Source organism: Pseudomonas sp. OA65 (genome assembly GCF_017498305.1).
Lineage (GTDB): Bacteria > Pseudomonadota > Gammaproteobacteria > Pseudomonadales > Pseudomonadaceae > Aquipseudomonas > Aquipseudomonas zanjanensis.
Genome location: NZ_JAGDEZ010000018.1, coordinates 57672 through 115342, shown reverse-complemented (window position 1 = coordinate 115342; position 57671 = coordinate 57672). Strand labels below are relative to the sequence as shown.

Genomic DNA, 57671 nt, shown 5'->3' with positions numbered 1-57671 from the left:
GCTTCAAACGATCATTGCCCTCTTCATCGACCAGGCTCTTCACCTTGTGCGCGGCACCGTGGGTGAATTGCAAAGCCGTGGGGGTGAAGGTTTCGACGCTCATGCTGAATATCTCCCGGCGCTTACGCCGCCATAATGCGTGATGGCGGGCATTATCCGCTTCTCCTAGAAAATTGGTCAACTATTTGCGAAGCAGCGGCAAGCTTGTAGCTTGCCGCTTGTGGCTGCTCTTAAGGCAACATCCCTGCATGGGACAGCCCCAGACGCTCATCCAGCCCGAACAGGATGTTCAGGTTCTGCACGGCCTGGCCGGACGCGCCCTTGACCAAGTTGTCGATGACCGACAACACCACCACAAGATCACCGTCCTGGGGACGATGCACGGCGATCCGGCAAACGTTCGCACCGCGCACGCTACGGGTTTCCGGATGACTGCCAGCCGGCATCACGTCGACGAACGGTTCGTTGGCATAACGTTTTTCAAACAACGCCTGCAGGTCCACCGAACGATCGACGACAGTCGCATACAGAGTGGAATGGATACCACGAATCATCGGGGTCAGGTGCGGCACGAAGGTCAGGCCGACGTCCTTGCCCGCTTCCCGGCGCAAGCCCTGGCGAATTTCCGGCAAGTGGCGATGCCCTTTGACCGCGTACGCCTTCATGCTTTCCGACGTCTCGGAATACAACGAGCCGACACTCGCGCCCCGCCCGGCACCGCTGACACCGGACTTGCAGTCGGCAATCAGCCGCGAAGCATCGGCAAGGCCGGCTTCCAGCAGCGGCAAGAACCCCAGCTGTGTCGCCGTCGGATAGCAACCCGGCACAGCGATCAATCGTGCCTGTTTGATCTTCTCGCGATTGACTTCCGGCAAGCCGTAGACCGCCTCTTCAAGCAGTTCCGGCGCACCGTGGGGCTGGCCGTACCATTTGGCCCATTCATCGGCGTCCTGCAGGCGGAAGTCCGCCGACAGGTCGATGACCTTGGTGCCGGCGGCCAGCAGTTCGCCGGCCAGGGCGTGGGCGACACCGTGGGGCGTGGCGAAGAACACCACGTCGCAGGCGCCGAGGGTCTTCACGTCCGGAACGCTGAACGCCAGGCCGTCGTAATGGCCTCGCAGGTTCGGGTACATGTCAGCGACGGCCAGGCCGGCCTCGGATCGGGAGGTAATGACCACCACCTCAGCCTGCGGATGCTGTGCCAGAAGACGCAGCAGTTCGACACCGGTGTAACCCGTGCCGCCGACGATACCGACCTTGACCATATACCTGCCCTCAACGAACCCACTGGAAAGCCGTCGATGATAGGGGCCGCAGGGCGCTGCGACAACCGTCAAGGTGACGTGTGGCCGCTCTAACCTCTACTATCGAGCTACCGTGATTTCCTGGAATAACTAAAAATGCTCTATCTGTGGCTCAAAGCACTTCACATTGTCAGCATGGTCTGCTGGTTCGCCGGCCTGTTCTACCTGCCTCGCCTGTTTGTTTATCACGCCCAAAGCGAGGACAGCGTCAGCAAAGAGCGCTTCAGCGTCATGGAGCGCAAGCTGTACCGCGGCATCATGGGCCCGGCGATGATAGCTACCCTGGTATTCGGCATTTGGCTGCTCAGCCTCAACGCCAGCGCCTACTTCACCCAGGGTGGCTGGATGCACGCCAAGTTGACCTTGGTCGTGCTGCTGATCGGCTACCACCACATGTGCGGCGCCCAGGTGAAGCGCTTCGCCCGTGGCGAAAACACCCGCAGCCATGTCTTTTATCGCTGGTTCAATGAGGTGCCGGTTCTGATATTGCTGGCTATCGTAATTCTGGTCGTCGTCCGACCGTTCTAATCTCCAATCAGCATTCATTATCCGGGGTACTTGCGATGTCGTTGCCCGCTCTGCTTGAACAACGCTTGCGCCTGCCCGTCGTGGCGGCGCCCATGTTCCTGATTTCCAATCCGCAATTGGTACTGGCCTGCTGCCGAAATGGCATCGTCGGCAGCTTTCCGGCTCTGAACCAGCGCGAAAGCAGCGGCTTCAAGGCCTGGCTGGAAGAAATCGAAGCAGGCCTGGCGACCCTGGAGAACCCGGCGCCCTACGCCGTGAACCTGATCGTTCACCACAGCAATCCGCGACTCCAGGCCGACCTGGCCATCTGCATTGAACACAAGGTGCCGATTGTCATCACCAGCCTGGGCGCGGTGAAAGAACTGGTGGACGCGGTGCATGGTTATGGCGGGCTGGTGTTCCATGACGTGACGACCCGCCGCCATGCCGAGAAAGCCGCCGAAGCCGGTGTCGATGGCTTGATCGCCGTTGCCGCCGGCGCAGGCGGGCATGCCGGGACTTGGAGCCCGTTTTCACTGATTGCCGAGATCCGCCAGTTTTTCGATAAGACCCTGCTGCTTGCAGGATGCCTGAACCACGGCCACCAGATTCTAGCCGCACAATTGCTCGGCGCGGACCTGGCCTACTTCGGTACGCGATTTATCGGTACAAGCGAAAGCCACGCACCTGACGCTTATAAAGAGATGTTGCTCACATCCAGAGCCGCGGACATCGTGCATACTCCTGCTGTATCCGGGGTGCCGGCGAGTTTCATGCGCCAGAGCCTGGAGAATGCCGGTTTCGATCTCGCCACCCTGCAGAACAAAGGCGAGGTGGATTTTGGCTCGAAACTCAAGCCACTGAACGATGAGGCCAAGGCCTGGAAAACCGTATGGTCTGCCGGCCAGGGCGTGGGGGAAATCGATGATTTGCCCAGCGTCGATCAGTTGGTGGCGCGCCTGGATGAAGAATACCGTCAGGCACAAGCCCGGGCGGCGCAGCTTGGCGGGCAATGGCCGCGCTGAACCAGCCCGAACAAAACAACTACTTAACTTTCAGAGACAAGGATGCCGGGCATGAGCGAAACCCGTTTCAACATCGTGTTCGACGGCGGCGTGATGCCGGGCGTCGATACCACCACCGCAAAACTCAACCTCGCCGAGCTGTTCAAGAGCGACGTCGCCGCCATTGAACGACTGTTCACCGGTCGCAAGGTTGCCCTGAAAAGCAACCTGTCCCAGAACGAGGCGCAGCAGTACCTCGAAGCGCTCAACAAAAGCGGTATCGATGCCAGGATCGAAGCCGAACCCACCGTCCAATTGAGCCTTGGCGAAGTACAGGACGCGCCACGTCAACCGAGTGGACGCCACCCCGATTCGATCGTCGAGCCTGCCTCGCCTTACGCGCCTCCGCGAGCCCAAGTCGGTGAAGCGCTGGCCGAGTACAGTACGCTCAAGCCCTTCAGCTTCGATGGGCGTATCGGGCGCCTGCGCTACCTGGCCTGGACCATGGCGTTGACCCTGGCTCTACTGCCCTTGGTCGGCGTGGGCTTCTGGCTCGCCTCGACCTGGCTGCTGGCTTCCGACTCGATAGCGGCGCTCATTGTCGGCGGCCTGCTCGCCGCGGTCGTTGTGCTTGCCTTTGCCTTCGTGAGCATCCAGTTCAACGTCCAGCGCCTGCACGACCTCGGTTGGTCGGGGTGGTTGTGGCTGATCAACCTGGTTCCCTTCGTGGGCAGCATCTTCCCGTTCATCCTCATCATCGCGCCAGGCAACACCGGCGCAAACCAATATGGCCCGCCACCCCCGCGCAATACCACGGGGGTCAAGCTGTTGGCCTCGCTCTGGCTCGTGATGATCGTATTGATTTTCATCGCCACGTTTGCAGGCATCTTCGGAGCCCTCCAGGAGGACTACGACACCAGCAGCCTGAGCAGCTACGAAAGCAGCGAGTCCAGCAGCGAAACCGCTGAAGAGCCAGCCGTTGAGGCAGCCGAGCCCGCTCCGCCTTCTGTAGACTATGAAGAAGAGGAACAATAAGCGCGCTTCATGCCGGTGACAGCCCAGTCATTTGGCGGCGGGCTGTCGCGATGGAGAACTGCATGACCCGTTACGCACTGATCACCGGCGCTTCCGGCGGTATCGGCCTGGCCATGGCCGAAGCGCTGGCCCGGCGCGGCCGCAACCTGATACTGGTGGCTCGACAACGTGATCGGCTGGAAAGCATCGCAATCGAACTGACCCAGCGGTTTGGCGTGGAGGTACTGTTCCGGGCTTGTGACCTGGGCGAACCGCTGAGGCTTTCAGGCTTTTTGCTGGAACTGGAGGAAGGTGAACGGCAAATCGACCTGTTGGTCAATTGTGCCGGCATTGGCACCAGCGGGCCGTTCCTGGGCCAGGACTGGATGACCGAGCAGGACCTGATCGAAGTCAACATCCTGGCCCTGACACGGCTTTGTCATGCCGTTGGCAATAGCATGGCGCTGCTGGGCGGTGGCCAGATTCTCAACGTTGCCTCGGTCGCTGCGTTCCAGCCCGGCCCCTGGATGAGTACCTACCACGCCAGCAAGGCCTATGTGCTGCACTTCTCCGAAGCCCTGCGGGTTGAATTGAAGAAATGCGCGATCAAGGTCTCGGTGCTGTGTCCTGGTCCGACCCGAACCGGCTTTTTCTCCAAGGCACAGATAGACGAACAGAAGCTCATCGCCAGCAAATCGCTAATGAGCCCGGAAGAAGTCGCCCTGTACGCCGTGCGCGCACTGGACAAAAACCGCGCCATCATCATTCCCGGACGCCGCAACCGCTGGTTGGCCGCACTGCCGCGCCTGGGATCGCGATGGCTGGTCCGGACCATCGCCGGCATGGTCAACAAGGCTTACTGCCCGCACTGATGCCTTCAAGCTGAACAGCCAAGGCACCTTAACCGAGGCCTTCAAGGCACTCGACCTCAACGAACCCAACGGAGAAAACAGCTGTGGATACTCTGTTTACCAAGATCATCAACCGGGAGATCCCGGCGAAGATCATTTACGAGGATGACCAGGTACTGGCCTTCCACGACATCGCCCCACAGGCGCCCGTGCATTTTCTGGTCATTCCGAAAAAACCGATCCGCACGCTCAATGACCTTACCGAAGCAGACAAAGGCCTGGCCGGGCACATTCTGTTCACTGCCCAGCGCCTGGCGCTGGAATTGGGCTGCGAAGAAGGTTTTCGCGTGGTGATGAATTGCAATGAACTGGGTGGGCAGACGGTCTATCACATTCATATGCATGTGCTGGGTCAGCGCCAGATGAACTGGCCGCCGGGCTGATACCCCTGACCCAACGCAAATCTTCGACGGCCGATTGGGTTAAACTGGCCGCTGTGATTTTTCCCGGAGGTAAGCATGACTACCCAACGTCACTACTCGCCGATTGACCGCCTGTTGCTGCAAGCCGACACCGCGATGCGCACATTGCTGCCCTTCAGTGGCCAGCCGTACCGCCCATCACCGGCCATCGTGCAACCGGACGCGCAACTGAGTGACGAGCAAACCCGCCACGTAGCCGGATTGATGCGTATCAACCACACCGGCGAAGTCTGTGCCCAGGCGCTGTATCAGGGCCAGGCGCTGACCGCGAAGCTGCCGCAGGTGCGTGAGGCAATGGAGCACGCCGCCGAGGAAGAAGTCGATCACTTGGTCTGGTGTGAACAACGGATTCGCCAACTGGGCAGCCATACCAGTGTCCTGAACCCACTGTTCTACGGGATGTCATTCGGCATCGGCGCCGTCGCCGGGCTGATCAGCGACAAAGTCAGCCTCGGCTTCGTCGCGGCGACCGAACATCAAGTGTGCAAGCACTTGAACGAACACTTGGAGCAACTACCGGCTGAGGATGAAAAGTCCCGGGCGATCCTCGAGCAGATGCGCGTGGATGAAGAACACCATGCCGAAAGTGCGCTTGACGCCGGTGGTTTCCGTTTCCCGGCCCCGGTGAAATTCGGCATGAGCCTGCTGGCCAAGGTCATGACCAAGAGCACTTATCGGATTTGACGGTGATTGGGATCTGGATATCCATCCTCATTCCCCGGAAACTAAAAAAGGCGACTTCCCACGGGAGTCGCCTTTTTTCTATCCGACAATTTCAATGCAGCAAGTCGCAAGCCCTCGGATAACGACTCAACCCAACTCGATGATTTCATAATCGTGGGTGATTTCGACCCCGGCGGCGCCGAGCATGATCGAAGCCGAGCAGTATTTTTCCGCGGACAGCTCAATGGCGCGCTTGACCTGGGCTTCCTTCAGGGCTCGCCCCTTCACCACGAAGTGCATGTGGATCTTGGTAAACACCTTTGGGTCTTCAGTGGCGCGTTCCGCTTCGAGGAACGCTTCGCAGCTTTCAACAGCCTGACGGGATTTCTTGAGAATGCTGACCACGTCGAAGTTGCTGCAACCGCCCACGCCCAGCAGGAGCATTTCCATCGGCCGAACACCCAGATTGCGACCGCCGGCCTCCGGCGGGCCGTCCATGACGACCACATGACCACTGCCTGACTCACCGAGGAACATGGCTTCGCCAGCCCATTGGATGCGTGCCTTCATCGCCAAGACTCCACTGTTAAAAAAGGGTCGCCAGCTTAGCACAGCACCTCGCGATGGCCGCTCTCCGTCTTAGGAAGCTCGTCCTGTCGGCATGTAGGTAAATTCTCGAATTTATTAAGGACGCCTCTGTTAAGCTGCGCCAACTCGCTGGCGTATGGCCAGCTTTTAGCGATAGCCATTCGCCTCCATAAAAAACCAAACCACCACACCGCGCAGTTTTTCGGGATACAACCATGGTTGCCATTACTCCCACATTCAAGATCAAGAATCTCGACAAACTCTTGATGCACTGCCAACGCCGCCGCTACCCAGCCAAACACAACATCATTTGTGCGGGAGATCGTTCCGAGACGCTGTTTTTCATCATCAAGGGTTCGGTCACTATCCTGATAGAAGATGATGACGGTCGGGAAATGATCATCGCCTACCTCAATTCCGGCGATTTTTTCGGTGAGTTGGGGTTGTTCGAACAGGCGGGCAAGGAACAGGAACGCAGTGCCTGGGTGCGAACCAAGATTGAATGTGAAGTTGCGGAAATCAGCTACGCCAAATTTCGCGAACTGTCCCTGCAAGACCCGGACATTCTTTACGTCCTCAGCGGACAAATCGCACAACGCCTGCGCAATACCACCCGCAAGGTCGGCGATCTCGCGTTTTTTGATGTCACCGGACGTGTCGCACGTTGCCTGCTGGAATTGTGCAAGCAGCCCGATGCCATGACCCACCCGGACGGCATGCAGATCAAGGTGACCCGCCAGGAGATTGGCCGGATTGTAGGTTGTTCGCGGGAAATGGTCGGTCGCGTACTCAAGGACTTGGAAGAGCGCAACCTGGTCAGCGTCAAAGGCAAGACCATGGTGGTGTTCGGAACGCGTTAAGCGTCCAGCAGTTGGGTCAACAGTTCCCGGTACAACGCGTCGAGGCGTTCCAGGGCGTGAGGCGCCGGGAATTTCTCATGCAGGGCGATATGACTCTCGGCACGCACTCGCTGCTCCAGGCCACAGGCTTCATTGAAGCGATTGACCGCTGCGACCATGGACTCGCGCTCGTTCTCCAGTAACAGCGCGCCGTGAACCAGGCCCACCGGACGCTGACCACCCTTGCTCTGGCGCCAGCGCTGAGCAGTGCCGACCATCTTCCGGCCGTCGAGGTTGACATTGAAGCGCCCGTCGCAAAAGGCCCCTTCCACTTCGCCCAGCGAAGCCACCCCGCCCAACTCATCCAACAACTGGCAGATGGGATCGCACAACCGGCGATACCCGGTTTCGATGCGACCATGATCGCCTTCGCTGCGCGGTGGCGCGTAAACCAGGGCGATATTGACGGTAGCGGCCGACTGCGGCACCGGTTCACCGCCGGTTTCCCGCAGCAGAACTGGCCAGCCATGGGCGGCCGATACTTCACAGGCGTGTTCGAACCCTGGCAGGCGACTCAAGCGGCGCGGCATGACCAGCGCGCGGTCATTGGGCTGCCAGAACAGCAGCCCGAACTCAGCGTCGCCCGCGCAAATGCTGGCCAACAGATCCTGTTCGGCTTGCAGGCCAGCTTCGACAGTCAGGGAAATCACAGGCGACATGGATCAGTCCAGCGTCGAGCCGCTCACCGGCAGGCCTCGTTCAGGAAAGAACAGCCGTTGCAATTCCGTCCCCGGGTTCTCGGCCCGCATGAATGCCTCGCCCACCAGGAACGAGTACACATCGCTGACTTCCATCAGCTCGACGTCGGCCCGGTTGAGGATGCCGCTTTCGGTGATGACCAGGCGATCGCGCGGGATGCGCGGCAACAGGTCCAGGGTGGTTTCCAGGCTCACTTCAAAGGTGTGCAGGTTGCGATTGTTCACACCGACCAGTTTCGTATCGAGGGTTTTCAGGGCTCGCTCCAACTCGTCGCCGTCATGAACTTCCACCAGGACATCCAGCCCGACACTCTTGGCCACGGCCGCCAGCTCGGCCATTTTCACGTCGTCCAGGGCGGAAACGATCAACAGCACGCAATCGGCCCCCAGCGCCCGAGCCTCGACGATCTGATACGGATCGATCATGAAATCCTTGCGGATCACCGGCAACTTACACGCCGCCCGCGCCTGCTTCAGGTAGCCGTCGGAGCCTTGGAAAAAGTCGACGTCGGTCAACACCGAGAGGCAGGTCGCGCCGCCCTTCTCGTAGCTCCGTGCAATGTCGGCCGGAACGAAGTGTTCACGGATCACGCCCTTGCTGGGGGACGCCTTCTTGATTTCGGCAATCACCGCCGGCTGTTTTTTCTTGGCCTGATCGATCAGTGCCTTGGCAAACCCGCGCGGCGCATCCGCTGAACGCGCCAGGTTTTCCAGCTCGGCGAGACTGACACGAGCGCGACGCTCAGCCACTTCCTCAGCCTTGCGAGCCAGAATGTTTTCCAGAACCGTTGGCACGCTCATCCTTCGTTCTCCACTTTGAATACGGCGGTAAATGCACCCAACTCTTCGAGTTTTTCCCTGGCCAGGCCAGTGTGCAGTGCATCATGGGCCAGTTCCACGCCTTGCTTGAGGCTGCTGGCGTGGTCGGCGGCGTACAACGCGGCGCCGGCATTGAGCACGATCATCTCGGCGGCTTTCTGGCCATTCTCGGTCTTGCGGCGACCCAGGGCATCGCGGATCAGCTCCAGCGACTGGGCCGGGCCGTCCACCGCCAGGCCGTGCAAGCTCTGGCTCTTCATGCCGAGGTCTTCAGGTTCGACCCAATACTCGCTGATCTGATCATTTTTCAGTTCAGCCACGAATGTCGGCGCCGCCAGGCTGAATTCATCCAGGCCGTCCTTCGAATGGACCACCAGCACGTGCTTGCTGCCCAGGCGTTGCAGGACTTCCGCCAAAGGCCGGCACAATGCCTGGCTGAACACGCCCACCACTTGATGCTTCACGCCGGCCGGATTCGTAAGCGGGCCGAGCATGTTGAACAGCGTACGCAGGCCCAGGTCACGGCGCGGCGCGGCGGCGTGTTTCATGGCGCTATGGTGGGTCTGGGCAAACATGAAACCAATGCCGACATTGTCGATACAGCGCGCCACTTGAATCGGCGTCAGGTTCAGGTAGATACCGGCAGCCTCCAGCAGATCGGCACTGCCGCTCTTGCCTGAGACTGCGCGGTTGCCATGCTTGGCAACGGTGCAACCGGCCGCCGCAACGACAAACGAAGAGGCGGTGGACACGTTGAAGATATTGGCGCCGTCACCACCGGTGCCGACCACATCGACCACGCCGTCCAGCGTCTTGAGTTCGACCTTGTCCGCCAGTTCGCGCATCGCCGACACCGCGCCGACGATTTCATCGATGCTCTCGCTTTTCATGCGCATGGCCATCATGAACGCGCCGATCTGCGCATCCGTGCATTGGCCAGTCATGATTTCTCGCATCACGTCGCGCATCTCGTCGGTGCTCAGGTCGAGATGGCCGACGATACGGCTCAGGGCTGTCTTGATATCCATGAAAAGTCCTTAGCGCGTGCCGCCGGTTTGTTTGAGGAAGTTGGCGAACAGCTCGTGGCCCTGCTCGGTGAGAATAGACTCGGGATGGAATTGCACACCCTCGATATTCAATGTCTTGTGGCGCAGCCCCATGATTTCATCGACGGAGCCGTCTTCAAGCTGGGTCCAGGCCGTCAACTCCAGACAGTCGGGCAGAGTTTCGCGCTTAACGACCAGCGAGTGGTAGCGGGTGACGGTAAGCGGATGATTCAAACCCGCGAACACGCCCTTGTCCTCGTGGAATACCGGGCTAGTCTTACCGTGCATGACTTGTCGGGCACGCACCACATCGCCACCGAATGCTTGGCCGATCGATTGATGCCCCAGGCAGACGCCCAGGATCGGCAGCTTGCCGGCAAAGTACTTGATGGCGTCGATGGAAATGCCCGCTTCGGTCGGCGTGCACGGGCCAGGGGAAACCACGATGCGCTCAGGCTTGAGGGCTTCGATTTCGGCGATGGTCAGTTCGTCGTTGCGCACGACCTTGACCTCGGAGCCCAGCTCGCCAAGGTATTGCACAACGTTGTAGGTAAAAGAGTCGTAGTTATCGATCATCAGCAACATGGCGTAAGCAACCTATTGAATTCACTGACTTTAAACACAGCCTTCAGCGAGTGACCCGCACGCTGCTGCGCTTGGCGAGGCGAGTGATGCCCCGGCGAAGCGGTTCTACAGCGGGTAAAGAAGGCAAATCGGTACAGGTCCGGCGAGGCCGGCGGAGAATATTCAGGCGCGCCAACGCCAACGGGCGTGTGCCTTGATCATTTGATCCAGAAGTTTGCTGACAATCGACACAGGGGAAGTCTCGTTCATACGTCCCGGCACAGTAGCTTAGCTGGGCGGAGCACGCAATATGAGCGATCCCGAAGGGCTTTGAAACAATCACGACGTTCCGGATAGATGGCAAAATGCCGAAAGTTTTTGGTACTGTCGTTTCGTTTTCTAACAAAAATAAGATCAAAACGGACTTTCCCATGATTAAAAAAACGTTGTTCGTACCGATTGCCGGTTGCCTGCTCGCGCTCGCTTGCGCCCAGGCGAACGCCGCCCCCAACCCATATTCCAAGTTCATCGTATTCGGTGACAGCCTCAACGACGCCGGCCAGTTCGCCGACCCGAACGGCCCACCCGGCTCGACCGAGCGCTACACCAACCGAACCGGTCCGATCTACACCGACGGCAGCGGCGAAGCCTATTCGGCCAACTCGACCCAGTTGCTGGGTGGGCGCCTGGGATATTCCGCCGACGAGACCGCCGCTTCCACTTCAGCGGTCCGCGCTGGCGAGGGTCTGGCAGATGGCAATAACTGGGCTGTGGGCGGTTATCGTACCGACCAGATCCTCGAATCGATTACCGGCGTGTCCGACACAGGCGAGCGCAGCCGTCCCGGCTATCTGCAATCCAATGGCCTGCGCGCCGATCCGAATGCGCTGTATTACATTTCCGGTGGTGGCAACGACTTCATTCAACTCCTGGTGCTGACACCCCAGCAAGCGAGCGACGCCGCGGACCGCCTGGCTGACAGCGTCCAGGTGCTGCAAACGGCTGGGGCCCGCTATATGATGGTCTGGCTGTTGCCCGACCTGGGCCTGACTCCCTTCCTCAACGGCGGCCCTTCGCAAGACTTCTTTTCGCAACTGGGCAACCAGTTCAACCAACAGTTGATCACACGTCTGCAAGGCATCGACGCCGAAATCATTCCGTTGAACATTCCGCTTTTGCTGAAGGAAAGCTTCGCCGACCCGGCACGATTCGGCCTCGCCACCGGCGAAAACCTCACCGCGACCTGCTTCAGCGGCAACGGCTGCACGGAAAATGCCACCTATGGCATCAACAGTGCCACGCCGGATCCCACCAAGCTGATCTACAACGATGCGGTCCATCCAACCGAAGCCGGACAGAAACTGATCGCCGACTACGCCTTTTCCCTACTCGCGGCGCCCTGGGAGCTGACATTGCTGCCGGAAATGGCCCACTCGACCTTACGCGCTCACCAGGATGAATTGCGCAGCCAGTGGCAATCGGACTGGGAAGACTGGCAGGCCGTCGGCCAGTGGCGAGCCATCGTCGCCGGGGGCGGCCAGCACCTGGACATGGACAGCCAAGGCAGCGGCGCCAGCGCCGACGGCAGCGGCTACAGCCTCAACGTCGGCGGCAGCTATCGCCTCAACGAAGCTTGGCGCGTGGGTGTCGCCGCCGGTTTCTACCGCCAGGACATGGACGCTGGCGATAACGACTCGACGTACAAACTCAACAGCTACCTGGCGACCGCTTTCGCCCAGTTCCAGCAAAATCGCTGGTGGGCCGATGCGGCACTGACCGGCGGCAAGCTCGACTACGACAACCTGGAGCGCAAGTTCGACTTGGGCGTCAACGAAGCGCAGGAGAAAGGCGACACAGACGGCCATCTGTGGGCGTTCAGCACGCGAGTGGGCTACGACATCGCCCAGCCGGGCAGCGAATGGCACCTCTCGCCGTTTGTCAGCGCTGATTATGCGAAGGTCGAAGTGGACGGTTACTCGGAAAAGAGCGACCGCTCCACAGCCCTGACCTTCGATGACCAGACCCGCGACTCGAAACGCCTGGGCATTGGCTTGCAGGGCAAATACAACATTACCCGGCAGACCCAGGTGTTTGGCGAATATGCCCACGAACGCGAGTACGAAGACGACACGCAAAAGGTCAACATCGCCCTCAACAGCCTGCCGGCCAATGACTTTACGCTGGAAGGCTACACGCCACAGAGCCACCTGAATCGCCTGAGCCTGGGGGTCAGCCACAAGTTGACCCAGGACCTGGCGCTGCGGGGTGGTTATACGCTGCGCAAGGATGATGACATGACCCAGCAAGGGGTGAGCCTGGGGGTCAGCCTGGACTTCTGATCGAGAAAAATACATGTGGGAGCGAGCCTGCTCGCGATGAGGCTGTCATGTCCGACAAATGTATCGACTGACAGACCGCCATCGCGAGCAGGCTCGCTCCCACAGTTGATCGAGTTGCCACAGGTTTTAGTCGTTCGAGGTCTGCTCGGCCAGCGCCACGGCGCGGAACATCGCGCGGCGCTTGTTCAGGGTTTCTTCCCATTCCAATGCAGGCACCGAGTCGGCGACGATACCGCCGCCGGCCTGCACGTGCAACTCGCCGTTCTTGATCACCGCGGTGCGGATGGCAATCGCGGTGTCCATGTTGCCGTTCCAGGCGAAGTAGCCCACGGCCCCACCGTATACCCCACGCTTGACCGGCTCCAGTTCGTCGATGATTTCCATCGCGCGGATTTTCGGTGCGCCGGACAACGTGCCCGCCGGCAGGATCGCCCGCAAGGCGTCCATCGCTGTCAGCCCGGCCTTCAACTGGCCGGTGACGTTGGAGACGATGTGCATCACGTTGGAGTAGCGCTCGATGACCATCTTCTCGGTGAGTTTCACCGAACCGATTTCCGAGACCCGCCCAGTATCGTTGCGCCCCAGGTCGATCAGCATCAGGTGCTCGGCGATTTCCTTGTCGTCCGACAGCAGGTCCTCTTCCAGTGCCCGGTCAGCCTCCTCCGTGGCGCCACGGGGGCGAGTGCCGGCGATCGGCCGCACGGTGATCAGGTTGTCCTCGACCCGCACCAGCACTTCCGGCGAACTGCCCACGACATGGAAGTCACCGAAGTTGAAAAAATACATGTAGGGCGTTGGGTTGAAACAGCGCAGCGCCCGATAGAGATCGATGGGCGCGGCCTTGAAGTCGATGGACATCCGCTGCGACGGCACCACTTGCATGCAGTCGCCAGCGAGGATGTATTCCTTGATGGTATCGACGGCCCGTTCGTAATCGTCCTGGGTGAAACTGGAACGGAACACCGGGTCGGCCGCCGACTGCTTGCTGAAATCCAGGCCGGGGCGCGGTGTGATCGGCTGGCGGAGTTTTTCCAGCAGGGCCTGCAGGCTTTTCTGGCCTTGCTCATAGGCATCTGCCTGGGACGGATCGGCGAGGACGATCGCGTGCATCTTGCCGGCGAGGTTATCGAAGACCACCACCGCGTCGGAGACCATCAGCAAGATGTCCGGCACGCCCAGCGGATCAGGGTTCGGGCAGGTACCCAGGCGTTTTTCCACGTAGCGCACGCAGTCGTAGCCGAAATACCCCACCAGGCCACCGTTGAAACGCGGCAGGCCGGGAATGGTCGGCACGTTGTAGCGGGCCTTGAAGGTTTCAACGAAGGCCAGCGGATCTTCGACTTCGAGGTTTTCGATTTCGACGCCGTCGTGGGTCACGCTGATGCGATGGTCATGGACCCGCAGCACCGTGCGGCACGGCAAGCCGATGATGGAATACCGGCCCCACTTTTCCCCGCCCTGTACCGATTCGAGCAGGTAGGAGTTGGGCTGGTCGGCGAGTTTGAGATAGATCGACAACGGCGTGTCGAAGTCGGCCAGGGTTTCGCAGGCAAGGGGGATGCGGTTATAGCCGGCAGCGGCTAGACGCAGGAATTCTTCACGGATCATGGGATGCCTCGTGGCAAGAGAAGCTGACAGTCAGGTATGCAAACGCGCCGGATAACCGGCCAGGATCATGTCAGGCGCGCCAACGCCAGCGGGCCAGGGCCTTCATGACTTTCATCCAGAGTTTGCGAGTGACCACCACGATGGCGTTTCCAGAAGAGGATTGAACAACGTCGGGCAACGTTATCTCAGCGGCCGGGTCCAGGCAACCGGGAATTAGCAGGCGCAAATCATCGATCACCAGCGTCGGAAACTCTTCGGCGATGGGCCGGCCGTGGTTGTAGCCGTAACTCAGCGCCACGCACTTGACCCCCGCCGCCTTGGCCGCCAGCACATCGCTGCGCGAGTCACCGACGAACAAGGACTGGGAGGCCGGAATGTTGGCCATTTTCATCACGAAGAACAGCGCGGCCGGATCCGGTTTTTTCTGCGGCAAGGTATCGCCGCCGATGATCCAGCGGAAATAGCGGCCGATTTTCATCTGGTCCAGCAGCGGCGCCACGAAACGTTCCGGCTTATTGGTGATCAGGGCCATTTCCACGCCCTGCTTTTTCAGCCACTTGAGGGTGGAACGCACGCCAGGATAAACCACCGTCAGTTGGTGATTGTCTTCGTAGGCTTCATTGAACAGTGCCAGGGCCTGCTCGGCTTCGGCATCGTCGACGCCTTGGGCATCGATGTCGTTGGCCAGGGCCCGGCGCACCAGCATGGGCGCACCGTTGCCGACCCAGTGGCGCACCGCGTCGATGCCGGCGGGCGGGCGTCCGAGCTTGAGCAGCATCGTGTCCACGGCCGCCGCGAGGTCCGGGACCGAATCGACCAAAGTGCCATCGAGGTCGAACATCACCAGACGCGGCAAGCTGCCGGGGAATAGCTGCTCGAAGCCGCTCATGGGCGCGCCAGGGCCAGTTCAGAACGCATTTTTTCAATTACTTCTGCATAGTTCGGCGCGTTGAAGATCGCAGAGCCGGCGACAAAGGTGTCGGCGCCGGCCGCGGCGATTTCACGAATATTGTTCACGTTCACGCCGCCGTCGATTTCCAGGCGAATGTCACGACCCGAGGCATCGATCAGTGCGCGGGCTTCGCGCAGCTTGTCGAGGGTGCCCGGGATGAACTTCTGCCCGCCGAATCCAGGGTTGACGCTCATCAGCAGGATCATGTCGACCTTGTCCATCACGTACTTGAGCACGTCCAAGGGCGTTGCCGGGTTGAACACCAGGCCTGACTTGCAGCCGCCTTCGCGGATCAACTGCAGGGAGCGGTCGACGTGCTGCGTGGCTTCCGGATGGAAAGTAATGTAGGTAGCGCCCGCCTCGATGAAATCACCGACGATGCGGTCCACCGGGCTGACCATCAGATGCGCGTCGATCGGCGCGGTAATGCCGTATTTGCGCAGCGCCGCGCAGACCATCGGGCCGATGGTCAGGTTGGGCACGTAGTGGTTGTCCATGACATCGAAGTGCACGAAGTCGGCCCCGGCGGCCAGAACGTTGTCCACTTCTTCACCCAGGCGGGCGAAGTCGGCGGAGAGAATCGACGGAGCAATAACGAAGGGCTGCATGACGCACCTGTTTTGAGCGAAATCACGATGGCGCGCATTGTATACCTCAAGATTTGGCGCGCCCACCGTGACAGTCGATCAATACGCCGCGCGGTAGATCTTCTCGATATCGGCGGCGCTCAGTTGACGCGGATTGTTGCGCATCAGGCGTTCGATCCCCGCGGCTTCCACCGCCATGGAAGGAATCACGTCCTCGGTCACGCCCAGGCCGCTCAGGCCTTTGGGGATCTGCACGGCGGCACACAACGCAACCATGGCCTCCACGGCTGCGTCGGCCGCTTCAAGATCACTCAGGTGAGCGGTCTTGAGGCCCATGGCCTCGGCGATGTCACGCATACGCTCGACGCAGGCCATCTTGTTCCACGTCATGACATATGGCAGCAACATGGCATTGGCGACGCCATGGGACACGTGAAAGCGCCCGCCCAACGGATAGGCCAGTGCATGCACCGCCCCGACCCCGGCATTGCCGAAGGCCATGCCGGCCATCAGGCTGGCCGTGGCCATGTCCTCGCGGGCTTGCAGATGGGCGGGGTTGGCGTAGGCCTTGGGCAGTGCGCGGGTGATCAGTTTGATTGCGCCGATGGCCAGGGCATCGGTGATCGGCGAAGCATTGAGCGACAGGTAGGCCTCGATGGCGTGCGCCAGCGCATCGACGCCACTGGCAGCCGTGACACTGCGTGGGCAGGTAAGCGTCATTTGCGGGCTGACCAGCGCCACATCCGGCAACAGAAAATCGCTGACGATGCCTTTTTTCAGCTGCGCGGCCTTGTCGGAGAGGATCGCCACGTTGGTGACTTCCGAACCGGTGCCGGCCGTGGTGGGGATGGCAATCATGGGCGGGCCTTTGCGCGGCACCTGGTCGACACCGAACATGTCCTGCAATTCGCCGTGATAACCGGCATAGACGCCCACGCATTTGGCGATGTCGATGGCACTGCCGCCGCCCAGGCCGATCAGGCCATCATGCCCGCCGTCGCGGTAGGCTTGCATGCAATCTTCGACGATGGCGATTTCCGGGTCCGGCATGACCCGGTCGAAAATCTCGTAGTCCCGCCCGCCCAGGTGTTGCAGGGCCAACTCCACGGTGCCGGACTTGACCAATGCCGCATCGGTCACGATCAGCGGATTGTCGACGTCCAGGCGCGTCAACTCGGCGGCCAGTTGCTCGATGGCAGCGGCACCGGTGATCAGTTTGTGGGCGATCTTGAATGAGGAAAGACTCATGTGCGCGGCCTCTTATTCGAGTATGGGCTGGCACAAGGATAGCTCGGTATTGAGGGTTGTCTGTCATTCAGCGCGTGAATGCGATGAGGAACCATGTGGGAGCGAGCCTGCTCGCGATAGCGGTCTATCCGACACATTAATGTTGGCTGACACACCGCTATCGCGAGCAGGCTCGCTCCCACATTTGTACCGCGCTAACCGTCAGACCTGGGCAGTGCGCAGCTTCTCGCTACGCCCGCGCAACCATTCCAGGGTCAGCAATAGGACCACCGAGAAGGCAATCAGCAGCGTCGCCGCCGCCGCGATGGTAGGGCTGAGGTTTTCGCGGATCCCACTGAACATCTGCCGTGGCAGGGTAGCCTGCTCAGGCCCAGCGAGGAACAGCGTCACCACCACTTCATCGAACGATGTCGCGAAGGCGAACAGCGCACCGGAGATCACGCCCGGAGCGATCAACGGCAGAGTCACCCGACGAAACGCTGTCAGTGGCGAAGCCCCGAGGCTGGCGGCGGCGCGGACCAGGTTGTGGTTGAACCCCTGCAAGGTCGCCGACACCGTGATGATGACGAACGGCACACCCAGCACCGCATGGACCACGATCAGCGAGAAGAAACTGTTGCCCATCCCCAGTGGTGCGAAGAACAGATAACTGGCCACCCCAATGATCACCACCGGCACCACCATCGGTGAAATCACCAGGGCCATCACCAGCGCCTTGCCCGGGAAGTCACCTCGGGTCAGGCCAATGGCGGCGAGCGTGCCGAAGATCATCGCCAGCACCGTCGCCGCCGGGGCCACGATGATGCTGTTTTTCAGTGCCCGCATCCATTCGGCCGAGGCGAAGAAATCGTGGTACCACTGCAGCGAAAAACCTTGCAGCGGGTACACCAGGAAACTGCCGGAGTTGAACGACAGCGGAATGATCACCAGCACCGGCAGGATCAGGAACAACAGGATCAACCCGCAAAGTATGCGCAGGCTGTAGAACCACACCCGCTCGATGGGGGACATGTAAGGACTCACCATTTTCGATCTCCCCTTAGCTCAGGCGCAGGCGACTGGCGCCCACCAGCCAGCTGTAAATCAGATAAAGCACGATGGTCGCCAGCAACAGCAGCCCGCCGAGCGCCGTGGCCATGCCCCAGTTGATGCTGGTGTTGGTGTAGAACGCGACGAAGTAGCTGACCATCTGGTCGTTCGGGCTGCCCAGCAGCGCCGGCGTGATGTAGTAGCCGATGGCAAGGATGAACACCAACAGGCAACCGGCGCCGACACCGGCATAAGTCTGCGGGAAGTACACCCGCCAGAAACTGGCGAACGGGTGGCAGCCCAGGGAAATCGCCGCCCGCATGTAGGTAGGCGAGATGCCTTTCATCACGCTGTAGATCGGCAGGATCATGAACGGTAATAGGATGTGAACCATGGAGATGTACACACCGACGCGGTTGAACACCAGTTCCAGGGGTTTATCGATGACCCCCATGGCCATCAGCGCGCTGTTGATCAAGCCGCCCGATTGCAGCAGCACGATCCACGCGGCGACTCGCACCAGGATCGAGGTCCAGAACGGTAGCAACACCAGGATCATCAACAAGTTGCTTTGACGCGACGGCAGGTTCGCCAGCAGGTAGGCCAACGGATAGGCCAACACCAGGCATATCGCGGTAATCACCAGGCCCATCCAGAAGGTGCGGGTGAAGATGTCGAGGTAGATCGCCTGGTCGGGGGTGGCCGGGGCCAGTTCGCCGAGGTCATCGATGCGGTGATCGACAGCCGCCAGCAGGTAATACGGGGTGACATCACTGGTGTTGCGGCGGATCACCTGCCAGTACGCCGGATCGCCCCAACGCTCATCAAGGTTTTCCAAGGCTTCTTTATAAGAAGTCGGCTCGGTAGCAAACGGCAACGCCCGAGCGGTCTTGGTCATCAGGCTGCGATAGCCGGCCAGTTCCATGTTCAGGCGCTTGGACAAATCGCCCAGGGTCTGATTCTTGCGGGCTTCGGCCAGGTCTTCACTGGCAGCCTTGTACACCGGCTCGCCCGGCAAACCGCGTCCGTCCCAGGCCGCGACGGCGGCGACAGTGCGCGGCATGGCGCCCACCACTTCCGGGTTGCTGACGCTTTTGAACAGCAGCGCCACGATTGGCACCAGGAACACCAGCAACAGAAACAGCACCAGCGGCGCGATCAAGGCCTGGGCCTTCCAGCGGTTGACCCGCTCGGCATGCTTGAGCCGCTGCTTGAGGGTGGGGCTGGTGCCCGCGTTCAGTGGAACGGCGATGGCCATGGCGAACTCCGCAAATCTTTTTATCGTTACAGGGGCGGCGGACCGCCTCTGTTCTTTTGAAACCGCAACCTGTGGGAGCGAGTCATTGTGGCGAGCGAGCTTGCTCGCGCTGGGCTGCGAAGCGGCCCCAAAATTTTGTCAGCAACATCAATTTTGTGAGTGCTGCGCACTCAAGCGGGAGCAAGCTCCCTCGCCACAAAAGCCCGTTCAGCCGGGATGCTTTTGTTACTTCGCAGCCCAGGAATTGAAGCGCTGCTCCAGCTGCTCGCCGTTGTCAGCCCAGAAGCTGACGTCGATCTGCACCTGGTTGGCGATGTTTTCCGGGGTGGTCGGCATGTCCTTCAGGACATCCTTGGCCAGCAGCGGTACAGCCTGGGTATTGGCCGGGCCGTAGGCGATGTTTTCCGAGTAGGTCTTCTGCTGCTGTGGCGCCACCGAGAAGGCGATGAATTTCTTCGCCGCTTCGGCGCGGGTCTTGTCCAGGCCGCGTGGGATCGCCCAAGCGTCGAAGTCGTAGATGCCGCCGTTCCACACCACTTTCAGGTTGCTTTCTTTTTGTACCGCGGCGATCCGGCCGTTGTAGGCCGAGCTCATGACCACGTCACCGGAAGCGAGGTATTGCGGCGGTTGCGCACCGGCTTCCCACCACTGGATGTTCGGCTTGAGCTCATCGAGCTTCTTGAACGCACGGTCCTGGCCATCTTTGCCGGCCAGCACCTTGTAGACGTCCTTCGGTGCGACACCGTCGGCCATCAAGGCGAATTCCAGGGTGTACTTGGCGCCCTTGCGCAGGCCGCGCTTGCCCGGGAATTGCTTGGTGTCCCAGAAGTCCGCCCAGCTGGTCGGCGCGGTCTTGAGCTTGTCAGCGTTGTAGGCCAGCACGGTCGACCACACGAAGAAACCTACGCCGCAAGGTTGGATAGCGCCCTTGACGTAATCCTCGGCCTTGCCGAACAGGGCCGGGTCGAGTTGTTCGAACATGTCTTCGTCACAACCACGGGACAATTCCGGGGACTCGACTTCCACCAAATCCCAGGAAACGCTCTTGGTATCGACCATGGCCTTGACCTTGGCCATTTCGCCGTTGTACTCGCCAGCCACGATCTTGCCGTTGCCGGCCGCTTCCCACGGTGCGTAGAAGGCTTTGACCTGAGCCGCCTTGTTCGCCCCGCCGAAAGACACCACGGTCAGGTCCGGACCCGCCGCCATCGCGCTTGCCGCACCCATCATGCCCAGTGTCAGGGCTGTGAACTTCAGGGATCTCAACATTTATTGTTCTCTCCACGTGCAGGGTTGGTGTTGGTACAGCAGGGGGCGATCAATTCGCCTCTAAAAGGGGATCGAGCGCACGCACATGCTCGACTTGCCAGCCAAGCGGAACCACGTCCCCGACGGCGAGCCCGGGATCGAGCTCGGCAATCGGCTGTTTCACGAAGAAGTCGTTCTTGCCGCAGACTTCCAGGCGAACCCGGACGTGGTCGCCCAGATAGATGAATTCCGCCACCCTCCCTGAGAAGCGGTTGACACATTGTTCGCTGACGCCGTTGAGGCTCACCCGCTCCGGACGGATCGACAGGGTCACCGGCTCGCCAGGCTGGCCGACGTTCACCGCCAGGGCCTCGACTTTCTCGCCGCGTGCCAGTTCCACCAGGCAACGATCGCCGGTGTGGCTGTGCAGACGGCCATTGAGCCGGTTGTTTTCACCAATGAAGTTGGCGACAAAGGTATTTTTCGGCTCTTCATACAGGGTGCGCGGCGGGGCAATCTGCTGGATCTCGCCCTGATGGAACACCGCCACGCGGTCGGACATGGTCAAGGCTTCGCCCTGGTCGTGGGTCACATAGACCACGGTCACTCCAAGGCGCTGGTGCAGGTGCTTGATTTCCATCTGCATGTGTTCGCGCAATTGCTTGTCCAACGCGCCGAGGGGTTCGTCCATCAGCACCAGTTGCGGCTCGAACACCAGCGCCCGGGCCAGGGCCACCCGTTGTTGCTGACCGCCGGACAATTGCGCCGGGTAGCGTTGGGCGAAGCTGTCCAGCTGGACCATGCTCAGGACGCGCTTGACCCGGTCGCTCACGTCGCTCTTGTTCAGGCCACGCACGGTCAGCGGGAAGGCGAGGTTCTCGGAGACGGTCATATGCGGGAACAAAGCGTAGTTCTGGAACACCATGCCGATGTCGCGCTTGTGCGGCGGCACATTGTTGATCGAGCGCCCCGCCAGCAGGATCTCGCCGGCGGTTGGGGTTTCAAACCCGGCGAGCATCATCAGGCTGGTGGTCTTGCCGGAACCGGAAGGCCCGAGCAGGGTCAGGAATTCGCCTTTGCGAATATCCAGGTTGAGGTCTTTGACGATCAGGTTCTCGCCGTCGTAGCTCTTTTGCACACCACGAAAGCTGACCAGCACATCACTGGCCCCCGCGCTTGAATCGACCTGGCTCATACCCGCACCTTTTGTTTTGATGACTGCTTGTGAATCAAGCCTAGTGGAGCCTGGGGGCCGCGCAAATCGGGGGGCAGGAGAGAATCGCCTCAGCCGGATGGAAGAGTCGGGGTAGGGATTGCCCTACAAGGATGGCGGGATTAGGTAAGTGCAGTGGCGAGTTTCAAGCGGCAAGCTGCAAGTAGGGGCAAAAAGCGCTGTTGTGGGGTGTCGCAAATGGATATGCCGACACATTTCCCCTGTGGGAGCGAGCCTGCTCGCGATAGCGGTGTATCAGTCAATATCAATGTTGAATGACCCGACGCCATCGCGAGCAGGCTCGCTCCCACAGGGGGAAATTGTGGTGAGGGTTAGAGCAGCTTGTGCTCCATGGCGTACTTCACCAACTCGGCCAGCGAGGTGATGTTGAGCTTCTGCATCAGCCGCGCCTTGTGGGTGCTGATGGTCTTGCTGCTCAGGGCCAGTTGCTGGGCGATGTCGTTGACGTTGGCACCCTGGGCCAGGCGTTCGAAGACTGAGAATTCGCGTTCGGACAACAGCGAGTGCAGCGGCCGCGTATCGGTCAGGCCCACTTCAAAGACCATGCGGTCCGCCAGGTCGGGGTCGATGTAGCGCCCACCAGCCGCGACCTTGCGAATCGCCATGAGCAACAGGGCCGGGTCGCTGTCCTTGGTCGCGTAGCCGGCGGCGCCGACTTTCAGCGCGCGAGCAGCCATTTGCGCTTCGTCATGCATCGACAGCACCAGAATAGCCGGCGGATTGTTCAGCGCCCGGATCCGTGGGATCGCCTCCAGGCCGTTGACCCCCGGCATGGAAATGTCCAGCAGCACCACTTCGCAAGGCACGTGACGCAGGGTCTCGAGCAATTGTTCGCCATTGCTCGCTTCACCCACCACCACCAGATCCTTGGCCAGGCCGATCAACTGCTTGATGCCTTCGCGGACGATGGTGTGGTCTTCGGCTACCAGTACACGGATCACGTTCTTCTCCAGGTTCAGGCTCACATCGCAAATGGTTCGCGATGGTTACTTTACGCTCGACATCCTTGCAAGCCGATACACCGCTTTCGCGAGCAAGCCCGCTTCCACAATGGATCGGCGGTAAACACACATCTTGAATCCACCCCGATACAAGGTGGGAGCGGGCCTGCTCGCGAAGGCGCCAGCCCAGGCAACCCAAGACCATCAGGCCTCCTGCAACGGCACCCGCACCGACAGGGTCGTCCCCTCCCCCGGCTCGCTGTCCAAGGTCAATTGCCCCCCCATGATCAGCACCCGTTCGCGCATGCCGACCAAGCCAAAGGATGTGGGCCGGCTCGTATCGGCAATAAATCCTACACCGTCGTCGCTGACCGTCAGACATAAATCAGCACCTTGCTGGACCAACGTCAACTCCACGGTATGCGCCTGGGCATGGCGCATCACGTTGGTCAGCGCCTCCTGGAGAATCCGAAACAGGCCGATGGCCTTGGCGTCGCTCAGGGTTGGCAGGTTGTCCGGCACCTGCACCAGGCAAGGAATCTGCGTACGCGCCTCGAAGCGCCGAGCCTGCCATTCGATGGCCGAGGCAATGCCCGCATCCAGGATCGGCGGGCGCAACGCCGTCGCCACGTCCCGCACCAGTTGGAACAACTGGGCAATCAGCCGCTTCATGCTGTTAAGCCGCTCCTGCAACCCTGGGTCGAGTTGCGCATAGGCCAATTCGCACATGGATGTTTCCAGCTTCAACACCGTCAGCATCTGGCCCAGCTCATCGTGAACTTCCCGGGCAATACGGGCCTTTTCCTCTTCCCGCACACTTTCCAAGTGCGCCGACAATTCGCGCAATTGCTCCCGGGAGCTGGCCAGTTCCAGTTCGATGCGCTTGCTGTTGGTGATGTCCCAAACGATACCGTCCCAGACGTAGGCGCCATCCTCGAGACGGCGAGTGATCGCCTTGATCTCGGCCCAACGTTCCTGGCCTTCGCGGGTCAGGATGCGGCCCTGCCATGACCAGTCGCTGTCGGTGTCCAGCGCCTGGTCCTGGGTGCGGTGGTAATCGGCCTTGTCTTGCGGGTGCACCAGGCTGCGCAGCCCGGTGTCGCTGCGGGCCAGGGTTGCAGGGGAATAGCCCACCAGGCTTTCACTGCCTTCGCTGATGTAGGCGAAGTCGATCTGGCCGGTCACCGGCGCCCGCTCCAGGCGAAAGACCAGGCCCGGCACATTGGCGGCGATGCCTTGCAACCGCGCCTCGCTTTCGCGCAACGCCGCCAGCGCACGTCGGCGTTCAGTCACGTCGTTGAGATAGACCACCAGGTATTCGGCGTCGCGAAAACGCAGGAAGCTCAGGGAAACGTCCGCCGGCAGGATGCTGCCATCGGCCCGCACGCACTCGGTCTCGAAACTCTGCGGACCGTCTTCACTGGCCCGGGCGCGTTTCCATAGGTTCAGCCAGCGATCCATGTGCAAACCCGGTTCGAAGTCGATCAGGGGCCGATCAATGATGGCGCCCGAGGCGTAGCCGAGCATGGTTTCGGCCGCTCGGTTGGCATAACGCACGTGGCTGTCCCAATTGACCCAGAGGATACCCACCGTGCTTTGGTCGATGGAGAACTGCGTCAGACGCAAGGCCTCCTCGCTGGCCGTACGCTGGGCGATGTCTTCCCGCGCGGCACGCAGTCGGCGCTCCAGGCCACGTTGCTGGCGGCGCTGCCAGAACACGATGGCGACACTGCTGAGCAGCAAGGCCAGGATCAACAGGGTCAGGTTCTGCCAGAACCCCGGGGTTTCGGTCAGGCGCGGGTATTTTGGCTTGAGCCAACGACTGTGCAGTTGTTCCAGCTCCTTGGCCGGGATCGCCTGCAAACCGCTGTCGATGATCTCGGCCAGTTCCGGCCAATCCCGGCGCGTGGCGACCCTTAGCAACTGTGGCAGGCCAATATCGCCCACCACCGCCAGCTCGGCGAATTCGGGCTCGACCATCAATCGTCCAAGTTGCGCCTCGTCGACCACTGCGTATCGGGCCTGCTGGGTCAGCAGCAATTGCAAGGCCTCGCGTTCCAGCGGCACGCCTTGCAGATTCAGTGTCGGGTAGTTGCTGCGCAGGTAATCGGCCGTGGCGCTGGGCATGCGCACGGCGACGCGGGCCTGGGTGTCGAGTTTTTCCAACTCCACCCCCTCGGCGCCCTTTTGCGCGCCGACGATCAATTGCGGCACACGCATGTAGGGGTTGGAGAACTGCCAGAGCTTGAGCCCACCCGGGGATTGGGTCAGGCCGGGAGCGATGTCCACCTCACCCGCGCGCACCGCAGCTTCCAGTTGCGCCACGTCCTGGAAATTGCGCCAGGTCAGCTCGACGTTCAATGCCTTGCCCAGCCACTGCATCAACTCGACGTTGGTGCCGGACAACCGCTGCAAGCGCCGGTCGTATTGCGCATAAGGCGCCTGCAAGACCAGGCCGACCCGCCATTGCGGATGCTGCACCAACCATTGGCGCTGCGCTGCATTCAATTGCACCCCAGGCGCCGACGGCGCGGGCGCGGCCCACGCCATCAAGGGAAGCCATAAACAGCCGATAACCCACAGGCAGCAAAAACGCATCATCGAAGTCTCATGCACTGACAAATACTGACCAACCCATTAGGCTGCCGGAAATACTTCTGGTCATGGAATATCCGATGCCCTTTGTTTATCGCCTGGCATTGCCAGCATTGTGCCTGTCGCTGATCCTGCCAAGTGCCTTTTCTGTCCAGGCCAGCGAAACGGCCCCCGCCGCCGAGCAACCTGCCGAGGAAAAACCCGTCGAGCGCCAACCCTTGCTCGAGCGTAGCCAGGAAGAAGCGGCGGCACTTGAACGAAAGATTCCGCTCCAGGAACAGCAACAGTTGCAGACCGGCAGCGACACCTTCCTGGCGCTGTGGAAACCGGCTAATACCAGTGACCCCAGCGGTGCGGTCATCATCATCCCCGGTGCCGGCGAAACAGCTGACTGGCCTCAAGCCGTCGGCCCATTGCGTAAAAAATTGCCCGATGCGCAGTGGAGCAGCCTGAGTATCACCCTGCCGGACCTGCAAAGCGACGTCATTGCACCGCGCGTGGAGGAAGCGCCGCCCGAGACCAAACCGGCCGACGCCGTTGCAGCAGCACCGGACGCGACCACTTCAGCGCCGATCGAACAGGTTGCCGGCGGCGAAGCCGATGCGGTGGAGCCAGTCGTTGCCCAAGCCGATGAAGAACACGCCAAGGCCGATGCCGAGCGCATCTTTGCCCGCATCGACGCGGCGTTGGCCTACGCCGAACAACAAAGCGCACGTCGCATCGTGCTGCTGGGCCATGGCACCGGCGCCTATTGGGCTGCGCGTTACCTGAGCGAAAAACAGCCCTCGCAAGTCGAACGCTTCGTGATGGTAGCCGCCCAGACGCCAGTCACTGCCAAGCCTGGCCTGGCCGAACTGACCCCGACCTTGAAACTGGCGACCGCCGACATTTTCTACATGGACAAGCCGCTGGATCGCAACGCGGCGCTGGAGCGCCTGCAAGCGAGCAAACGTTTGAAAGGTTCCACATTCAGCCAGGTCTCCCTCAAGGCCCTGCCCAACCGGTCGGCGCAGGAGGAACAGCTGTTTCGTCGGGTACGGGGTTGGTTGAACCCGCAGAAGGTGGGGGAGTAAGACCGACGCTGGCGTCATCCACCGTGGCGAGGGAGCTTGCTCCCGCTGGACCGCGAAGCGGTCCTGGGATTAAGGCCACGGTTCCTCGAAGAAAGACCGCACTTACCGGATTACGACTGCTGCGCAGCCGAGCGGGAGCAAGCTCCCTCGCCACAGAGGCGGGTGAGGCTAGCGAAAATCCCGTCGCTCGCGAATCAACCGATAGGCGTTATGCAATTCCCGGGTTCTATCGGTGGCTTCACGCACCTGCAAGGGCGTCGCGCCGCTGCCGGCAATTTTGTCCGGGTGATGACGGCTGAGCAGCCGCCGGTAAGCGCGCTTGATCTGCGCCGGTTCGCTGGTGGCCGAAACCCCCAGCAGGCGCAACGCCTCCTGATAGGTCACGCCGGCGTTGGGCCGCGACAGTTTCTGCGGCTCGTAATCAGCCGCCAGCGCCTGGACTTGTTGCGGCGTCCAGCCCAACCAGCGCCCCCATTGGGCCACCAGTTCTCGCTCGCCGACACCGGCTCGCCCGTCGGCCCAGACCATCCGCCAACAGGCGCGCAACACGCCTTCAGCCGCATGGGGCTGGGCGGCCAGGCGACGCATGTAGCCGCGCAAGCGATCGTTTCCGGACTTGCCCCGGTTGAACGCCGCGATAGCCCGGCGTTGCGCCGATTCGCTCAAGTCCAGCGCCCGCATCTCCTGACGCGCCTGCTGGATATGGCCGTCGACCACACGCCCGTCGCATTTGGCCAGGCGGCCGAGCAATACAAACAATAATTCGTCGTTGCGTAACGCCGGGCGTCCGCCCAGACGCTCACGTATTTGCGCCCAGCCCTGCAGGTTCAGGCGCCGGTCCAGCGCCTGCCCCAACAATGCGCCAAGCATGGCCCCCGGGATGCTGGCTATGGCAAAGCCCGCCCCGGCTCCAATCAGAGTCCCTGGCCACCACATATCAACCGCTCGCTTCTATCAAGGTTTCGACCTGTGCCAAACGTTCATGGGTACCGACGTCGACCCAATGCCCTTTCAGGTGCTCGCCACTGACGCGCCCCTCGGCCATGGCCGTGCGCAACAGCGGTGCGAGCTTGAAGGCACCGTCCGAGCAACCGTCGAACAACCGCGGATGCAGGACGGCAATGCCGCTATAGGTCAGGTTGTCGGCAGGTGTTTGCCCATCGTGAACCTTTCCGTCGACCAGGATGAAATCACCGCCCGGGTGATGCTCGGGATTATCGACCAACACCAGGTGCGCCAGCCCTCCCAGCGGCCTGCGCAATGCGCTGAAATCGTAGTCGGTCCAAATATCGCCATTCACCACCACAAACGCGTCATCGCCCAGCAGCGGCAAGGCCCGGAAGATTCCACCGCCAGTTTCCAGCGGCTCGCCCTCGGGGGAAAAACGGATGCTCACGCCAAACCGTGAGCCATCCCCCAAGTGATCTTCGATCTGCTGGCCGAGCCAGGCGTGATTGATCACGACCTCGGTGAAACCGGCCTTGGCGAGCGCCCGCAAGTGGTATTCGATCAAGGGCACGCCACCCACACGAATCAACGGCTTTGGCGTGGTCAGAGTCAAGGGACGCATGCGCTCGCCCTTGCCCGCGGCCAGGATCATCGCTTTCATGCCGTCGCTCCGGCCGATTGCCGCAGGCTGCCAAGCAGCTCATCGAGCGGTGCCAGCTCAGGACGACGGGCAATGACCGCTTCTATATAGGCAAAGAAACGCGGCACATCGCCGAGGTAACGTGGCTTGCCGTCACGATGGCAAATGCGCGCGAAGATCCCGATGACCTTGAGATGACGCTGCACGCCCATCAAGTCGCTGGCCCGCAGGAAATCCTCGAGATCCGACTGGACGGGAATGCCCAGGGCGCCGGCCTGCTGCCAGTATCGCTCCAGCCAACCACGCACCCGCGCCTCGGGCCAACTGAGGAAGGCATCCTTAAACAGGCAGGTCACGTCATAGGTCACCGGGCCATAGACCGCATCCTGAAAGTCCAGCACGCCGGGGTTCGGCACGCTGAGCATCAGGTTGCGCGGCATGTAGTCGCGGTGCACCAGCACTTTGGGCTGGGCCAGGGCGCTGTCGATCAGCAGCTCGGAGGCTTGCTGCCAGAGTTGCTGCTGGGCCGAATCGAGTTCGATGCCCAGCTCGCGCTTGACGTACCACTCGGGGAACAATTCCAGCTCTCGACGCAGCAACGCGACATCGTAGCTCGGCAGCGGCGCGACCATCGGCAACTGCTGGAAAGCCAACAACGCTTGCAGGGCGTCATCGAACAAATCGTCGGCATTTTCGCCGTCGATCACGTCCAGATAGGTCTGGCTGCCCAAGTCATTGAGCAAAAGAAAGCCGCGCTCGAGGTCTTCGGCATAAATTTTCGGCACGTTGATGCCGGATTTCGCCAGCAAAAAAGCAATATCCACGAAGGGTTTGCAGTTTTCCTGGGGCGGTGGCGCATCCATCACGATCAAACTGTGGCCCTCGCCTTCCCAGCGGAAATATCGCCGAAAGCTCGCGTCACTGCTGGCGGCGGTCAACGTGGCCGGGGGTACGGCGCCCCAGCCCTGTTGAGTGAAAAGGATCGGCAGCTGTTCATCGAGCCAAACTTTCAGGTGTTGCAAGCGTACATCTTGGTCGGGCATTGCAAGGGTCTCCGACGGCGCTAGCCGTCAAGCGGGTCATGCTTTATTATCCAGCATCTTGTGCGACACGCGTAGCGTGCCTCCAGCTTCGCGATGAGGAGTCATCGTGAAGGGTTCTTGCAAAGGAACCAACAGCCCGGCAGCCAATTCGGGAAACAAAACCGCCCAAGGAGTCCTTCGCTTAAAAAGACTCGTTGTCGCTGCGGCGCAATAGCGAACCCAAAACCACTTAGCACTCGGAAGCGTGGTTATGGTCCGGATTTCGGACTGGGAGTGCTTACTTCAGTTCATCACATCGGCCCCATGGCCTTACTCTGACGGGAAGAATCCCCGCAGGGGTTCCTCCTTCTGCAAATAGGGGGAACATCACCCAGACAAGCCGTTTTCCTACGGTCCTTGTCCATTTCAACTGGAGACATGAGCGAAAGTTCTGTCTGTCATTGTCCAACTGTTGCAGTCACTGAACAGTAGCGGACTCGTTGTGCGACCAACGATAGCCTAGGAAGACATGCGTCACTGGTAACGGTGGGGTATGAAGCTCTTCCGACAATGTAGCCCCCGTCAGGGCGTGATCTTGCTGCGAGGCAAATCATGGATGCTCGGAGCAGTACCGGGTTGAGGCGCTAGGCTGGCTGGCAAGGGCAACGTAAGTGAACTGCTGATAAACGCCGTAAGGATAACCATGCCCAAACTGCTGTCAGGCATGAACCAAAAGGTACGAGGCCAGATATTCCTGTGGGATGTGGGAATACGTCGCTGCACAAGCCTCCGGCGAAAAGGCAGGTCCTAAACCAGTCGTGTGACAGTCAGGGAACGTGGTAAGCCCGTATGGCTGCCTTCGGGCAGGTAAACCGCAAGGTGAACTGTTGGCTGTGCGGGTATGGGATCGCAGAGAAAGCGAACGCCGGGCTGTAATGGTTCGGATAGGGATTGGAACATTATCCTACGGGAAACCGGGCAGACTTCTGCGTGGTCTTTCGTCGCATGAATGCTGATTGAGCCTGTTTCAATGAACTTCGAGGTCCAGAAATACCGGACCTTCCAATAGTCCAACCCTGACTGGAGCGCCCCTCCCCATCAGGGGATGCGTACGTCTTTTGATCAGGGTCATCTGAGAGGAAGGCAGCATGAAAGAACACAGCCAAATGGCCGTGTCTGCGCCTTCCGACGTTCCGCAGCAATGGCACGACATCGACTGGTGTCGCGTTCAGCGGAACGTTCGGGCAATGCAGATACGGATTGCGAAGGCTTGTCGGGAAGGCAACTGGCGCAGGGTGAAAGCCTTGCAACGGATGCTGACCCGCTCACGCTCGGCCAGATACTTGGCCGTACGGCGAGTCACTGAAAACCAGGGTAAGCGCACGGCGGGAGTCGACCGCGTGCTCTGGGATACACCGGATGCCAAATGGAAAGCGGCAGATGGATTGAAGCGCCACGGGTATAAACCTCGGCCGCTACGGCGAGTGTTTATCCCAAAGTCGAATGGAAAGGAGCGCCCTTTGGGCATCCCGACCATGACTGACAGGGCAATGCAGGCGTTGTATTTGCTTGCTCTGGCGCCCATCGCAGAAACCACGGGTGATCCCAATAGCTACGGCTTCAGGATCGAACGCTCGACGGCGGATGCGATGGGGCAGTTGTTCGTTTGCCTGTCCAAGAGGCTATCGGCCAAATGGGTTTTGGAAGCGGACATCAAAGGCTGCTTTGACCATATCAACCACGACTGGCTGATCCACCACGTCCCTACGGACAAAATGGTTCTTCGCAAATGGTTGAAAGCAGGCGTGATCCATAAAGGCCAGCTTCAGGCAACGGATGCCGGTACACCTCAAGGCGGGATTATCTCGCCGACCTTGGCAAACATGGTACTGGATGGCCTGGAAACACAGCTCAAGCGATATCTGGGCGTGACACGGGCCAAGAAGCTGAAAATCAATGTAGTGCGATATGCGGACGATTTTGTGATCACTGGCGAATCGAAAGAGGTGCTCGATAGCGAAGTCAAACCTTGGGTGGAGCAGTTCCTCGCAGTGCGCGGGTTGCAGTTATCCCCTGAGAAAACCCGTGTCGTCCATATAGATGAAGGCTTTGACTTTCTGGGTTGGAATTTCCGCAAGTACGGCGGGAAGCTTCTGATCAAGCCGAGCAAGAAAAACGTGAAAGCGTTCTATCGCAAGGCCAAGGAGGTCATCAGCACCAACAAAGCGGTGACGCAAGAGGATCTGATTCGATTGCTGAACCCGATGCTGCGAGGCTGGGCGGTCTATCACCAGCCAGTAGTCGCCAAGAAGGCGTACAGCCGCATGGACTTTCAAATATTCCAAGCGCTATGGCGCTGGGCAAAACGGCGACACCCGAACAAAAGCCTCGACTGGATCAGGAAGAAGTATTTCCAACTCATCGAGGGTCGAAACTGGGTGTTCTGCACCACGTTACTGACAGAGACTGGGGATAAAGAGGAGATCAGGCTATACACCCTTGAGGCTACGCCGATCGAGAGGCACAGAAAAATCAGCGGGGAGTACAACCCGTTCGATCCTTCGATGGAGGAAATGGGCGAGAAACTGCGGATGTCCCGGATGCTCGGGAAACTGAAATACCGCAAACAAGTATCAAACCTGTTTCAATCGCAAAAAGGTCTGTGTTTACTGTGCAAGAACCCGATAACCAGGGAGACGGGGTGGCACGACCACCACATCATTTATCGCTCACAAGGCGGTGGTGACTCGCTAAGCAACCGGGTACTATTGCATCCCATTTGCCACCAGCAGCTTCATGCTCGTGGGCTAACAGTGAACAAACCGGCTCCCGATTTCGGGGGTTAAGTAGAGACTTGAGCCGTATGCGCTGAAAGGCGCACGTACGGTTTTTAGGGGGGAGCAGGCCAGAAATGGTCTGTTCCTACCCAACTTTCAGACCATCGAGAGGCGTGCGGCCCACACCGCGGGCAGATGGCACGCAGGAAGCCCGGACTAATAAGATGGCATTGAAATCCCCCGCGTTTCGTAAAAAATTTCCGTTGCTGGTTACCGGCAGTCTGCTGGCCCTGCAACCCCTGGCCTCTTCATTCGTCGTCGCGGCGCAGCAGTATGACTGCTCCGTCTCCGCTTCGGGTGCCTGGGACTGTGCGCCCAAGACACCGGCCGCCGCGTTGCCGCCGCGCCCCGTGCATGACGGCAGTGCGGTTTCCGACAGTGGCGCCGCTGCGACCGACAGCAGCTCGGGCGAGGAAGCCGGCGAAAAGCCGATGCTCGTGACCGAAGCCAAGGGCCGTGGCCTGAAGTCGCGCAGTGCAGACTACAGTCACCTGGATTGGGTTCCACGGGAGAACCTCACCCCGGCGCAATTGGCTGAAACCGGTCCTTACTGCGCCGGTGCCTATATCGAGCCGACGCGTCCTGGCATGGATGACAAGACCGCCAAGAGCGACGCCCCCACCTTCCTCGGCGCCAAGGCGTCGCGCTACCAGCAGGAAGAACAGGTGGCGACCCTGGCCGGTGACGTGGTCATGCGCCAGGGCAGCATGCAGGTCGAGGCCGACGAGGCCAGCCTGTACCAGGCCGAGAACCGTGGCGAGCTGAGCGGCAACGTGCGGGTTCGCGACAACGGTGCGCTGATCGTTGGCGACCACGCCGATGTCCAGCTGGACACCGGCGAAGCCAAGGTCGACAACGCCGAATACGTGATGCACAAGTCGCGCATCCGCGGTAACGCGCTGTACGCCAAGCGCGCCGAGAACGCGATCATCCGCCTCAAGGACGGTACGTACACCACGTGCGAACCGGGCAGCAACGCCTGGACCCTCAAGGGCAACAACATCACCTTGAACCCGGCCACCGGCTTCGGCACCGCGACCAACGTGACGCTGCGCGTCAAGGACTTCCCGGTCCTGTACACGCCGTACATCTACTTCCCGATCGACGACCGTCGCCAGTCCGGCTTCCTGCCGCCAACCATCGGCAGCAGCAGCGACACCGGCTTCCTGCTGGTCACCCCGTACTACTTCAACCTGGCGCCGAACTACGACGCCACGTTGTACCCACGCTACATGGCCAAGCGCGGCCTGTTGATGGAAGGCGAGTTCCGCTACCTGACCAAGTCCAGCGAAGGTCAGTTCGGCGCGGCGTACCTCAACGACGAGGACGATGAGCGCAGCGGGCAGAGCGACTATGACAAGACCCGCTACATGTACAACTGGCAGCACAAGGGCGGCCTCGATTCGCGCGTGCTGACGGAAGTCGACTACACCAAGATCAGCGATCCGTACTACTTCCAGGATCTGGAAAGCGATCAGATCGGTATCGAGTCCAATGACTACGTCAATCAGCAAGGTGCGGTCAGCTATCGCGGCGACAACTACACGGCGCGGGTGAATGCCCAGGCCTACCAGATGGCGACGATTTCGAAGATCACCCCTTACAACCGCTTGCCTCAGATCACCTTCAACGGAGAGCTGCCGCAACACCCGTATGGCTTGGACTTCGCTTACAAGACAGAGCTGGTGCGGTTTGATCGGGATTTGCGGACCGGTGCCTACACTGACGAAGACGGTAACTCCGAGCCACGGCTGGACACCAATGTACGCGGACTGGCGCGGGCTAACGGCACTCGCCTGAACCTGGCGCCTGTCATGAGCCTGCCGATGGAAGCGACTTACGGTTTCATTAAGCCTTCGCTCAAATACCAGTACACCCAATACGATCTGGACCTGGATGGTACGGGCAAATCACAAATCGCCGCACAATCTGCCGAAGCTGATCGCCTGCGGGGCACTTACAGCGGCAGCCAGAGCCGCGGCGTTCCAATCGCCAGCATCGACAGTGGCCTGTATTTCGACCGAGACACCCAATGGTTTGGCAGCAATTACCGTCAAACCCTGGAGCCGCGCCTGTTCTACCTCTATGTCCCAGAGAAAGATCAGAGCGACATTCCGGTTTTCGACACTGGTGAATCCACCTTCAGCTATTCCTCGCTGTTCCGGGACAACCGCTTCTCCGGCTCCGACCGTGTCGGCGACGAGAACAAACTGTCCCTGGGCGTGACCAGCCGCTGGATCCAGGAAAACGGTTTCGAGCGCCAGCGCGTCAGCGTCGGCCAGGCCTTTTACTTCAAGGACCGCGAAGTTCAACTGCCAGGCATCGACTTCAAGACGCGTGAAGATGCCAAGTCAGACGTATCTCCATATGCATTGGAATACGAGTTCCGCTGGAACCGTGACTGGCGCACTACAGCTACCTATAACTGGGATCCGGACACTCGTAGCCCGCGCTCGGGCAGCGCGATGTTCCACTACCAGCCAGAAGACAACCCGAACAAGGTCGTCAATGCCGGTTATCGCTATCGCAACGACCAGGTCCGTTACGATCAAACCACTGGCCAATGGTCCGTGGGCGGTGGCGACTACGGGACGCCAGGCACACCTGGCTACGTGAAGGACTACTACAAGATCAAGCAGCACGACTTCTCGGTCATCTGGCCGATCGTGCCGCAGTGGAACCTCATCAGCCGCTGGCAGTATGACTACAACCGCAACCGTACCCTGGAAGCCTTCGGTGGTTTCGAATACGACAACTGCTGCTGGAAACTGCGCCTGATCAACCGTTACTGGGTCGACTATGAAGAGTTCAGTCAAGACGCCCCGGAAAACGAAAAAGGCGACCGCGGCATCTTCCTCCAAATTGTCCTGAAGGGACTCGGCGGCCTCACCGGCGCCAAGGTAGAGAGCTTCCTCGACAAAGGCATCCAAGGTTATCGTGAACGTGAAGATCAAGCTTTCTGATTGTCTGCGCCCGCTGATGCTGGGCGCGCTGTTCCTGGGTACCGCGGCCAACGCCGCGGTACAGTCCATCGATAAGGTAGTGGCCATCGTCGACAACGACGTGGTCATGCAAAGCCAGTTGGACCAGCGCGTCCATGAAGTACAGCAAACCATCGCCAAGCGCGGCGGTGGCCTGCCGCCTCCGGGCGTGCTGGACCAGCAAGTGCTCGAACGCCTGATCGTCGAGAACCTGCAATTGCAGATCGGCGAACGTTCCGGCATTCGCATCACCGACGAAGAACTGAACCAGGCCGTGGGCACCATTGCCCAGCGCAATAACATGAGCATCGACCAGTTCCGCGCCGCCCTGGCTCGCGACGGCCTCTCCTACGAGGACGCCCGCGATCAGATCCGCCGCGAGATGGTCATCAGCCGTGTGCGCCAACGCCGTGTCGCCGAACGCATCCAGGTCTCGGAACAGGAAGTGAAGAACTTCCTCGCCTCCGACCTGGGCAAGATGCAGCTTTCCGAAGAACTGCACCTGGCGAACATCCTGATCCCAACCCCGGAAAGCGCCAACTCCGAAGCCATCCAGAGCGCTTATCGCCAGGCGATGGACGTCTACCAGCAGCTCAAGCAAGGGGCGGATTTCGGCCAGATGGCGATTGCCAAGTCGGGCAGCGACAACGCCTTGGAAGGCGGCGACATGGGCTGGCGCAAACCTGCTCAACTGCCGCCTCCGTTCGACCGCGAACTGAGCGCCATGGCCGTGGGCGACATCACCCAGCCAGCACGCACGCCGGGCGGCTTCATCATCCTGAAAGTGCTGGAAAAACGCGGTGGCGGAACCCAGGTGCGTGACGAAGTCCATGTTCGCCACATCCTGATCAAGCCAAGCGAGATTCGCAGCGAAGCCGAGACCAAGCGCCTGGCGGAAAAACTCTACGACCGCATCGAAGCGGGCGAAGACTTCGCCGAACTGGCGAAGAGCTTCTCGGAAGACCCGGGTTCGGCCCTCAATGGCGGCGACCTGAACTGGGTCGACCCGAATGCACTGGTTCCCGAGTTCCGCCAGGTCATGGCCAACACGCCGCAAGGCCAGCTGTCCAAGCCGTTCAAGAGCCCTTATGGCTGGCACGTGCTGGAAGTCCTTGGCCGTCGCGCCACCGACAGCACCACCCAAGCGCGCGAACAGCAGGCGATGACCGTATTGCGCAACCGCAAATACGACGAAGAACTGCAAACCTGGCTGCGTCAGATTCGTGACGAAGCCTACGTTGAAATCAAACTTCCTGGTGCAGACCAGGCAGCGCAGTGAAACCCAAGCGTTTCGCGCTGACACCCGGCGAACCAGCCGGCATCGGTCCCGACCTGTGCCTGCTGCTCGCCTCGCAACCCCAGCCACATCCTCTGATTGCCATTACCAGTTGTGACCTGCTCCGTGAGCGGGCCGCGCAACTGGGCGTGGCCGTCGACCTGTTGCCGGTGACGCCACAGGCCTGGCCGGACGCTCCGGCGCCCGCCAACAGCCTGTATGTCTGGGATACGCCATTGGGTGCTCCGGTCGTCACTGGGCAGTTGGACAAGGCCAACGCCGCCTTCGTCCTGCAAACCCTGACCCGCGCCGGCCAAGGCTGCCTGGATGGGGCGTTCGCCGGCATGATCACCGCACCGGTGCACAAGGGCGTGATCAACGAATCCGGAATTGCCTTTTCCGGACACACCGAATTCCTGGCGGACCTGACCCACACCGCGCAAGTGGTGATGATGCTCGCCACCCGAGGCTTGCGCGTGGCCCTGGTGACCACTCACCTGCCCTTGCGGGACATCGCCGACGCCATCACCCCGGAACGCCTGGAACGGGTCACGCGCATCCTGCACGCCGACCTCCAGGAAAAATTCGGCATTGCCCGGCCACGCATCCTGGTCTGTGGACTCAACCCCCATGCCGGCGAAGGCGGACATCTGGGCCGTGAAGAAATCGACATCATCGAACCCACCTTGGAGCGCTTGCGCAGCGAGGGCATGGACCTGCGTGGCCCGCTGCCTGCCGACACTCTGTTTACCCCCAAATATCTGGAGCACTGCGATGCGGTGCTGGCGATGTACCACGACCAGGGCCTGCCCGTGCTGAAGTACAAAGGCTTCGGCGCGGCAGTCAACGTGACGTTGGGCCTGCCGATCATCCGCACCTCCGTGGACCATGGCACCGCCCTGGACCTGGCCGGCAGCGGCAAGATCGATACCGGCAGCCTGCAAGTCGCACTGGAAACCGCCTACCAGATGGCCGAGACCCATTTATGACCGAGCAATACCAACACCGCGCGCGCAAGCGCTTCGGCCAGAACTTCCTGCATGACGCCGGCGTGATCGATCGCATCCTGCGCTCCATCCGAGCCAAGCCCGACGACCGCCTGCTGGAAATCGGGCCGGGCCAGGGCGCCCTGACCGAGGGCCTGCTCGACAGCGGCGCGCAACTGGACGTGGTGGAATTGGACAAGGACCTTGTCCCGATCCTCAACCAGCAGTTCGCCGGCAAGAGCAATTTCAACCTGCATCAGGGCGACGCGCTGAAGTTCGACTTCAATAGCCTGAACGCCGCGCCGAACAGCCTGCGGGTGGTGGGCAACCTGCCCTACAACATTTCCACACCGCTGATCTTCCACCTGCTGAGCAATGCCGGCCTGATCCGTGACATGCATTTCATGCTGCAGAAAGAAGTGGTCGAGCGCCTCGCCGCCGGCCCTGGCGGTGGCGATTGGGGTCGCCTGTCGATCATGGTCCAGTACCATTGCCGGGTCGAACACCTATTCAACGTCGGTCCGGGTGCATTCAACCCGCCACCAAAAGTCGATTCGGCCATCGTCCGCCTGGTGCCCCACGCGGTCCTGCCACACCCGGCCAAGGATCATCGCCTGCTGGAGCGGGTGGTGCGCGAAGCGTTCAACCAACGCCGCAAGACCCTGCGCAATACCTTGAAACTGTTGCTCAGCAGCGCCGAAATCGAAGCCGCCGGCGTCGATGGCAGCCTGCGTCCCGAGCAGCTGGACCTGGCGGCGTTCGTACGCCTGGCCGACAAGCTCAGCGAACAGGTCGCCCCGCAAGCCGACGCCCACTGAACGGGTGTCGAGCGCTATCGGGCAGTACGCCAGTCTGGTCTACTACCCGATACTTGGCCTAGACTCATCTCCTGAGTCGCGCCCGCGTCCCGCTTCGTTTTTAAGGCCTTATTTGCATGTCTGATTCTCGTTACCAGGTCGACGTCAGCGTCACCACCCGTTTTCTGGCAGAACAGTCGCAACCCGAACATGACCGCTTCGCCTTCGCCTACAGCATTACCGTAAGCAACAACGGTTCGTTGCCGGCCAAGCTGCTGTCGCGACACTGGGTCATCACCGACGGCGACGGACATGTCGAAGAAGTGCGTGGTGATGGCGTGGTCGGCCAGCAACCCTTGATCGAGGCCGGTAAAAGCCACAGCTACAGCAGTGGGACGGTGATGACCACCAAGGTCGGCACCATGCAGGGCACCTACCAGATGCTGGCCGAGGACGGCACACGCTTCGATGCTGTCATCAAGCCCTTTCGCCTGGCTGTGCCCGGGGCCTTGCACTAATGGCCACGTACGCGGTTGGCGACCTGCAAGGCTGCCTCGACCCGCTCAAGTGTTTATTGGAGCGCGTCGCCTTCGATTCGCAAAAAGACACGCTGTGGCTGGTGGGCGACCTGGTCAACCGGGGCCCGCAGTCCCTTGAGACGCTGCGTTTTCTCTACGGTATCCGCCAGTCACTGGTGTGCGTGCTCGGCAACCACGACCTGCACCTGCTGGCCGCCTGGCAGAACATCGAGCGCCTGAAGAAATCAGACACCTTGAGCGAAATCCTCGCCGCCCCCGATTGCGTTGAATTGCTGGAGTGGCTGCGCCAGCAAAAGCTCATGCACTACGACGAGCAACGCAATCTCGCGCTGGTCCATGCCGGCATTCCGCCCCAATGGTCCCTGCGCAAGGCACTCAAGTGCGCCGCCGAGGTGGAACAGGCATTACGCGACGACAATCTGTTCGCACCCTACCTGGATGGCATGTACGGCAACGAGCCGGTCAAGTGGGACAACGACCTCACCGGCAGCGCCCGCCTTCGCGTCATTACCAATTACTTCACGCGGATGCGCTTCTGCACTCGCGACGGCAAGCTCGACCTCAAGGGCAAGGAAGGCATCGAGACCGCTCCACCCGGCTATGCCCCCTGGTTCAAGCACAGTGAGCGCAAAACTCGTCACCTGAAGATCATTTTCGGGCACTGGGCGGCACTGGAAGGCCAATGCGACGAACCCGGCGTCTTCGCCCTCGATACCGGCTGCGTGTGGGGCAGCGCCCTGACGCTGATGAACATCGACACCGGCGAGCAACTGCGCTGCGATTGCGACGAACAGGGCCACGCCAGAACCCACCACCCAGTCACAGCCCCATCGCCGGCCGACACCGCCGTTTGACCGGCGCTGCGCCCACGCTACAGGAGTCCCTCATGACCGAATTCAAACGCATTCCCCCGGAACAGGCCCAAGCCCTGCGCGAGCAAGGCGCGGTGGTCGTCGATGTCCGCGACCCGGCCACTTTTGCCGCTTTGCATATCCGTGGCTCCAAGCATCTGGATAACCATTCCATCGCCGATTTCATCCGCGCCGCCGACCTCGATGCACCGACCGTCGTGGTCTGCTACCACGGCAATTCCAGCCAGAGCGCAGCCGCTTATCTGGTCAGCCAGGGCTTCAGCGACGTCTACAGCCTGGACGGTGGCTTTGAGCTGTGGCGTGCGACTTATCCGGCAGAAACAGCGCAAGGCACCGACGAATAATTTTTTATGCCGGCCAAGCCCGCGTGAACCGTGGGCTTGAGCGATGGCAGACGAATGGTCTGCCACAACTAATTACGTATTCCACCTTTACCTCCGCGATTCCGAACTATCCTTAGCCTCAGGCCATCCAAAACAGGGGAGAGCCGGTACACCGGCGCGCGGGTCATCGGGAGTCAGCTTTCAGGAGCCTGCATTCTTGAAAGCATTCTGGGGGGTAAACGGCATCTGGGTCCCCAGGGGCTGTCCAGCATCGACTGATTGATCCGACACCGGCTCCACGTATCGAGCGAGGTGACGTCATGAGCATTTTTAGCCACTTCCAGCAACGTTTCGAGTCCACGCGGCAAGAGGAATACTCGCTGCAGGAATACCTCGAACTCTGCAAGCAGGACCGCAGTGCCTATGTGTCGGCTGCGGAGCGTCTGTTGCTGGCCATCGGAGAACCGGAGCTGCTGGATACCTCGACCAACTCGAGGCTCTCGCGCATTTTCTCCAACAAGGTGATTCGCCGTTATCCGGCTTTTGCGGACTTCCACGGGATGGAAGAATGCATCGAACAGATCGTGTCCTACTTCCGCCATGCCGCCCAAGGCCTGGAAGAGAAGAAGCAAATCCTTTATCTGCTCGGCCCCGTGGGTGGCGGTAAATCGTCCCTGGCCGAAAAACTCAAGCAACTGATCGAAAAAGTGCCCTTCTACGCCATCAAGGGCTCGCCGGTGTTCGAATCACCCCTGGGGCTGTTCAACGCCACCGAGGACGGCGCGATCCTCGAGGAAGACTTCGGTATTCCACGCCGCTACCTCAATACCATCATGTCGCCATGGGCGACCAAGCGCCTGGCCGAGTTCGGCGGTGATATCAGCCAGTTCCGGGTGGTCAAGCTCTACCCCTCGATCCTCAACCAGATCGCGGTCGCCAAGACTGAACCGGGTGACGAAAACAACCAGGACATCTCGGCCCTGGTGGGCAAGGTCGATATCCGCAAACTGGAAGAATTCCCACAGAACGACGCCGACGCCTACAGCTACTCGGGTGCGCTGTGCCGGGCCAACCAGGGCCTGATGGAATTCGTTGAAATGTTCAAGGCGCCCATCAAGGTCCTGCACCCGCTGCTGACGGCTACACAGGAAGGCAACTACAACAGCACCGAGGGCCTGGGGGCCATTCCGTTCACCGGCATCCTGCTGGCGCACTCCAACGAATCGGAATGGTATACCTTCCGCAACAACAAGAACAACGAAGCTTTCATCGACCGGATCTATATCGTCAAGGTGCCGTACTGCCTGCGAGTGAGCGATGAGGTGAAGATCTACGACAAGCTGTTGTTCAACAGTTCGCTGTCCAAGGCTCATTGCGCCCCCGACACCTTGAAAATGCTGGCCCAGTTCACGGTGCTGTCGCGCCTCAAGGAACCGGAAAACTCCAACATCTATTCGAAGATGCGCGTGTACGACGGTGAAAACCTCAAGGACACCGATCCGAAGGCCAAGTCGATCCAGGAATACCGCGACAACGCCGGCGTCGATGAAGGGATGAACGGGCTGTCCACACGCTTCGCGTTCAAGATCCTGTCCAAGGTCTTCAACTTCGATCCCCACGAAATCGCGGCCAACCCGGTTCATTTGCTGTATGTGCTGGAGCAGCAGATCGAGCAAGAGCAATTCCAGGCCGAAACCCGCGAACGCTACCTGCGCTTCTTGAAGGAATACCTGGCGCCGCGCTACATCGAGTTCATCGGCAAGGAAATCCAGACGGCGTACCTGGAGTCCTACAGCGAATACGGCCAGAACATCTTCGACCGCTATGTGCTGTATGCAGACTTCTGGATCCAGGACCAGGAATACCGCGACCCGGAAACCGGCGAGATCCTCAACCGCGTGGCCCTCAACGAGGAACTGGAAAAAATCGAGAAGCCAGCGGGCATCAGCAATCCGAAGGACTTCCGCAACGAAATCGTCAATTTCGTGTTGCGCGCCCGGGCCAACAACAACGGCAAGAACCCAACCTGGCTCAGCTATGAAAAGCTGCGGGTGGTCATCGAGAAGAAGATGTTCTCCAACACCGAAGACCTGCTGCCCGTCATCAGCTTCAACGCCAAGGCCAGCAAGGAGGACCAGCAAAAACACAACGACTTCGTCACACGCATGGTCGAACGTGGCTACACCGACAAACAGGTACGACTGCTTTCCGAGTGGTACCTGCGGGTCCGGAAATCGCAGTAGTACAGCGACAAGCTACAAGCTATAAGCTGCAAGAGAAAAGCGCGTGAGCCCTGGGTACAGGTGCCTGCTTTTACTTGCAGCTTGTAGCTCACGACTTGAAGCTCCCCCGGAGGGGCCTATGAGCTATGTGATCGACCGACGCCTTAACGGCAAGAACAAAAGCACGGTTAACCGCCAGCGGTTTCTGCGGCGTTACCGTGACCACATCAAGAAGGCCGTCGAAGAGGCGGTCAGCCGGCGTTCCATTACCGATATGGAACACGGCGAACAGATCAGCATCCCCGGCCGCGACATCGACGAGCCGGTGCTGCACCATGGGCGCGGCGGCAAGCAGACCGTCGTGCACCCTGGCAATAAGGAGTTCACCAGTGGCGAGCACATCCCCCGTCCCCAGGGCGGAGGTGGCGGCAAAGGTCCCGGCAAGGCCGGCAACTCCGGCGAAGGCATGGATGAGTTCGTCTTCCAGATCACCCAGGAGGAATTCCTGGAGTTCATGTTCGAGGACCTGGAGCTGCCGAACCTGGTCAAGCGCAACCTGACCGGTACCGACACCTTCAAGACCGTGCGTGCCGGTATCAGCAATGAAGGCAACCCATCACGCATCAACATTATCCGCACCCTTCGCTCCGCCCACGCCCGGCGCATCGCGCTGTCGGGCAGCAGCCGGGCAAAACTGCGCGAAGCCAAGGAAGAACTGGCCCGCCTAAAACGCGAAGAACCCGACAATTTCGGCGACATTCAAGACCTCGAAGCGGAAATCGAGAAGCTTAGCGCCCGCATCCATCGCGTCCCGTTCCTCGACACCTTTGACCTCAAGTACAACCTGCTGGTGAAACAGCCAAACCCCAGCTCCAAGGCAGTGATGTTCTGCCTGATGGACGTTTCCGGCTCCATGACCCAGGCGACCAAGGACATCGCCAAGCGCTTCTTCATCCTGTTGTACCTGTTCTTGAAACGGAATTACGACAAGATCGACGTGGTGTTCATCCGCCACCACACTAGCGCCCGGGAAGTGGACGAAGAGGAGTTTTTCTACTCCAGGGAAACCGGCGGCACCATTGTGTCTAGCGCCCTGAAGCTGATGCAGGAAATCATGGCTGAACGCTACCCAGCCAATGAATGGAACATCTACGCGGCCCAGGCGTCGGACGGCGACAACTGGAACGACGATTCACCGATCTGCCGTGACATCCTGATCAACCAGATCATGCCGTTCGTCCAGTACTACACCTACGTGGAGATTACCCCACGTGAACACCAGGCCTTGTGGTACGAATACGAACGGATTGCCGAAGCATTTTCCGACACATTTGCCCAACAGCAACTGGTCTCGGCCGGGGATATCTACCCGGTCTTCCGTGAACTCTTCCAGCGCAGGTTAGTGACATGACCGCCAAAAAAGAGCAGAAGCGCCAGCCCATTTCCACCGGCTCCGAATGGACGTTCGAGCTGATCAAGGCCTACGACCGCGAAATCAGCCGTATCGCGGACCGTTATGCCCTGGACACCTACCCGAACCAGATCGAGGTGATCACCGCCGAGCAAATGATGGACGCCTACGCGTCGGTCGGCATGCCGCTGGGCTATCACCACTGGTCCTACGGCAAGCACTTCCTCAGTACCGAGAAATCCTACAGCCGCGGCCAGATGGGGCTGGCCTACGAAATCGTGATCAACTCGGACCCGTGCATCGCCTACCTAATGGAAGAAAACACCATCTGCATGCAGGCTTTGGTGGTGGCGCACGCTTGCTACGGGCACAACAGCTTCTTCAAGGGCAACTACCTGTTCCGTACGTGGACCGATGCCAGTTCGATCATCGATTACCTGGTATTCGCCAAGCAGTACATCATGCAATGCGAGGAGCGCCACGGCATCGATGCCGTGGAAGACCTGCTGGACTCCTGCCATGCCCTGATGAACTACGGCGTGGACCGCTACAAGCGGCCGTATCCGATTTCCGCCGAAGAAGAACGCCGGCGCCAGAAGGACCGCGAAGAGCACCTGCAAAAACAGATCAACGACCTATGGCGCACCATTCCCAAAGGCGCGGACAAGTACAACGAAAAAGACAACGCACGTTTCCCGGCCGAGCCCCAGGAGAACATTCTCTACTTCATTGAAAAACACGCGCCGTTGCTGGAGCCCTGGCAGCGGGAAATCGTGCGCATCGTGCGCAAGATCGCCCAGTATTTCTATCCACAGCGCCAAACCCAGGTGATGAACGAGGGCTGGGCCACGTTCTGGCACTACACGCTGATGAACGACCTGTACGACGAGGGCCTGGTTACCGACGGCTTCATGATGGAGTTCCTGACGTCCCACACCAGTGTGGTGTTCCAACCTGGCTTCGACAGCCCGTACTACAGTGGCATCAATCCTTACGCACTGGGCTTCGCCATGTACCGCGACATCCGGCGCATGTGCGAAAACCCGACCGAGGAAGATCGTCGCTGGTTCCCGGAAATCGCTGGTTCGGACTGGTTGTCCGCCATCAAATTCGCCATGAGCAGCTTCAAGGACGAGAGTTTTATCCTGCAGTACCTCTCACCCAAGGTGATCCGCGACCTGAAATTGTTCAGCATCCTTGATGACGATCAGAAAGATGACCTGGTGGTGCCTGCCATTCACGATGAAAGCGGCTACCGCATCATCCGCGAAACCCTGGCGGCGCAGTACAACCTGGGTAACCGCGAACCCAATGTGCAGATCTACAGCATCGATCGCCGCGGAGACCGCTCGCTGACCCTGCGGCACCAGGCCCATAACCGTAAACCACTGGGCGACTCTACCGATGAAGTGCTCAAGCACCTGCATCGGCTCTGGGGTTTCGACATCCACCTGGAAACCCTGCAAGGCGACCAGGTCATGAAAACCCACCACGTTCCCCCAAGAAGCGAACAAGCCGAAGGCGACTATGGCCGCCTGGACCTGGCCGTCATTCATCTTTGATCCCGTTTTCGCCTCCAGAGGTCCGACGCAAAGGTTATCCTGTCGGACCAACGGAGGTTTTTTATGCAGATCTATAAAGTTGGCGGCGCCGTTCGCGATCGCCTGCTGGGCATTCCCGTCACCGACGTCGATCGAGTCGTGGTGGGGGCGACTGCCGAGGAGATGCTCGCCAAGGGTTTTCGCCCTGTGGGGGCCGATTTTCCGGTATTTCTCGACCCGAAGACTGGCGAGGAATATGCCCTCGCCCGCACTGAACGCAAGAGCGGCCGCGGCTATGGCGGCTTCGTGTTCCATGCCAGCCCCGAAGTGACCTTGGAAGAGGATCTGGTTCGCCGGGACTTGACCATCAATGCCATGGCTGAAGATGACCATGGCAACCTGACCGATCCGTACCACGGCCAGCGCGATCTGGAAGCTCGGGTACTGCGCCACGTTTCCCCCGCTTTCGCCGAAGATCCGCTCCGAGTCCTGCGGGTTGCCCGCTTTGCTGCACGTTATGCGCCGCAGGGTTTCAAGGTGGCGGACGAGACCCTTGAACTGATGCGCCAGCTCAGCGAGTCCGGCGAACTGGAGGCATTGACGGCCGAGCGCAGTTGGAAAGAAATTTCCCGCGCCCTCATGGAAAACCAGCCACAGGTATTCATCCAGGTCTTGCGCGACTGCACGGCCCTCAAGGTCCTGATGCCCGAGGTCGATGCGCTGTTTGGCGTGCCCCAGCCTGAAGCCCACCACCCGGAAATCGATACCGGCGTTCACACCTTGAGCGTGCTGGAGCAGGCGGCACTGCATCAACAACCGCTCACGGTCCGCTGGGCCTGCCTGCTTCACGACCTGGGCAAAGGCCTGACGCCCCAGGACGAATGGCCGCGTCACATCGCCCATGAGCACAAGGGCTTGAAGCTGATCAAGGCCGTCAGCGAGCGCTTCAAGGCGCCCCGCGACTGTCAGGAGCTGGCGTTGTTGGTCGGCCAATACCACACCCATGGCCATCGCGCGCTTGAACTGAAGGCGTCTACTTTGCTTGAGCTGCTGCAGAGTTTCGATGTGTACCGTCGACCTCAGCGCTTCGAGGAGTTCATCGCAGCCTGTGAGATGGATGCGCGAGGACGCAAAGGGCTTGAAGAACGGAGTTATCCACAGGCTGATTATCTGCGAGGCGCAGCGGCAGCGGCCCGCGCGGTAGCGGTGCAGCCTTTGCTGGAGAAGGGTTTCAAGGGACCGGAGCTGGGAGAGGCGATCAAGCGTGAGCGTCTCAGGGTGTTGAAGGCCTACAAGGAAGCGGCGAGCTGACGGGAGTTTGTATCAACTGATATTTCTGCTGAATGTACAACCGCCATCGCGAGCAGGCTCGCTCCCACATCAGGATTTCAGCGTGCACATATCCTGTGTTCAACCGAGATCCACTGTGGGAGCGAGCCTGCTCGCGATAGCGGCAACCGTCTCACAACAGATTCGACGGCGTAAGCGGCTGGCCTCGCCATTCAAAAGCCACCGGTGCCAGCACCTGGTCGATCTGCGCTTCTTCCCACAACGTGGCAAAGCTTTTGCCTACACCCGGATGAATCCGATCCGGCGCCATCAGCGACAAAGGCCACAGGACGAAGGCGTTCTTGAGAATTTCCGCGCGCGGCAGGATCAACCCGTCGAAGTTGCCGACCTGTTCGCCGTACAAGAGCACGTCGATATCCAGTGGCAACCCTTTGCGGTCAGGCGCATAGCGACCGTTGTCCGCCTCGATGAACTTGAGGCGACGGTCTAATTCCATCAGCGGCAGATCCGTGAAGGCCGAGACGACAAAATTGAAGAACGGCCCGCTCTTGATACCCACCGGCTGGCTCTCGAACACGGCCGAACAGCGCATATCCACCAGGAAGCCCGCCAAGGCCTCAAGGCCGGCGCGCAGATGGGTTTCGCGCTCGATATTACTGCCGAGCCCGAGAAAAACCTGAGTCAGCGACATCCGCGCTCGATCTCCACGCCAACGCCGCTGGCCGCCGGTACGGCGCCTGGCTTGGTCACTTTCAGACGCAGCCAGGTGATCTTGAACTCGTCCATGAGTGCCTGGGCCAGCCGTTCGGCAAAGGTCTCGACCAACTGGAACTGCGCTTGCTCGGCAAACACCTGGATTCGCGAAGAAACGCTGGCGTAGTCGAGCGCCAGGGTCAGGTCGTCGCCTGCGGCGGCCGGGCGGTTGTCCCAGGCAAAGCTCAGGTCAAGCCGCAGGCACTGTCGGATGCCTCGCTCCCAGTCGTAGGCACCGATTACCGTGTCGACTTCCAGGCCCTCGATAAACACTCTGTCCAAGCACTCTTCTCCGCAGCACGACAAGGGCGCGATGCCCCGTTAGAATCAGGGCGTCCTCGCCCGGAATAGTTAGCATGTTTTGGTTACTGGCGATTCTCGCCTACCTGCTCGGCTCGCTGTCCTTCGCCATTTTGCTCAGCCGCCTGACCGGTCGCCCGGATCCGCGAATGAGTGGCTCGGGCAATGCCGGCGCCACCAACATGCTGCGCCTGGCAGGACGCAAACTCGCCATCCTGACCCTGCTGGGCGACCTCTGCAAAGGCCTTGTCCCGGTATTGATCGCCAGCCTTGCAGGGCTTTCGTTGCAGCAACAGGCCTGGATCGGCGTCTGTGCCGTCATCGGCCATCTATTCCCGCTGTACTTTCGCTTTCGTGGCGGCAAGGGTGTCGCCACCGCCGCCGGCATGCTGCTGGGCCTGTACCCGCCCGCCGCCCTGCTGGCTGTCTGCGCCTGGCTGCTGACGTTCTACCTGACCCGCACCAGTTCCCTGGCCGCGCTGATCGCCACACCGCTGACCCTGCCATTGCTGGCCTGGCAGGAACCGGCGGCCTTGCTGCCGATGACCGCACTGGTGGCACTGATCGTCTGGCGCCACCGCGGCAATCTACGCGACCTGTTCGCCGGGCGCGAACGGCATTTTTAAATAACGTTTCACAAGGGTGCCAACTGCTCCATGGGCCAGCGCGCCTGCACGCTGATCGCCAGGCTTTCCTGCTGGCCGGCCTGCAAACGCTGGCAACCGGCAAAGGCGATCATCGCGCCGTTATCTGTGCAGAACTCCGCTCGGGCGTAGTAAACGTCGCCCTTCATGTCGCCGAGCATTTTCTCCAGCGATGTCCGCAAGGCCTTGTTCGCACTCACGCCGCCGGCGATCACCAGGCGCTTGAGTCCGGCCTGCTTCAGGGCACGCTTGCACTTGATGGTCAAAGTCTCCACCACGGCCTGCTGGAACGCCAGTGAGATGTCGCAACGGGCTTGTTCACTGTCGTCCCCGGCGCTGACGCACTGCTGCCAGGTGTTCAGGGCGAAGGTCTTCAGCCCACTGAAACTGAAATCCAGGCCGGGACGGTCGCACATCGGTCGCGGGAACACGAAACGCCCCTCGACCCCTTGCGTCGCCATCCGGGAAATTTCCGGTCCGCCTGGATAATTGAGTCCCATCATTTTTGCGGTTTTGTCGAACGCTTCGCCGGCGGCATCGTCGAGGGTTTCGCCGAGCAGCTCGTATTGGCCGATTCCATCGACTCGGATGAGCTGCGTATGGCCACCCGAAACCAACAAAGCGACGAACGGGAATTCTGGTGGTTGCGACTCCAGCATCGGCGCCAGCAAATGGCCTTCCATGTGATGCACGCCCAAGGCTGGAATACCCCAGGCGAAAGCCAGCGCCTGGGCACAGGAAGCGCCCACCAGCAACGCGCCTACCAGGCCCGGGCCGGCGGTGTAGGCGATGCCGTCGATCTCGGTCGGCACACAGCCGGCCTCGGCCAGCACCTGGCGGATCAAGGGCAGCATGCGTTTGACGTGATCGCGGGAGGCAAGCTCGGGCACCACCCCGCCGTAGGCGCGATGCAGGTCGATCTGGCTGAACAGCGCGTCGGCCAGCAAGCCGCGTTCACTGTCGTAAAGTGCGACACCGGTTTCGTCGCAGGAGGTTTCTAATCCCAGTACTAGCATGGGTTTGCGCCTTGTAGAGGCTGAATTCGAAGGCGCGCATAATAGTCGCCGCGTTGTGCCCCGACCAGCGGTTTTCGATCAGAGGCTTTGCATTCCGAGCGATGAGGGGTTAACATCCGCAACCCTTAAAAACCGACGTCTTCAAGTGCTCTTTTGCCGCGAGGATGTTGACCCCGGTAATGAATGAAGGTAGCTCTGGATGCCAGCCGTCAAAGTAAAAGAGAACGAACCCTTCGACGTAGCTCTGCGTCGTTTCAAGCGCTCCTGCGAAAAAGCCGGTGTTCTGGCTGAAGTTCGTAGCCGCGAATTCTACGAGAAGCCGACTTCTGAGCGTAAGCGCAAGGCAGCAGCCGCTGTTAAGCGTCACGCCAAGAAAGTTCAGCGCGAACAGCGCCGCGCCGTACGTCTGTACTAATACACAGACGTCCGTAGCAAGCTTCTGCCAAGCCCGGCCTTCAAGCCGGGCTTATGGCATTTGCGGAATAACGCTTGATTGCTTCACCGTCGAAGCCGCAGACGCGACCAAGACAACCTGCTTCACCGCGTCAGACCTGGCTCTTTTGCCAGCGGTGCACGTCTTTCCTGACGAGCCTTCCAAGGCTACCGACGAGCACACCCTGATTCCTCTAACGACGATCAGCCCAAGGCACCTGCCTGCGTGTCCGCTTCATGAGCTATCCGAGGCCTGAACGGCCGTTACCGGACTCAGCGCAACACATTCAAACAGTCGAATACTGATAGTTATTAACGTCAGTGGATTATCGGCAGATACACTTCCCGACAGCGATGATGCAGACGACCCGGTCGAGCCACCGATTCAGCGTGCCTCAAACCCAGACCCGGTTACGCCTGCCGATTTCGGGCCCCTATTTCGCGCAGTGATGATGAGAACGCCATGGCCGGGCTGATTCCCCAGAGCTTTATTGACGACCTCCTGAACCGCACCGACATCGTCGACGTGGTCAGCTCTCGCCTGCAAATGAAGAAAGCAGGCAAGAACTACACGGCCTGCTGCCCGTTTCACAAAGAAAAAACCCCCTCTTTCAGCGTCAGCCCCGACAAGCAGTTCTACTATTGCTTTGGTTGCGGTGCGGGCGGCAACGCCCTCGGCTTCATCATGGACCACGACAACCTGGACTTTCCCCAGGCCGTCGAAGAACTGGCCAAAGCCGCGGGCATGGAAATTCCCCGGGAGGAAAGCGGTCGACAACACAAGCCGCGCCAACCGACCGACTCACCGCTCTACCCGCTACTGACGGCGGCGGCCGATTTCTATCGCCAGGCCCTCAAAAGCCATCCGGCGCGCAAGGCCGCGGTGGATTATCTCAAGGGCCGCGGCCTGACGGGGGAAATCGCCCGGGACTTCGGCCTCGGCTTCGCCCCGCCCGGCTGGGACAACCTGTACAAGCATTTAAGCAGCGACACGCTGCAGCAGCGCGCCATGATCGACGCCGGCTTGCTGATCGAAAACGCCGAAACCGGCAAGCGCTACGACCGCTTCCGCGACCGGGTCATGTTTCCGATCCGCGACACACGCGGGCGGATCATCGCTTTTGGTGGCCGGGTACTGGGCGACGACAAGCCGAAATACCTGAACTCTCCGGAAACCCCGGTGTTCCATAAGGGCCAGGAACTCTACGGCCTGTACGAAGCGCGCAAGAACAACCGCAACCTCGACGAAATCATCGTCGTTGAAGGCTACATGGACGTGATTGCCCTGGCCCAGCAAGGCTTGCGCAACGCCGTCGCGACCCTGGGCACGGCCACCAGCGAAGAACACATGAAGCGCCTGTTTCGCGTCGTGCCCAACGTACTGTTCTGCTTCGACGGCGACCAGGCCGGCCGCAACGCCGCCTGGCGCGCGCTGGAAGCCACCTTGCCGTGCCTGCAGGATGGGCGCCGGGCACGCTTCCTGTTCCTGCCCGAGGGCGAGGACCCGGACACCCTGGTGCGCTCCGAAGGTACCGACGCGTTCCGTGCGCGGATCAACCAACACGCACAACCGTTGGCCGACTATTTTTTCCAACAGTTGACCGAAGAAGCCGACCCACGCTCCCTCGAAGGCAAGGCCCACATGGCCACCCTCGCGGCACCACTGATCGACAAAGTGCCTGGCGCCAACCTGCGCACCCTCATGCGCCAGCGTCTGACCGAGATCACCGGCCTGAACAGCGAAGCGGTCAATCAATTGGTGCACAGCGCCCCCCAGGAGGCGCCGCCGGCGTATGACCCGGGCATCGATTACGACGCGATACCGGACTTCGCCGACTATCATCAACCCCAGCAGGACTACGCGCCGCAACAGGAATGGACGCCAAAAAAACCCGGCAGTGGCGGCAAGAAATGGGACAAGAAACCCTGGGACAAGAACGGCAAGCGCGGCGATCGCGACCAACCACGTGCCCCGCGCGTGCCGGCCGCCGTCGAACCACCAACACTGGCCGCCCTGCGCACCTTGCTGCATCACCCGCAACTGGCGGAAAAAGTCGAGGACGCCGGGCACTTCGCCGCCGAGGACCACAGCAATACACAATTGCTGGTGGCCCTCCTTGAAGCCGTGCAGAAGAACCCCAAGCTAAACTCTTTCCAGTTGATCGCACGGTGGCACGGGACCGAGCAGGGACGCCTCTTGAAGGCCCTGGCCGAGAAGGAATGGCTGATTGAGGGAGACAACCTTGAACAACAGTTTTTCGACACCATTACTAGCTTGTCCGCCCGCCAACGCGAGCGAAACCTGGAACAACTTCTGCGAAAAGCTCGCCAGAGCGAGTTGACCAGCGAAGAGAAAAACCAATTGCGCGACTTACTCAGCCGCAATGTTTGCGCATCAAACCCGACCTCAACTGGCGCGTGAGGTCACAGCTCAGGTATAATCCTCGGCTTGTTTTTTGCCCGCCAAGACCTTCAGTGGATAGGGTGTTATGTCCGGAAAAGCGCAACAGCAGTCTCGTATCAAAGAGTTGATCCTATTGGGTCGTGAGCAGGGCTACCTGACTTACGCGGAGGTCAACGACCACCTGCCGGAGGATATTTCAGATCCGGAACAGGTGGAAGACATCATCCGCATGATCAACGACATGGGGATCAACGTATTCGAGGTTGCTCCAGATAAGGATGCCCTTATGCTGGCCGACGCCGATACCGACGAGGCGGCCGCTGAAGAAGCGGCCGCAGCGTTGGCAGCGGTCGAGACCGACATTGGTCGCACCACGGACCCCGTGCGCATGTACATGCGTGAAATGGGTACGGTAGAGCTCCTCACACGTGAAGGCGAAATCGAAATCGCCAAGCGTATTGAAGAAGGCATTCGTGAAGTGATGGGCGCAATCGCGCACTTCCCTGGCACGGTTGACCATATTCTCTCCGAATACACCCGCGTCACCACCGAAGGTGGCCGCCTGTCCGACGTCTTGAGCGGCTATATCGATCCGGACGACGGCATCGCGCCGCCTGCCGCCGAAGTGCCGCCACCGATCGACGCGAAAGCCGTCAAGGCCGACGACGACACCGATGATGACGACGCCGAAGCGAGCGACGACGAGGAAGAAGCCGAAAGCGGTCCGGATCCGGTCATCGCCGCACAGCGTTTCGGCGCCGTGGCCGACCAGATGGAGATCACCCGCAAGGCGCTGAAGAAGCACGGTCGCAACAACAAGCAGGCGATTGCCGAGCTGTTGGCACTGGCCGAGCTGTTCATGCCGATCAAACTGGTGCCGAAGCAATTCGAAGGCCTGGTCGAGCGTGTTCGCAGTGCCTTGGATCGCTTGCGTCAGCAAGAGCGCGCGATCATGCAGCTTTGCGTGCGTGATGCCCGCATGCCGCGCGCCGATTTCCTGCGCCAGTTCCCAGGCAACGAAGTCGACGAAAGCTGGACCGATGCACTGGCCAAGGGCAAGAGCAAATACGCCGAAGCCATTGCCCGCCTGCAGCCGGACATCGTTCGTTGCCAGCAGAAGCTGAGCGCGCTGGAGGCCGAGACCGGCCTGAGCATTGCCGAGATCAAGGACATCAACCGTCGCATGTCGATCGGCGAGGCCAAGGCCCGTCGCGCGAAGAAAGAGATGGTCGAAGCGAACTTGCGTCTGGTGATCTCCATCGCCAAGAAGTACACCAACCGCGGCCTGCAATTCCTCGACCTGATCCAGGAAGGCAACATCGGCCTGATGAAGGCGGTGGACAAGTTCGAATACCGTCGCGGCTACAAGTTCTCGACCTATGCCACCTGGTGGATCCGTCAGGCGATCACTCGCTCGATCGCCGACCAGGCCCGCACCATCCGTATCCCGGTGCACATGATCGAGACGATCAACAAGCTCAACCGCATTTCCCGGCAGATGTTGCAGGAAATGGGTCGCGAACCGACGCCGGAAGAGCTGGGCGAACGCATGGAAATGCCTGAGGACAAGATCCGCAAGGTATTGAAGATAGCCAAAGAGCCGATCTCCATGGAAACCCCGATCGGTGATGACGAAGACTCCCATCTGGGTGACTTCATCGAAGACTCCACCATGCAGTCTCCGATCGATGTCGCCACGGTTGAGAGTCTCAAGGAAGCGACTCGCGAAGTGCTCTCCGGCCTCACTGCCCGTGAAGCCAAGGTACTGCGCATGCGCTTCGGCATCGACATGAATACCGACCACACCCTTGAGGAAGTCGGTAAGCAGTTCGATGTGACCCGTGAGCGGATTCGCCAGATCGAAGCCAAGGCGTTGCGTAAACTGCGCCACCCGACGCGAAGCGAGCATCTGCGCTCCTTCCTCGACGAGTGACCTTCAAAACCCCCGGCCCTGCCGGGGGTTTTGTTATGCACAGATAAAATCCCCTTCGTTACGCTCCTCACCAGCCTGTTGCCCGTCTACACTCGAATCATCCTCACCAAGCCATGACGAGACAGTGATGCCCAGACTGACGGCCGCGCTTTTGCTGTCATTGATGACCTGGACCGCAACAGCTGGCGCGTTGACGCTCACCGACGAGGAGCTCCGCTGGCTCAAGGACCACCCCGACCTGCGCCTGGGTGTCGACGCCTCATGGCCGCCGTTTGAGTTTCGCGACGACCAAGGCCGTTATCAGGGCCTGGCCGCCGATTACATCGAGATCATCCGTGAGCGACTGGCCGTCAAGCTCACCCCTATCGAGCCGGTCAGCTGGACGGCCGTGCTGGAGCAGGTCGCACGAGGCGAGATCGATCTTTTGCCAGGCATCATGTCCACCCCGGAGCGCCAGAACTACCTGGCATTTACTCGCCCCTACCTGGACTTCCCCATTGTCATCCTGGCTCATCACGGTGGCGCCCGGCCTCACAATCTCAAGGAACTGTACGGGCTGAAGATCGCCGTGGTGGAGAACTATGCCCCCCATGAATTGCTACGTAACCATCATCCGGACCTGAACCTGGTGGCACTGCCCAACGTCAGCTCAGCCCTGCAAGCCCTGGCGACCGACGAAGTGGATGCGGTAGTGGGCGACCTGGCGTCCAGCGTCTGGAGCCTGCGCCAACTCAAGCTCGAAGGCCTTTATGTCAGCGGCGAAACGCCCTATCGCTACCAGCTAGCAATGGCCGTCCCTCGAGACAACAAGATATTGGTCAGTATCCTGGATAAGGTCATTGCGGACATGAGCGCGGCCGAGGTCGCCGAGATCCAGCAGAAATGGGTCGGCAATGTGCACGACTACCGCCAGCTCTGGTCGGACTTGTTGCTTTACGGCCTGCCGGCGCTGCTGCTCCTGGTCGGCATATTGGCGGTGGTGATTCGCATCAACCGCCGGCTCAGTTCGGAAATCGCCCGACGGGTCGAGCTTGAGCAGGAGCTGCGCAGCAGCGAATACCATTACCGTGGGTTGGTGGAGAGCCTGTCGGCCATTGCCTGGGAGGCAAGGGTCAGCGATTTCACCTACAGCTACGTGTCGCCCCACGCCGAAGACCTGTTGGGCTATCCCCTCTCCCATTGGCTGGTTCCAGGTTTCTGGCGCAACATCATTCACCCGGCCGACCTGATCCGCGCCCAGAGCTACTGTGATCACGAAGTGTTGGCGGGGCGCGACCACTGCATCGATTACCGAGTGATCACGGCTGATGGCCGCTGCCTGTGGGTGCGCGACATTGTCAGCCTGATCGAACACGGGCACGAACCGCTGATGCGCGGGCTGATGATCGATATCAGTGAAGCCAAGCGCACAGAGGAGGCACTGCGCCTTTCAGAGCAGAAATTTGCCTCGGTATTCCGCCAGTGCCCGGACATCCTGGTGATTGCACGGCTGTTTGACGGCTGCCTGCTGGAGGTCAACAAGGCCTTCGAAGAGCAGATCGGCTTGAGTGCCGCAGACGTGATAGGGCGTAGCGCAACCGCACTGAATATCTGGGGCATCCAGGGTGTGGGGCCGGGCCTGTTGCAACGTTTGCAGGCCGGCAGCATTCGCAACCTGGAAATGCCCTTTCGCCGCAGTAATGGCCAGGTGTTCACCGGGCTGATCTCCGCCGAGCCCTTCGACCTCGACACGACTCCCGCCCTGGTCGTGGTGGTGCGGGACATCAGCCAGCTCAAGGAAACCCAGCAGCAATTGCAGACATCCGAAGAGAAGTTCGCCAAGGCGTTCCACGCCTCGCCCGATGGTCTGCTGCTCTCCCGGCAAAGCGACGGCTTGCTGATTGAGGTCAACGAAGGCTTCAGCCGCATTACCGGTTTCAACAGCGCCCTGTCGGTGGACCGCTCCACCCTGGACCTGGGCATCTGGGTCAATCTCAACGAGCGCAAACAGATGCTCGACCTGCTGAAACGGGACGGCTTTGTCAGGGATTTCAGCTGCCATATCCGTCGCAACGATGGGCAGATACGGCTCTGCGAAGTGTCCAGCCGGCCGCTGCCCATCGGCGACGAAGACTGCATGTTGACCATCGCCCGGGACATTACCGAACGCCACCTGATGCAGGAAAAACTGCAACAGGCCGCCACCGTGTTCGAAAGCACTGCCGAAGGCGTGCTGATCACCGATACCCAACAACACATCAGCGCCGTGAACCGAGCCTTCACCGAAATCACCGGCTACAGCGAAACCGAAGCCCTGGGCCATACACCTCGGCTGCTGGCTTCCGGCCTGCATGACAGCGCGTTTTACGCCGCGATGTGGCATCAGTTGACGGCGGAGGGGCATTGGCAGGGAGAGATCTCCAATCGGCGCAAGAACGGTGAGCTATACCCCAGCTGGCTGACTATCAGCGCGGTGCGCAATCGGGACCGACAGATCACCCATTTCGTCGCGGTTTTCGCTGACATCTCCAGCCTCAAACACGCCCAGGCCCGGCTCGATTACCAGGCTCACCACGACCCGCTGACGGGCCTGCCCAATCGAACGCTGTTCGAAAGCCGCTTGCTGGCGGCCCTCAACAGCCAGCAAGAAAACGGCGGCCAGGGTGCCGTGCTGTTCCTGGACCTGGACCGCTTCAAGCACATCAATGACAGCCTCGGACACCCGGTCGGCGACCTGCTGCTCAAGGGCATCGCCGTGCGCTTGCGCGAGCAGTTGCGCGACATCGACACCGTGGCGCGCCTGGGCGGTGATGAGTTCATCATCCTGCTGCCTGGCCTGCAACAACCCAGCGATGCCGAGCACATCGCCCAGAAACTGTTGAATTGCTTTACCGCACCCTTCCAGGCCGGCGAGCACGAGTTCTTCATCAGCGCCAGCATCGGCACCAGCCTCTATCCGCAGGATGGCTGCGACGTCGCCACGCTGGTCAAGAATGCCGACGCTGCGATGTACCGCTCCAAGGCCAAGGGGCGCAACCGCGTGGAGAAATACACCCGTGATCTCACCGCCCAGGCCAGCGAGCGCGTGGCCTTGGAACACGAGCTGCGCCGAGCGATTGAACGCAACGAGCTGTCACTGTCCTTCCAACCGAAAATCAACCTCGTCGACAATCGATTGGTAGGCGCCGAGGCACTGATTCGCTGGTATCACCCGACATTTGGCGACGTCCCGCCCGAACACTTCATCCCGTTGGCGGAAGAGAACGGCATGATCCTGCAAATTGGCGACTGGGTTCTGGAACGTGCCTGCCGGCAACTGTGCGAATGGAACAGCACCTACGAAAGCCTGGGCCCACTGTCGGTCAACCTGGCCGGCGCCCAACTGCGTCAACCCAACTTGCTGGGACGTATCGAACAACTGCTGCGCGAACACCAACTCAAGCCCGACTTATTGCAACTGGAAATTACCGAAAACTTCATCATGAGCCAGGCCGAAGAGGCCCTGACGGTGCTGCACCAACTGAAGAAACTCGGCGTGCAACTGGCCATCGACGACTTCGGCACGGGCTATTCCTCCCTGAGTTACCTCAAGCGCCTGCCACTGGACATCCTCAAGATCGACCAGTCCTTCGTCCGCGGCCTGCCCGACGACCCCCACGACGTGGCCATCGTGCGGGCAATCATCGCCTTGGGCCGCAGTATGCAATTCACCATCATCGCCGAGGGCGTCGAAACCCTGGCCCAGCAGCAATTCCTGACCGAAGAGGGCTGCGAACAGATCCAGGGCTACATCGTCAGCCTGCCCCTGTGCGCCGAGGAGTTCGCCGCAACGTTTCTATGTGTGTCCGTATCGGATTTTTCGGATAGCACAGCCGAGAAACCGTCGCTATAATCCGCGGCCTACTGAGGGCCTATAGCTCAGTTGGTTAGAGCAGAGGACTCATAATCCTTTGGTCCACGGTTCGAGTCCGTGT

Annotated in this window: 49 protein-coding genes and 1 tRNA gene (2 of these 50 cut by a window edge); 27 read left to right on the top strand and 23 right to left on the bottom strand. The window is 60.3% G+C overall.

The features are described 5' to 3' along the window. Both erpA and argC read right to left on the bottom strand, forming a co-directional pair. Positions 1–103, bottom strand: partial view of an iron-sulfur cluster insertion protein ErpA gene (gene erpA / locus J3361_RS17100; RefSeq protein ID WP_003177727.1) — the 5' end (the start) only. The gene continues 248 nt to the left of window position 1, outside the view; 103 of the gene's 351 nt are visible here — the first part of the coding sequence; the start codon lies at positions 101–103; its stop codon lies off the left edge, out of view. A 127-nt stretch (positions 104–230) separates the two neighbouring features. Continuing rightward, a complete protein-coding gene (gene argC, locus J3361_RS17095) occupies positions 231–1265 on the bottom strand; it encodes an N-acetyl-gamma-glutamyl-phosphate reductase (protein ID WP_207965557.1) in 1035 nt (344 codons plus the stop codon). Between the two features lie 135 nt (positions 1266–1400). Here argC and hemJ point away from each other — a divergent pair, with 135 nt between their 5' ends. The 6 genes from hemJ to coq7 all read left to right on the top strand — a co-directional run bounded on the left by hemJ (position 1401) and on the right by coq7 (position 5846). Further along, positions 1401–1832: a protoporphyrinogen oxidase HemJ gene (gene hemJ, locus J3361_RS17090; protein ID WP_039590834.1), complete on the top strand. Its 432-nt coding sequence runs from the start codon at positions 1401–1403 to the stop codon at positions 1830–1832. Between the two features lie 35 nt (positions 1833–1867). After that, the gene (locus J3361_RS17085) at positions 1868–2836 is read left to right on the top strand and encodes a nitronate monooxygenase family protein (protein ID WP_207965556.1); all 969 of its coding nucleotides are present in this window, start codon (positions 1868–1870) and stop codon (positions 2834–2836) included. A gap of 51 nt (positions 2837–2887) precedes the next feature. Continuing rightward, complete coding sequence (locus J3361_RS17080; protein ID WP_207965555.1) at positions 2888–3850, top strand: DUF805 domain-containing protein; 963 nt, start codon at positions 2888–2890, stop codon at positions 3848–3850. A 62-nt stretch (positions 3851–3912) separates the two neighbouring features. Then, on the top strand, positions 3913–4701 hold the full coding sequence (locus J3361_RS17075; RefSeq protein ID WP_207965554.1) for an SDR family oxidoreductase: 789 nt from the start codon (positions 3913–3915) through the stop codon (positions 4699–4701). Positions 4702–4784: 83 nt separating this feature from the next. Further along, positions 4785–5123, top strand: coding sequence for a histidine triad nucleotide-binding protein (locus tag J3361_RS17070; protein WP_042730270.1), 339 nt, complete (start codon positions 4785–4787; stop codon positions 5121–5123). Between the two features lie 75 nt (positions 5124–5198). After that, on the top strand, positions 5199–5846 hold the full coding sequence (coq7, locus tag J3361_RS17065) for a 2-polyprenyl-3-methyl-6-methoxy-1,4-benzoquinone monooxygenase (protein ID WP_053125891.1): 648 nt from the start codon (positions 5199–5201) through the stop codon (positions 5844–5846). A 126-nt stretch (positions 5847–5972) separates the two neighbouring features. Here coq7 and J3361_RS17060 read toward each other — a convergent pair whose 3' ends face one another. Further along, entirely contained in the window at positions 5973–6395 is a 423-nt protein-coding gene (locus J3361_RS17060; protein ID WP_003206127.1) for an OsmC family protein, read from the bottom strand. Between the two features lie 233 nt (positions 6396–6628). Between J3361_RS17060 and crp the strand changes: the two genes are divergently transcribed. Next, positions 6629–7273 carry a cAMP-activated global transcriptional regulator CRP gene (gene crp, locus J3361_RS17055; protein WP_060740379.1) on the top strand — a complete coding sequence of 215 codons (645 nt, stop codon included), beginning with the start codon at positions 6629–6631 and terminating at the stop codon, positions 7271–7273. Here the strand turns inward: crp and J3361_RS17050 are convergent. Genes J3361_RS17050 through J3361_RS17035 form a run of 4 tightly spaced genes read right to left on the bottom strand, consistent with a single transcriptional unit; the run spans position 7270 to position 10460 of the window. After that, complete coding sequence (locus J3361_RS17050; protein WP_207965553.1) at positions 7270–7971, bottom strand: lipoate--protein ligase family protein; 702 nt, start codon at positions 7969–7971, stop codon at positions 7270–7272. The genes crp and J3361_RS17050 overlap by 4 nt on opposite strands. Before the next feature lie 3 nt (positions 7972–7974). Next, a complete protein-coding gene (gene trpC / locus J3361_RS17045; RefSeq protein WP_207965552.1) occupies positions 7975–8811 on the bottom strand; it encodes an indole-3-glycerol phosphate synthase TrpC in 837 nt (278 codons plus the stop codon). Continuing rightward, entirely contained in the window at positions 8808–9857 is a 1050-nt protein-coding gene (gene trpD, locus J3361_RS17040; protein WP_053125896.1) for an anthranilate phosphoribosyltransferase, read from the bottom strand. Before trpD ends, trpC begins: the two co-directional genes overlap by 4 nt. Before the next feature lie 9 nt (positions 9858–9866). After that, positions 9867–10460 carry an aminodeoxychorismate/anthranilate synthase component II gene (locus tag J3361_RS17035; RefSeq protein WP_207965551.1) on the bottom strand — a complete coding sequence of 198 codons (594 nt, stop codon included), beginning with the start codon at positions 10458–10460 and terminating at the stop codon, positions 9867–9869. Between the two features lie 410 nt (positions 10461–10870). Between J3361_RS17035 and estP the strand changes: the two genes are divergently transcribed. Beyond that, a complete protein-coding gene (gene estP / locus J3361_RS17030; RefSeq protein WP_207965550.1) occupies positions 10871–12778 on the top strand; it encodes an esterase EstP in 1908 nt (635 codons plus the stop codon). Between the two features lie 126 nt (positions 12779–12904). On the opposite strand, the gene trpE is transcribed toward estP, so the two are convergent. The 10 genes from trpE to J3361_RS16980 form a co-directional block, all read right to left on the bottom strand. Beyond that, a complete protein-coding gene (trpE, locus tag J3361_RS17025; RefSeq protein ID WP_207965549.1) occupies positions 12905–14386 on the bottom strand; it encodes an anthranilate synthase component I in 1482 nt (493 codons plus the stop codon). A gap of 70 nt (positions 14387–14456) precedes the next feature. Then, positions 14457–15275: a phosphoglycolate phosphatase gene (locus J3361_RS17020; RefSeq protein ID WP_207965548.1), complete on the bottom strand. Its 819-nt coding sequence runs from the start codon at positions 15273–15275 to the stop codon at positions 14457–14459. Continuing rightward, positions 15272–15946 (bottom strand): ribulose-phosphate 3-epimerase, encoded by a 675-nt coding sequence (rpe, locus tag J3361_RS17015; protein WP_207965547.1) that lies wholly within the window; start codon positions 15944–15946, stop codon positions 15272–15274. Before rpe ends, J3361_RS17020 begins: the two co-directional genes overlap by 4 nt. Positions 15947–16024: 78 nt before the next feature. After that, complete coding sequence (locus J3361_RS17010) at positions 16025–17173, bottom strand: iron-containing alcohol dehydrogenase (protein ID WP_207965546.1); 1149 nt, start codon at positions 17171–17173, stop codon at positions 16025–16027. A gap of 201 nt (positions 17174–17374) precedes the next feature. Then, entirely contained in the window at positions 17375–18199 is an 825-nt protein-coding gene (locus J3361_RS17005; protein ID WP_053125909.1) for an ABC transporter permease, read from the bottom strand. A 13-nt stretch (positions 18200–18212) separates the two neighbouring features. After that, positions 18213–19460, bottom strand: coding sequence for an ABC transporter permease (locus tag J3361_RS17000; RefSeq protein WP_207965545.1), 1248 nt, complete (start codon positions 19458–19460; stop codon positions 18213–18215). 225 nt (positions 19461–19685) lie between these two features. Beyond that, a complete protein-coding gene (locus J3361_RS16995; protein WP_003206153.1) occupies positions 19686–20729 on the bottom strand; it encodes an ABC transporter substrate-binding protein in 1044 nt (347 codons plus the stop codon). 49 nt (positions 20730–20778) lie between these two features. After that, the gene (locus tag J3361_RS16990) at positions 20779–21903 is read right to left on the bottom strand and encodes an ABC transporter ATP-binding protein (protein ID WP_207965544.1); all 1125 of its coding nucleotides are present in this window, start codon (positions 21901–21903) and stop codon (positions 20779–20781) included. 350 nt (positions 21904–22253) lie between these two features. Continuing rightward, the gene (locus J3361_RS16985; protein ID WP_003206156.1) at positions 22254–22883 is read right to left on the bottom strand and encodes a response regulator transcription factor; all 630 of its coding nucleotides are present in this window, start codon (positions 22881–22883) and stop codon (positions 22254–22256) included. 204 nt (positions 22884–23087) lie between these two features. After that, positions 23088–25484: a sensor histidine kinase gene (locus tag J3361_RS16980; protein ID WP_207965543.1), complete on the bottom strand. Its 2397-nt coding sequence runs from the start codon at positions 25482–25484 to the stop codon at positions 23088–23090. 74 nt (positions 25485–25558) lie between these two features. On the opposite strand from J3361_RS16980, the gene J3361_RS16975 reads away from it, so the two are divergent. Beyond that, positions 25559–26551: an alpha/beta hydrolase family protein gene (locus J3361_RS16975; RefSeq protein ID WP_207965542.1), complete on the top strand. Its 993-nt coding sequence runs from the start codon at positions 25559–25561 to the stop codon at positions 26549–26551. A gap of 168 nt (positions 26552–26719) precedes the next feature. On the opposite strand, the gene J3361_RS16970 is transcribed toward J3361_RS16975, so the two are convergent. From J3361_RS16970 to J3361_RS16960, 3 genes are read right to left on the bottom strand one after another with little or no spacing between them, the layout of a single operon-like run. Next, positions 26720–27487, bottom strand: coding sequence for a TerB family tellurite resistance protein (locus J3361_RS16970; protein ID WP_207965541.1), 768 nt, complete (start codon positions 27485–27487; stop codon positions 26720–26722). A gap of 1 nt (position 27488) precedes the next feature. Then, positions 27489–28160 carry an N-acetylmuramate alpha-1-phosphate uridylyltransferase MurU gene (gene murU, locus J3361_RS16965; protein WP_207965540.1) on the bottom strand — a complete coding sequence of 224 codons (672 nt, stop codon included), beginning with the start codon at positions 28158–28160 and terminating at the stop codon, positions 27489–27491. Continuing rightward, on the bottom strand, positions 28157–29182 hold the full coding sequence (locus J3361_RS16960; RefSeq protein WP_207965539.1) for a phosphotransferase: 1026 nt from the start codon (positions 29180–29182) through the stop codon (positions 28157–28159). Before J3361_RS16960 ends, murU begins: the two co-directional genes overlap by 4 nt. Before the next feature lie 1127 nt (positions 29183–30309). Between J3361_RS16960 and ltrA the strand changes: the two genes are divergently transcribed. From ltrA to J3361_RS16900, 12 genes are all read left to right on the top strand, one after another. Then, positions 30310–32007 (top strand): group II intron reverse transcriptase/maturase, encoded by a 1698-nt coding sequence (ltrA, locus tag J3361_RS16955; protein ID WP_207965538.1) that lies wholly within the window; start codon positions 30310–30312, stop codon positions 32005–32007. A 155-nt stretch (positions 32008–32162) separates the two neighbouring features. Further along, on the top strand, positions 32163–34961 hold the full coding sequence (locus J3361_RS16950) for an LPS-assembly protein LptD (RefSeq protein WP_207965537.1): 2799 nt from the start codon (positions 32163–32165) through the stop codon (positions 34959–34961). Further along, on the top strand, positions 34942–36258 hold the full coding sequence (gene surA, locus J3361_RS16945) for a peptidylprolyl isomerase SurA (RefSeq protein WP_207965536.1): 1317 nt from the start codon (positions 34942–34944) through the stop codon (positions 36256–36258). The genes J3361_RS16950 and surA overlap by 20 nt, the downstream gene beginning before the upstream one ends. Then, positions 36255–37244, top strand: coding sequence for a 4-hydroxythreonine-4-phosphate dehydrogenase PdxA (pdxA, locus tag J3361_RS16940; protein WP_207965535.1), 990 nt, complete (start codon positions 36255–36257; stop codon positions 37242–37244). Before surA ends, pdxA begins: the two co-directional genes overlap by 4 nt. Next, entirely contained in the window at positions 37241–38059 is an 819-nt protein-coding gene (gene rsmA / locus J3361_RS16935; protein WP_207965534.1) for a 16S rRNA (adenine(1518)-N(6)/adenine(1519)-N(6))-dimethyltransferase RsmA, read from the top strand. The genes pdxA and rsmA overlap by 4 nt, the downstream gene beginning before the upstream one ends. Before the next feature lie 116 nt (positions 38060–38175). Next, the gene (gene apaG, locus J3361_RS16930; protein WP_207965533.1) at positions 38176–38556 is read left to right on the top strand and encodes a Co2+/Mg2+ efflux protein ApaG; all 381 of its coding nucleotides are present in this window, start codon (positions 38176–38178) and stop codon (positions 38554–38556) included. Continuing rightward, the gene (locus J3361_RS16925) at positions 38556–39431 is read left to right on the top strand and encodes a symmetrical bis(5'-nucleosyl)-tetraphosphatase (RefSeq protein ID WP_207965532.1); all 876 of its coding nucleotides are present in this window, start codon (positions 38556–38558) and stop codon (positions 39429–39431) included. The genes apaG and J3361_RS16925 overlap by 1 nt, the downstream gene beginning before the upstream one ends. Before the next feature lie 32 nt (positions 39432–39463). Then, entirely contained in the window at positions 39464–39793 is a 330-nt protein-coding gene (glpE, locus tag J3361_RS16920) for a thiosulfate sulfurtransferase GlpE (RefSeq protein ID WP_207965531.1), read from the top strand. A 299-nt stretch (positions 39794–40092) separates the two neighbouring features. Next, positions 40093–42015, top strand: a complete 1923-nt coding sequence (locus J3361_RS16915) for a PrkA family serine protein kinase (protein ID WP_207965530.1) — start codon at positions 40093–40095, stop codon at positions 42013–42015. Positions 42016–42133: 118 nt separating this feature from the next. After that, positions 42134–43405, top strand: coding sequence for a YeaH/YhbH family protein (locus tag J3361_RS16910; protein WP_003206179.1), 1272 nt, complete (start codon positions 42134–42136; stop codon positions 43403–43405). Further along, positions 43402–44967, top strand: coding sequence for a SpoVR family protein (locus J3361_RS16905; RefSeq protein WP_186706962.1), 1566 nt, complete (start codon positions 43402–43404; stop codon positions 44965–44967). Before J3361_RS16910 ends, J3361_RS16905 begins: the two co-directional genes overlap by 4 nt. Before the next feature lie 63 nt (positions 44968–45030). Next, complete coding sequence (locus J3361_RS16900; RefSeq protein ID WP_207965529.1) at positions 45031–46257, top strand: multifunctional CCA addition/repair protein; 1227 nt, start codon at positions 45031–45033, stop codon at positions 46255–46257. Positions 46258–46408: 151 nt separating this feature from the next. Here J3361_RS16900 and folK read toward each other — a convergent pair whose 3' ends face one another. Further along, positions 46409–46927: a 2-amino-4-hydroxy-6-hydroxymethyldihydropteridine diphosphokinase gene (folK, locus tag J3361_RS16895; protein WP_207965528.1), complete on the bottom strand. Its 519-nt coding sequence runs from the start codon at positions 46925–46927 to the stop codon at positions 46409–46411. Beyond that, on the bottom strand, positions 46918–47271 hold the full coding sequence (gene folB / locus J3361_RS16890) for a dihydroneopterin aldolase (RefSeq protein WP_207965527.1): 354 nt from the start codon (positions 47269–47271) through the stop codon (positions 46918–46920). Before folB ends, folK begins: the two co-directional genes overlap by 10 nt. A 74-nt stretch (positions 47272–47345) precedes the next feature. Here folB and plsY point away from each other — a divergent pair, with 74 nt between their 5' ends. Next, a complete protein-coding gene (gene plsY / locus J3361_RS16885) occupies positions 47346–47915 on the top strand; it encodes a glycerol-3-phosphate 1-O-acyltransferase PlsY (RefSeq protein ID WP_003206189.1) in 570 nt (189 codons plus the stop codon). Between the two features lie 8 nt (positions 47916–47923). Here plsY and tsaD read toward each other — a convergent pair whose 3' ends face one another. After that, positions 47924–48949 carry a tRNA (adenosine(37)-N6)-threonylcarbamoyltransferase complex transferase subunit TsaD gene (tsaD, locus tag J3361_RS16880; protein ID WP_207965526.1) on the bottom strand — a complete coding sequence of 342 codons (1026 nt, stop codon included), beginning with the start codon at positions 48947–48949 and terminating at the stop codon, positions 47924–47926. Between the two features lie 199 nt (positions 48950–49148). Here tsaD and rpsU point away from each other — a divergent pair, with 199 nt between their 5' ends. The 5 genes from rpsU to J3361_RS16855 all read left to right on the top strand — a co-directional run. Continuing rightward, positions 49149–49364, top strand: coding sequence for a 30S ribosomal protein S21 (gene rpsU / locus J3361_RS16875; protein ID WP_002551877.1), 216 nt, complete (start codon positions 49149–49151; stop codon positions 49362–49364). 480 nt (positions 49365–49844) lie between these two features. Then, positions 49845–51803 (top strand): DNA primase, encoded by a 1959-nt coding sequence (dnaG, locus tag J3361_RS16870; RefSeq protein WP_207965525.1) that lies wholly within the window; start codon positions 49845–49847, stop codon positions 51801–51803. A 67-nt stretch (positions 51804–51870) separates the two neighbouring features. Next, the gene (rpoD, locus tag J3361_RS16865) at positions 51871–53718 is read left to right on the top strand and encodes an RNA polymerase sigma factor RpoD (RefSeq protein ID WP_057449625.1); all 1848 of its coding nucleotides are present in this window, start codon (positions 51871–51873) and stop codon (positions 53716–53718) included. A 127-nt stretch (positions 53719–53845) separates the two neighbouring features. Further along, positions 53846–57589: an EAL domain-containing protein gene (locus J3361_RS16860; RefSeq protein ID WP_207965524.1), complete on the top strand. Its 3744-nt coding sequence runs from the start codon at positions 53846–53848 to the stop codon at positions 57587–57589. 15 nt (positions 57590–57604) lie between these two features. After that, positions 57605–57671 (top strand) — tRNA-Ile (locus J3361_RS16855); it runs 10 nt beyond the window's last position.

What these genes read in the sequence shown, in the direction of transcription:
- argC (WP_207965557.1), bottom strand. Translation starts at nt 1,265, where the DNA reads ATGGTCAAGGTCGGTATCGTCGGCGGCACGGGTTACACCGGTGTCGAA.
- hemJ (WP_039590834.1), top strand. Translation starts at nt 1,401, where the DNA reads ATGCTCTATCTGTGGCTCAAAGCACTTCACATTGTCAGCATGGTCTGC.
- J3361_RS17085 (WP_207965556.1), top strand. Translation starts at nt 1,868, where the DNA reads ATGTCGTTGCCCGCTCTGCTTGAACAACGCTTGCGCCTGCCCGTCGTG.
- J3361_RS17080 (WP_207965555.1), top strand. Translation starts at nt 2,888, where the DNA reads ATGAGCGAAACCCGTTTCAACATCGTGTTCGACGGCGGCGTGATGCCG.
- J3361_RS17075 (WP_207965554.1), top strand. Translation starts at nt 3,913, where the DNA reads ATGACCCGTTACGCACTGATCACCGGCGCTTCCGGCGGTATCGGCCTG.
- coq7 (WP_053125891.1), top strand. Translation starts at nt 5,199, where the DNA reads ATGACTACCCAACGTCACTACTCGCCGATTGACCGCCTGTTGCTGCAA.
- J3361_RS17060 (WP_003206127.1), bottom strand. Translation starts at nt 6,395, where the DNA reads ATGAAGGCACGCATCCAATGGGCTGGCGAAGCCATGTTCCTCGGTGAG.
- crp (WP_060740379.1), top strand. Translation starts at nt 6,629, where the DNA reads ATGGTTGCCATTACTCCCACATTCAAGATCAAGAATCTCGACAAACTC.
- J3361_RS17050 (WP_207965553.1), bottom strand. Translation starts at nt 7,971, where the DNA reads ATGTCGCCTGTGATTTCCCTGACTGTCGAAGCTGGCCTGCAAGCCGAA.
- trpC (WP_207965552.1), bottom strand. Translation starts at nt 8,811, where the DNA reads ATGAGCGTGCCAACGGTTCTGGAAAACATTCTGGCTCGCAAGGCTGAG.
- trpD (WP_053125896.1), bottom strand. Translation starts at nt 9,857, where the DNA reads ATGGATATCAAGACAGCCCTGAGCCGTATCGTCGGCCATCTCGACCTG.
- J3361_RS17035 (WP_207965551.1), bottom strand. Translation starts at nt 10,460, where the DNA reads ATGTTGCTGATGATCGATAACTACGACTCTTTTACCTACAACGTTGTG.
- estP (WP_207965550.1), top strand. Translation starts at nt 10,871, where the DNA reads ATGATTAAAAAAACGTTGTTCGTACCGATTGCCGGTTGCCTGCTCGCG.
- trpE (WP_207965549.1), bottom strand. Translation starts at nt 14,386, where the DNA reads ATGATCCGTGAAGAATTCCTGCGTCTAGCCGCTGCCGGCTATAACCGC.
- J3361_RS17020 (WP_207965548.1), bottom strand. Translation starts at nt 15,275, where the DNA reads ATGAGCGGCTTCGAGCAGCTATTCCCCGGCAGCTTGCCGCGTCTGGTG.
- rpe (WP_207965547.1), bottom strand. Translation starts at nt 15,946, where the DNA reads ATGCAGCCCTTCGTTATTGCTCCGTCGATTCTCTCCGCCGACTTCGCC.
- J3361_RS17010 (WP_207965546.1), bottom strand. Translation starts at nt 17,173, where the DNA reads ATGAGTCTTTCCTCATTCAAGATCGCCCACAAACTGATCACCGGTGCC.
- J3361_RS17005 (WP_053125909.1), bottom strand. Translation starts at nt 18,199, where the DNA reads ATGGTGAGTCCTTACATGTCCCCCATCGAGCGGGTGTGGTTCTACAGC.
- J3361_RS17000 (WP_207965545.1), bottom strand. Translation starts at nt 19,460, where the DNA reads ATGGCCATCGCCGTTCCACTGAACGCGGGCACCAGCCCCACCCTCAAG.
- J3361_RS16995 (WP_003206153.1), bottom strand. Translation starts at nt 20,729, where the DNA reads ATGTTGAGATCCCTGAAGTTCACAGCCCTGACACTGGGCATGATGGGT.
- J3361_RS16990 (WP_207965544.1), bottom strand. Translation starts at nt 21,903, where the DNA reads ATGAGCCAGGTCGATTCAAGCGCGGGGGCCAGTGATGTGCTGGTCAGC.
- J3361_RS16980 (WP_207965543.1), bottom strand. Translation starts at nt 25,484, where the DNA reads ATGATGCGTTTTTGCTGCCTGTGGGTTATCGGCTGTTTATGGCTTCCC.
- J3361_RS16975 (WP_207965542.1), top strand. Translation starts at nt 25,559, where the DNA reads ATGCCCTTTGTTTATCGCCTGGCATTGCCAGCATTGTGCCTGTCGCTG.
- J3361_RS16970 (WP_207965541.1), bottom strand. Translation starts at nt 27,487, where the DNA reads ATGTGGTGGCCAGGGACTCTGATTGGAGCCGGGGCGGGCTTTGCCATA.
- murU (WP_207965540.1), bottom strand. Translation starts at nt 28,160, where the DNA reads ATGAAAGCGATGATCCTGGCCGCGGGCAAGGGCGAGCGCATGCGTCCC.
- J3361_RS16960 (WP_207965539.1), bottom strand. Translation starts at nt 29,182, where the DNA reads ATGCCCGACCAAGATGTACGCTTGCAACACCTGAAAGTTTGGCTCGAT.
- ltrA (WP_207965538.1), top strand. Translation starts at nt 30,310, where the DNA reads ATGAAAGAACACAGCCAAATGGCCGTGTCTGCGCCTTCCGACGTTCCG.
- J3361_RS16950 (WP_207965537.1), top strand. Translation starts at nt 32,163, where the DNA reads ATGGCATTGAAATCCCCCGCGTTTCGTAAAAAATTTCCGTTGCTGGTT.
- rsmA (WP_207965534.1), top strand. Translation starts at nt 37,241, where the DNA reads ATGACCGAGCAATACCAACACCGCGCGCGCAAGCGCTTCGGCCAGAAC.
- apaG (WP_207965533.1), top strand. Translation starts at nt 38,176, where the DNA reads ATGTCTGATTCTCGTTACCAGGTCGACGTCAGCGTCACCACCCGTTTT.
- J3361_RS16925 (WP_207965532.1), top strand. Translation starts at nt 38,556, where the DNA reads ATGGCCACGTACGCGGTTGGCGACCTGCAAGGCTGCCTCGACCCGCTC.
- glpE (WP_207965531.1), top strand. Translation starts at nt 39,464, where the DNA reads ATGACCGAATTCAAACGCATTCCCCCGGAACAGGCCCAAGCCCTGCGC.
- J3361_RS16915 (WP_207965530.1), top strand. Translation starts at nt 40,093, where the DNA reads ATGAGCATTTTTAGCCACTTCCAGCAACGTTTCGAGTCCACGCGGCAA.
- J3361_RS16910 (WP_003206179.1), top strand. Translation starts at nt 42,134, where the DNA reads ATGAGCTATGTGATCGACCGACGCCTTAACGGCAAGAACAAAAGCACG.
- J3361_RS16905 (WP_186706962.1), top strand. Translation starts at nt 43,402, where the DNA reads ATGACCGCCAAAAAAGAGCAGAAGCGCCAGCCCATTTCCACCGGCTCC.
- J3361_RS16900 (WP_207965529.1), top strand. Translation starts at nt 45,031, where the DNA reads ATGCAGATCTATAAAGTTGGCGGCGCCGTTCGCGATCGCCTGCTGGGC.
- folK (WP_207965528.1), bottom strand. Translation starts at nt 46,927, where the DNA reads ATGTCGCTGACTCAGGTTTTTCTCGGGCTCGGCAGTAATATCGAGCGC.
- plsY (WP_003206189.1), top strand. Translation starts at nt 47,346, where the DNA reads ATGTTTTGGTTACTGGCGATTCTCGCCTACCTGCTCGGCTCGCTGTCC.
- tsaD (WP_207965526.1), bottom strand. Translation starts at nt 48,949, where the DNA reads ATGCTAGTACTGGGATTAGAAACCTCCTGCGACGAAACCGGTGTCGCA.
- rpsU (WP_002551877.1), top strand. Translation starts at nt 49,149, where the DNA reads ATGCCAGCCGTCAAAGTAAAAGAGAACGAACCCTTCGACGTAGCTCTG.
- dnaG (WP_207965525.1), top strand. Translation starts at nt 49,845, where the DNA reads ATGGCCGGGCTGATTCCCCAGAGCTTTATTGACGACCTCCTGAACCGC.
- rpoD (WP_057449625.1), top strand. Translation starts at nt 51,871, where the DNA reads ATGTCCGGAAAAGCGCAACAGCAGTCTCGTATCAAAGAGTTGATCCTA.
- J3361_RS16860 (WP_207965524.1), top strand. Translation starts at nt 53,846, where the DNA reads ATGCCCAGACTGACGGCCGCGCTTTTGCTGTCATTGATGACCTGGACC.